Genomic DNA, 57,671 nt, shown 5'->3' with positions numbered 1-57,671 from the left:
CGTTAGCGTCGCCGGTAATCGTGTCGGCACCGGTGCCGGTGCGGACGTTCTCGAAGCCGATTATGGTGTCGTTGCCGAAGCCGGTGTTCTGTGCGGTGAGAAGGGAAAGGTCTACGGTCACACCGGTCGTGCCGCTAAACGACACGGTGTCAATGCCCACACCACCGTCGAGCGTGTCGTTGCCGAGGCCGCCTTCGATGACGTTGGCGTTGGCGTCGCCAGTCAGGATATCGTTGCCGTCACCGCCGAGCAGGTTCTCGATGCTACGCAGCGCGGCGATCTGTGATCCGCTGGCGCTGGCGGATCCGTCCGCCGCGCCAGTCAGCGTGACGGTGACGCCTGCAGTATAGCCTGCAAACGATGCGGTATCCGATCCCGTGCCTCCGTCCAGTAGATCGACGGCGCCACCCGCGTTGGCCCCCGGATTGAGCGTGTCGTCGCCGTCGCCGCCCGAGAGGACGTTCTCGGCCGCATCCCCAGTGAGACTATCATTGAACGCGGAGCCAAGCAGGTTTTGGAAGCCGCTGAGCGTGTCCGTGCCGGTAATCCCGGTATTCTGCGCGGTCCCTTGCAGCGCCAAGCTGACCGTCACGCCGGTCGTAGCGCCCACATAGGACGCGGTGTCGTTGCCGGCCCCGCCGACCAACGCATCGTTGCCAAGACCGCCTTCGATGATGTTGGCGTCGGCATTGCCGATCAGCGTGTCATTCAGCTGCGAACCGATCAGGTTCTCGATGCCGATCAGCGTGTCGTTGCCTGCCGCGACGGTGTTCTGCGCCGCGCCCTGCAGGTTCAGGTCGACCGTGACGCCGGTCGCGGAGCCGGCGGTGAAGGTGTTGACGAACGACACGGTGTCGTTGCCGTTGCCGCCATTCAGGATGTCGCTGGCAATCGTTCCCTGAAGGAAGTCGTTGCCTTCGCCACCGTCCGCCATAAGGCTGCTGGTGTTGTTAGCAGTTACCGTGGTCGTCACCACCGCCGCGTTCTGGAGCGAGACGTTCAGCTGATAAGTCTGACCGGCGTTCAGCGGCTGGGCGGTGGCAGCACCATTCCACAGACCGACGCGGATATAATAGGTTCCCGCCGTAGCGAAGGTGTAGGTCAGATAGGCGTCGTCATGTCCGGGATAGCTGGCGTCGCCCGAGCCGGTGTCGTTGCTCGCGAGCACGGTCCCTGCGCTGTTGACCAGTTCGATGAAGCTGTCATCGAGCGTGCCGGGGCCATCGATGTCGAAGATCGCCTGCGATCCGGGGGCCGTCACGTCGATCCGGTAATATTCCAGCGCGCCGCCTGCCGCGGTGGCGTTGATCGTCGCGTGCGGGATGCTGGTTGCGCTCGTAATGTCGGCATTAGCGTCGACGTCATAGGCGCCGGCGGTCGCCACCGCCGTGGCGATGCTGCCGTTGTCGGTCGATTGCGGCTTGGTGATGTCTGCCTGCGACGGTGCCGAGAACGTGGTCGTGGTGGTGAAGCCGCCACCGACCAGCCGGTCATCGCCAGCGCCGCCCGACAGCGTGTCAGCGCCACCGGTGCCACCGCTGAGGATGTTGTTCTGGCTGTTGCCGGTCAGCGTGTCGTTGCCGACGGTGCCACCGATATTCTCGATGTTGCGCAGCGTGTCGGTCTCGCCGTCATGGCTGACGATGACGTCCGCCCCGGTGTCGTTCAGCGTAACGGTGACGCCGGTTGTGTTGGTGAAGATCACCGCGTCGCTACCAGCACCGCCGTCGAGAATGTTATTCGCGGTGTTGCCCACAAGGACGTCGTTGCCCGCGCCCCCCACGACGTTCTCAATCAGCGACCGGCTGTCGTTGTTGTACAGCAGCGACATGGCGATATTGCCGGGCGCCAGCGAGGTCAGCCCCTGATAGGCTAGACTATTGGCTAGCTGCGACTGGTCGAAGGTCGAGAATTCGCCCGGACGCAGGTCAACCGTGACTCCGTTCGAATAGTTGCTGACGTTGATCGTGTCGTTGCCACCGCCGTCCCAGACGGTGAGGAAAATCTTGTTGCCCGATGGCGCACCCTGACCGACGCCGTCGACGAACATTTCGCCAGTCGTCTGGCTGAAGGTGTAGACGGTGTCCCCCGCGTTGGTCGTGTAGTTGGCACCATACATATACTGGAGTGCGGCCAGATCATACTGCATGTAGGTCTGTGGCTGGTTGATCTTCTCGCCGGCAAAATTGCTGTTGGTGAAGGGCGCGGGCGTATAGGTCATCAGCGACCAGGCTTGCCCGTCGCGGTCCGGGGTCAGCGACTGTGTGCCGTAGCGCGGCGCACCGCCGAAATAGAAGGACAGGTCGCTGTTGGTATAGTCCTGATGCCCGTGCTTCAGCCCCATGGTGTGGCCGATCTCGTGCATCATCGTGGCGTAGCCCCACGTCCCCTTGAAGGCGAGATCGTAATAGGGCTGGCTGGTGCGACCGAACCAGATATCGCCCGAGAGACCGCGCGTGTCGGACGGAAAATTGCCGTACGCCGAGGCGACGTCGTTGTCGGCGCTCTGCGAGATGCGGATGTTGGCGTGCACCGTGTCGGTATCAGTGATCTGGGTGAACGTCAGGCCGGTCGCGGCCGACAGCTGGGCGAACGAAGCACGCGCCGCTGCTTGCTGCTGCGTACCCAGGTCGATGTGATACAGGCTGACGCCGTTGGTGTCGTACCCACTGCCATTATAGTTTGAGCCTGAGGTAGGAAAGCTGTAGGTAAGGTTCAGCGTACCCCATTTCGAGCCGATCAGTGTGGCGTCGATGTTACGGTTGCCGGTAAAGAAGTGGCTTCCGTCGGGGTTGGTGCCGAGAGGCAGCAGCGTGCCGATGTTGTTGCCTTCCGGATTTGCACCGGTCGGGTCGATGCCCTTCGGGTTGGCGTTGTCGGTACCGCCCTGTGCCTCGCGCAAGCCTTGGCACATGGCGCAGCTACAACCAGCCACGATCGTTGCATGATCGATCTCGGCGAGCGGATCCCAAGTGCCGACGTCCATTTCTCTGACTCCCATGTCACCATCGGTCACAGTATTGGTATTCGCGACCGGATCGTAGGAGCCGATGACCACCTCATCGCCCGGCAGGCGGTTGGAATAGCCTAGCGACCCTGAGGAGCTGATGACATTATCGCCGGCGGATCCGTTACCGAGGTTGAAAATGCTCATCAGTGGTTCCCCTGTTTTGAAAGATTGTGTCGCCGTTATTCCTAAAGGCGCACAAATGACGGTCATATTCGATCAAAATCGGCATATAAGTCCGTAATGATTCGTTCATGTTTGTGTCATGGTCACATGGCGCATTGACGCTGGTCAAGAGCCAGCGGGCGCAATTCGATCCAGAAGCGACTGGAACGCAATGTAAATCGCTGGAGCTGGGCAGCAACGGCTCTGCCAAAAATGATACCCAAGGATTGCAAGGCGGACACAACCCGTTATCGACGCTGCAACATCCGGCTTCGCGAGCGCGCGAAACCAAGTGTCGGTACGCACCAAATCATGGTGTTGACACGCGTGACCCGCGATCGCAGTTTGCGAATCCGAGAACCCTGTTCAAGCCGACGGAGACCGCAATGCTCCGCATCTTGCTATTATGCTTCACTGCGTTTGCCGCATGCACACCTTCACCTCAGGATGCCGCCATGCGCAAATCGAGTCCGGACCCAGAAGCCATCATACTAGGCTCTAGCGAGTCAAGACCGGAGGATTGGGAACCCGGTGCAGCGGGTCCGACTGGCCAGGACGCTGGCGACCGCGCACATGCTGCGCAAGGTCCCATTCCCGAGCCGATATCGGCCGCTGAAAATCCTGTTTCCATCCCGGCACCGGCCATCCCGGCTGGCGTGCCCGGAGAGGCGCTGGGGCGCCGGATAGTGTCCACCGCCTTCGTAATGGTGGGCCCCGATGGCCATCTGATAGTGGAACTGCGCAACGGCCATGTGCTGGTCCTTCGTAACGTGGTCATGCGCTCGGACGACTATTGCGGTCTGCATGTGGCTGGTGGGACGAACGGGATGAAATATTGCGGCGCATACGCCGATGTCGTCGCGGCTCGCCCCGGTGGCCCGACCGCTCTTGTCGAGCCCGAACCAGCAGCCTCAAACCCGGTCAAGCCGTAGCATAGGCGAATAGCCATTGCGTCTTGGTGAGGCTGCAGGTTTCTCCTCAAACCGGATAGAGCTTGCAAATTTCGACGTGTCGACGTGACGCCAAATAGGCACGCGCACGATGCAACATGCCTTGACTAAATTACATGCCTACATGCAGACTTCGTACTGCAGAGAATTCGACAATTATAGAGGTCGAGCATCAATGTGTTTTGTGATCGTTTCGTATCTACCATATGTAGAAACTCACTTTTGTTCGTAAAATCCTATGTGCCAATGCAAGATTTGGTGAGGCCCTGCCTACGTCATGACAGTCGCCGACCGATACAATGATCACAATGATCTGCCGACGCTGCTGTCTCTGTTATCGTAACTTCTGAAACACCGAGACCTACTCTAAGATCGGCCGCGGGCGGCTTCCTGTTAGTCCCTGGCCTTCATGGCCTCGATCAGCTTCTTGACCTCCTGGCTGCGACCGCGCGGCATGATCAGCACGTCGTTGCCGCTCGCCACCACAATCAGGTCCTTGACCCCAACCAGTGAAACGCGGACGCCGTCGCTACGAACGAAGCAGTCCCTCGTATCGATCGCGAGCACGCCGCCGTCATTGTCGCCACGGTGCGCGTTGCCGTCGACGTCGACGTCGCTGATCGCATGCAGCGCATCCCAGCTGCCGACATCGTTCCAGCCCATGTCGACAGGCACGACTGCAACCCGGTCCGCCTTTTCCATGACCGCATAGTCGATCGAGTCGTCGGGCGACGCGGCGAAGGCCACCGCGTCGGGATAGATTCGCGTTCCCACGATGCGTGCCTTGTTCATCGCTTCGCGCGTCGCGACGAGGATGCCAGGATCAAACTGCGCGAGTGCCTCAAGATACGCGTCGGCGAGGAATAAGAAGATCCCGCCGTTCCAGGCGTGGTCGCCGCTCGCGAGCATTGACTTGGCCTTGTCCAGCGGGGGCTTTTCGACGAACCGTGCCACGCGGTTGACGCCGGGTTGCAATTCGTCGCCGATTTGAATCCAGCCATAACCGATCTCGGGCGCGTCGGGTGCGATCCCGAACGTTACCAACCAACCTTGCAAGACCAGTGGCATCGCTGCCTCGATCGCCGCGTGGAACGCTGTGACGTCGCCGATCACGTGATCTGACGGCATCACCAGTAAGGCGTCGCTGCCGCCATTCGCGGAGATGCCGCCTGCCGCTATCGCGGCGAGCGCGATCGCCGGCGCCGTGTTGCGGCCGGCGGGCTCAAGGATAAGCGCCTGAGGGCGCGCGCTGGCATCGGCAAGCTGTTGCTCTACAAGATCTGCATGACGTGCGTTGGCGACGACAATGGGCGCGGCATATCGTTCGCCACGCGCGCGGCCCGCTGTCAGCTGGAGCATGGTTTCGTCGGCGGTAAGTGCCAGCATCTGTTTGGGCATTTCGGGGCGCGACATCGGCCAGAGGCGAGTCCCCGATCCGCCGGACAATATTACGGGAACGATCTTACGTGCGGTCATGCATCCTCCTTGCGGCGTCGGACTATACTGCCCCATCCGCCGTTGCCAATCGCCGAATGATCCGAAAAGCCCCCACAAGCCAACGCAACAGTGGGCAAAAAAACGTCCGTTTTCAGAGCCTTTTGGTATGCACAAGGTGCATCGCGCTGATCTGGCGGCGGATCGCCTTGGTATTGAAATCCGCGATCACGCGGCTTTCAGGTCGGTCCAGCAGATCAGCGGCGTAGTGATGAGTGCATCATAGTCGGTCAATAACGCCTGTAGCACTCAATGATACCGTGATCGCGGGCGTAGCGTGCGGCAATGAGCATGGCGTTATCGATCGCGGCCCAAGGTCAGGATCGGCATCGCTCGGCAGCATGTCACATCCCTCGGTTGCCATACGGCCACATAGGACGCGCGTTTCGCTCCAGCGGGCGTGTAGTGCATCGAGCAAGTGTGCGGGAACAGGCGGATCGAAATCGCCTCGCATCCACCCCCCGCGTTGCATGGCGTATTCCTGTTCCGACCGACAGGATCATTGTAAATGATCGTGGCAGCCATAGACCCGCGCATCAGCCATTCCGAATTATGGCCGCCTGACATCAGCTCGCCTTCGCCGTTTCACGTTCCGTATCGAATGCGCGTTTTCCTCGTCTTTTCCACAGCGCCAGGATGTCGCGGGCATCTTCACCGCGACCACGCCCGGCAAGGTCGAGCAGTGCGCCGTAAAGGGTCGCGCGATCGTCGTCGGTCAGCTCGACCAATCCGGCTTTCTGGACCAGCCCGCCTAGCTCAATCAAGTGGCGCGTTCGTTCGCGACGTTGCACGACCCAGCCCCTGTTATCCGTTCGCCGTTCCGCTGCTTCCGTCCGCAGCGTCGCCGCCCGGTTCAGTCGCAACGCCCGATCCGTCGATTGCAGCAGCGCCGCAACTTTTACGCCCGCGCCGTTGAAAGAAGGCCACGCCCGTTGCGCGCCATGCCTCCTTCGCGTTCGCGTCCTTCGACCGGACCGCATCGAGCAGCACACCGGCGAGTGTTTCCGCATCGAGGGCATCGGCTCCCGTTGCCGCAACGAGCTGGCCAAGCTGTTCAACCCGCTTCGCCTTCAAAGCGCGAGCCTTAACACTCAGTGCCTTCAGCTCGGCGTCATAATCGCGAACTTTCCGCATCAAGAATTATCTTCGTCGGGTCCATCGGGCTTTGCGGCAGTATCCGACCATAGTGAGCCTGCCGCGCCGTTCGCATCAATGCCGGGCGGGGCTTCATCATCCCATAGAACGCGCCAGCCATAGACCGCCCTATTGTCGTTGGCATTTCCATCAAGCTCAAAAGGATAATCTTCAAGCATCCATCGCGTCTTCATAGGCACGGCTCATAGCGCTCTCCCACCGCAGTAGTTTGCCATATCGGGCGCGAAGCGCAAGCCAGAAGCAAGTCAGTTAGAAGATGCGTAGCAGATAGTAAGTGCGCGCTTATACGTCGTTGCCGACGTGCGCTTAGGCGTGTCGTAAGAAGACTGTCATGGCAATCTACCATTTCAGCGCGAAGGTCATCAGTCGGGCGAAAGGCTCCAGCGCGGTGGCATCAGCCGCTTATCGCTCCGCTTCACGCCTGTTCGATGAGCAGTACGAGCGTCATCATGACTTCTCGAACAAGGCAGGCGTCATCTATTCCGAAGTAATGTTGCCGCGGGGCGCGCCGGAGCGTTTAAATGACCGCACAGTGCTCTGGAACGAGGTAGAGGCTGGCGAGAAGAGGTCGGACGCACAGCTGGCTCGCGAGGTCGAGTTTTCGATCCCACGTGAGATGGACCAGAGGCAAGGCATTGCGCTAGCCCGCGACTTTGTAGAAGAGCAGTTCGTGAAGCGGGGCATGGTCGCCGACATCAACGTACATTGGGATAAGGCGGACAACGGGAATTCGAAGCCGCACGCGCACGTTATGTTGTCGATGCGTGAGATGGGGCAGGATGGTTTCGGCAAGAAGGCGCGCGACTGGAACAGTACCGAGCTGTTGAAAAACTGGCGCGAGGCGTGGAGCGCGCATGTCAACCAGCGCATGGCCGAGCTGGGGCTAGAGGGCCGGATCGATCATCGATCGCATGCCGATCGCGGTATCGGGCTGGAACCGCAACACAAGATCGGGCCGGCGGGAATGCGTCGCCTCAATCGTGGCGAGGATGCCGAGCGGGCCGGTGACCATGTTCGGATCGCGCGGGAGAACGGCGCGAAGATCATCGCTGATCCCGTTATCGCGCTGGACGGAATCACGCGGCAGCAATCCACCTTTACCATCCGCGATCTCGCCATGTTCGCGTTCCGCCATAGCGATGGCAAGGAGCATTTTGATCAGGTGATGGACGCGGTGCGGGCGTCGCCCGAATTGGTGGCGTTGGGGCAAGACGGACGGGGCCAGGACCGATTTACCAGCCGTGAGATGATCGCGACCGAAGCACTGCTTGAGCGGGCGAGCGACGAACTGGCTCGCGGCGGTGATCACGGTGTCGGTGATCGGCATCGTGCCGGCGCGCTCGAGGCGGCCGGAGACCGCGGGTTGGTATTGTCGGGCGAGCAGCGCGACGCCTTTGATCATGTCACCGGCGGGCAGAGGCTGGCATTGGTGATCGGCTATGCCGGCACCGGCAAATCGGCGATGCTGGGTGTCGCACGCGAGGCGTGGGAGCGTGACGGCTACCAGGTTCGCGGTGCGGCGCTCTCGGGGATCGCGGCCGAAAATCTAGAGGGCGGATCGGGGATCGGTTCGCGAACGATCGCCAGTCTTGAACATGCCTGGAGCCAGGGTCGCGAGCAGCTCGGTCCCAAGGACGTCCTGGTTGTCGACGAGGCGGGCATGATCGGCAGTCGTCAGATGGAGCGGGTGCTGTCCCGTGCCCGTAATGCCGATGCCAAGGTGGTGCTGGTCGGCGATCCGGAGCAGCTGCAGGCGATCGAGGCGGGTGCCGCGTTCCGGTCGATCGCCGAACGTCACGGCGCGACCGAGATCACCGAGGTCCGCCGGCAGCGTGAGGACTGGCAGAAGGAGGCGACGCGGGCACTGGCGACCGGACGCACCGCCGAAGCGCTGGATGTCTATGCCGCGTATGGCATGATCTACGCGGCCGACACGCGTGAGGCCGCGCGTGGCGATCTGGTAGACGGTTGGGATCGTGCGCGCCAAGCCGATCCGGACAAGACCCGTATTATTCTCACTCATACGAATGCCGAGGTGCGCGAGCTGAACGAGGAAGCTCGTGGCCGGCTGCGGGCAGGCGACGAACTCGGTGATGACGTTGCGTTCGGTGCTGACCGCGGTCGTCGCGACTTCGCAGCCGGCGACCGCATGATGTTCCTTCGGAACGAGCGGTCGTTGGGAGTGAAAAACGGCACATTGGGCACGATTGAAAAGGTGTCGCCTGAGGGCATGACGGTCCGTTTGGACGGGGGGCGCCAGGTCGCGTTCGAGACGAAGGACTATGCCGCGGTTGATCACGGTTACGCGGCCACCTTCCATAAGGCGCAGGGCGTGACGGTCGACGGTGCCCATGCGCTCGCTACGCCCGGTATGGATCGGCACAGCGGCTATGTCGGTCTGTCGCGGCACCGTGACAGCGTGCAGCTTCATTACGGCCGAGACGATTTTGCCGATCAGGGTCAGCTCGTTCGCACCCTGTCGCGCGACCGCGGTAAGGACATGGCCAGCGATTACGGCACCGATCGTAGTGAGCAGGACCATGCACGCGCCTTCGCCGATCGGCGCGAGATCCGGTTCCCCGACCGCGTGCGTGAAGTTGTCGTCAAGGTCCGCCATAAGGCGCGGGGAATGTTCGACGGCTTCCGGCCGAAGCCGACGCAGGAAACATCCATCTTGAATGTAACTGCCCGAGGCGAGCCGGCGATGGGCGGAAAGTCCGACCAGAGCCGCCCGATCGAACACTATGCGCATGCCGCAGCCGATATCAACCGGATGCACCGGCAGGATCTTCCTGTGCTGGCGCACCAGGAAACCGCGCTGCGAAAGGCCGGCGAGGTGCTGGACGCGACCCGCCCCCATGCCGCGCGCGACCTCGCATCGGCGTTAGCGCGCGATCCGGCGCTGATCGAGCAGGCGGCGGGCGGTAATACGAGCGGCGCGGCGCGCGCGATGGCCGAGGAGCAGCGCGTGCGGCTTGATCCAGACGCGCGCGCCGACCGGTTCGTGGCGGGTTGGCAGCAGATGCAGCAGGCGCGCGCCAGCATGGAGCGTACCGGCGACACTGCCAGCGCTGCGCGAGTACGTGACCGTATGGAGAAGGCAGCAGGCGGATTGCACCGCGATCCGCAGCTCGAATCCGCACTGCGCTTCCGCGTGCCCGAGTTGAGGCTGACAATGGAGCGCGAACAGTCGATCGGCGACGCGTTGGCATCGTCGCTTGATCGCGGGCATGATCGGGATCGGGGTATGAGCCGGTAAAGTTCGTGCTTTTGGGTACGATAAGGAGGCAGGATGACGGACCCTGATCATGAGCCGGATGCCGCGACGGAGGCGTTCGAGGGTGTACGCAGCGAGCTGAGGCGCCAGTCGGACGAAATCGCGTTGCTGCGCCGGGCGATCGAGGGGATCGCCGCGGCGCGCGATGACCGGACTGAGCTGCCCGATTATAGCGAGACGTTGGGCCAGCTCACGAAGCTCGCGACGGCCACCTATCAGCGGACAGAGATTCTGCGAAAAGCGGCCGAGGAGGAAATGGTACCCCGGCAGGTTGCTGCCCGGGTCGCCGGTGCCGTTGCTGAGGACCGGCAGGCGGTGAAGGTCGCGGCCGGCGAGTTGCGCGATGCGACGCACGCCCTGCAGGGCGTCATCATGTCGGCGCGGCGCAGCGACAAACAGAACCGGTGGCTGACCTGGACGGCGATCGGCGGGATCGTCGTCGGCATGATCTTGTGGGCGGTGTTCGCCGGGATCGTCGCGCGGGTTGTATCGCCAGGCTGGCACTGGCCGGAGAGAATGGCGGCGCGCACGCTCAATATGCCGATGTGGGAGAGCGGGCAGCGGATGATGCGGACCGCGGCACCTGACGCTTTCGCCAACATCGCCGCGGGTGATCGAATTGTCACGGCTAATCGCAAGACGCTGGAGACGTGCAAAAAGCGGTCAACCAAAATACGAAAAGCCGTGCAATGTACGGTCAAGGTGGCTTTTGATGGCAAACGGTAGCCGCTAACATTTTCTCGCAGGCCGACATCATTCTGGGTGAATTAACTAGGCGGCGTGGACGAATTTGAGCAGGTAGCGGATGGTAGCGATCCGGACGCCGTCCGCGACCACGCATCGATAGTTCGATCGGCAACAAATCCTTCAGGACCCGCCACTCCGCCTCGCTCAGATCGCCCCGGCTCAATTACGCCCCAAAGGAAGCCTTGAATCAAACGCTCGATCCAGCGTCAACCAATTCGTCCGCGAAGCTTAGTGAGACCGCAGTAATGAGCGGCTTGACGCTACCAACCAACCCCAACAACAACCCGGTGGCGCGGCTCCCGATCACCCGCACCCGGCGGGACGGTTTGAACGCGATCAATGCCCGTTGCTTTCAAATGACGAACAGCAGAATCTTAACGCCCACTATCCGGGCGACGATTGCGGTTGGCAGCGACGCGAATGAGAGTGCGTCAAGCACCAAGAAGGGAATGGCAGCGGAGAGGAACAGGGGCGCGTGCGGTGCACTTCGCAGTGCGCCCGCGCCTCGCGAAGTGTCGCGTTCGGGATAACCCGCCTATGTCGCTTGCCGGGCGGGACGGTCGTTCCGTAAGGCCGGGGTAATCCAGGGAGACACTTCATGCGCGTTCTAGTCACCGGCGCAGCCGGGTTCATCGGTTCTCACGTCTGCCGCCATCTGCTCGCCCGTGGCGATACAGTGCTCGGCATCGACAATCTCAACGACTATTACGACGTCATGCTGAAGCATGCGCGGCTGGCTGAGATCATAAAGGATAATGGCGGGTTCAGTTTCAAGCAGATCGACTTCTCGGATCACGTCGCCCTTGACGCAGGGCTCGACGCCGAAGAGTTTGACCGCATCGTGCACCTCGGCGCGCAGGCAGGCGTCCGCTATTCAATCAAGAATCCAAGAGCCTACCTCCGGGCGAACCTTGCCGGTCACCTTAACATGATCGAGATGGGACGTAGCCGTCGGATTGAGCATCTTGTCTACGCGTCATCGTCCTCGGTCTATGGCGGTAACGACACGCTGCCGTTCCGCGTCGAGGATCGCGTTGACCATCCCTTGTCGCTGTACGCTGCCACCAAGAAGGCCGATGAGTTGATGAGTGAGACCTACGCGCATCTTTACCGCCTACCACAGACCGGCTTGCGGTTCTTCACCGTCTACGGCCCTTGGGGGCGGCCCGACATGGCAATGTGGTTGTTTACTAGGGCGATTTTGAGTGGCCAGCCGATAGACGTGTTTGGCGAAGGGTGCATGCGTCGCGACTTTACTTATATTGATGACATCGTCGCAGGTGTCGTCGCGTGTCTGGATACCCCCCCGGCCGACGATGGTTTGGTTAAGGCAGGAGGCAGCATCAGTCCGCATCGGATCTACAATTTAGGTAACAGCCGATCCGAAGACCTTGGTGAGATGATTTCAGTCATCGAGCAGGCTTGCGATCGTGTTGCCACGCGTCGTCTTTTACCAATGCAACCTGGAGATGTGCGCGACACATTCGCGGACATTGGGGCAATTCGAAAAGACCTTGGTTTCGAACCACTGACCACCATTGCCGAAGGTGTTCCGCGTTTTGTTCAGTGGTATAGGAACTACCATAATGTCTAGGGTCGGGACCCATTGATTGGAGAGGTGCGATTTGATTTAGGTTCCGTTAAGAGACCGCGTATGAGATACCCGTACTGGCTGACCGACGAGCAGATGGTGCGGCTCGAGCCAAATTTTCTCAAAAGTCACGGTAGGCCCCGAGTTGGTGACCGGCGGGTTTTAAGCGGTATTGTTTTTCGTCAACCGCAACGCTCTGCGCTAGTGCGATGCACCCAAGGAGTATGGCCCCATAAGACGCTCTACAAGCGGTGGGGCGGAAGGGGTGTCTTCGTCCGCATAATGGAGGGCTAGCTGCCGCGTGCGCCACGCCCAAGACGATCATGATCGATGCGACTCACCTGAAAGTACACCGCACGGCATTTAGCCTGCGGATTAAAAGGGCGCCTTGAGCCACCGCGCTGCCGCGCTACTGGGGTCAGTTCCGGCTGAGGGCGGAACTGACCACTTTCACGGCGCGATCGGGACGCTGCCAATCTGATCCGGGTCATCAGCGCGCGCTACATGCACGATAGATAACCTCCAGAATCAGTTGCGGCCGTTGATCGCCAGAAGGATTGCCTTTCCATAGTTTGTCTTCTTGAACTTCTCGCCGGCCTCACGTGCCTGATCGACGGTGATGAAACCTTGGTAAAACGCGATTTCCTCCAGGCAGGCGACTTGGATACCTTGCCGACGCTGAATCGTCCGGACGAATTCGCCGGCTTCAAGCAGGCTGTCGTGCGTGCCGGTGTCGAGCCAAGCGTATCCGCGGCCCATTTGTTCGACGAACAGATCGCCGGCTTCCATGTAGAGGCGGTTAAGATCTGTGATCTCTAGTTCGCCACGCGGTGATGGCTTCAGGTCGCGGGCGAATTGCACGACTCGGTTGTCGTAAAAGTACAGCCCGGTGACCGCATGGTTCGACTTGGGCTTTGCCGGCTTTTCCTCGAGGCTGACCGCCTTGCCGCCTTCGCCGAACTCGACCACGCCGTAGCGCTCGGGATTCTCAACGCGGTAGGAGAACACCGTCGCGCCACTCTTGCGCTCGACCGCGCTCGCCAGGAGGTGGGTCAGGTGCGCGCCGAAGAAAATGTTGTCGCCGAGCACCAGCGCGACATGGTCGTCGCCGATAAAGTCCGCGCCGATCATGAACGCCTGAGCGAGGCCCTCGGGCTTGGGCTGTTCGGCATAGGCGATCGACAGGCCGAGTGCCGATCCGTCACCGAACAGGTTCTTGTAGTTACCTACATATTCGGGGGTTGAGATGATCAGGATGTCACGGATGCCGGCGAGCATCAGCACCGACAGCGGGTAATAGATCATTGGCTTGTCGTAAATCGGCAGCAGCTGTTTGTTGACCGCCAGTGTGGCCGGATGGAGGCGCGTGCCCGAACCACCTGCGAGAATGATGCCCTTCATGAGCGTGTCTCCTTGTTGGGTACCCCGAGTAGCTCGTCAAGGATGTTGCCAAGAGCGGTCTGCCACGCCGGCGGGTGGATACCGTAGTCGCGGGTAATCGCGTCATGGCTGAGAAGCGAGTTGGCAGGCCGCGTGGCCGGCGTCGGGTATTCGGCGGTGGTGATGCCCTGCACCTCTGCACTGCTCCCGCCACGCGTGGCGCTCTGTGTGAAGATTTCGCGCGCGAAGCCCGCCCAGGTGACGGAACCGGCGTTGCTGAAATGATATATGCCGGTAGGGGCGGCGGGATCCTTGACGAGACGCATCGAGATCGTCGCGAGCGCAGCGGCGAGATCGGCTGCAGACGTCGGGCTGCCACGCTGGTCGTCGACCACGCGCAGGCGCGGGCTGGTCGCGCTGACGCGCAGCATTGTCTTTACGAAATTGCTGCCGTGCGCGCTGACCACCCAGGCAGTCCGGATGATCACGTGACGGGCTCCCGAGGTCCGCACCGCCAGTTCGCCCCCGAGCTTGGACGCGCCGTACACGCCGAGCGGCGCGACCGGATCGTTGACGCCCCATGCCCCCTCACGCGCGCCGTCGAAGACGTAATCGGTCGAAACTTGGACGATCGGGATGCCGGCCTTGGTGCAGGCTTCGGCGAAGGCCGCGGGGGCCATCGCGTTGACCGCCCAGGCGGTGACGATGTCGCTCTCCGCCTTGTCGACCGCGGTATAGGCCCCCGCCGAGATCACCGCGGCCCAGGGCTCGTCGTCATGGCCTCCGGCGACCATCGCGGCGATCGCCACGGTATCGCGCAGGTCGAGATCGTCGATGTCGATCGCGGTGACCGCCCAGCCCTCGGGCCAGGGATAGCGCTTGAGCTCGGTGCCGAGCTGGCCGTTCCCACCGGTGACGAGGATCCGCTTCATACCGAAAGCCCGCGGCGCTGGTCGGCCTTGTGCTCGGCGACGATCACCTGCCACCAGTCCTGGTTATCGAGATACCAGGCGACGGTCTTCTGGATGCCCGTCTCGAACGTCTCGGCGGGCTCCCAGCCAAGCTCGGCCTTGATCCGGGTCGCATCGATCGCATAGCGCTTGTCGTGGCCAGGGCGGTCGGCGACATAGGTGATCTGCGTCGCGTAGGACTGGCCATCGGCGCGTGGGCGGAGGCGATCGAGGATCGTGCAGACGGTCTTCACGACCTCGAGATTCTGCTTCTCGTTATTGCCACCGACATTGTAGGTCCGGCCGGGCTCGCCCTTTTCGAACACCGCGTGCAGCGCGCGAACATGATCCTCGACATACAGCCAGTCGCGGACCTGATCGCCCTTGCCGTAGACGGGCAGGTCGGCGCCCGCGAGCGCCTTGACGATCATCAGCGGAATCAGCTTTTCGGGAAAGTGATACGGCCCGTAATTGTTCGAGCAGTTGGTGATCAGCACGGGCAGCCCGAAGGTATGGCCCCAGGCGCTGACGAGATGGTCCGACCCCGCCTTCGACGCCGAATAGGGCGAACGCGGATCATAGGGCGTTTCCTCCGTGAACAGCCCGGTGTCGCCGAGCGAACCGTATACCTCATCGGTCGAGATGTGATGGAAGCGGAACGCCGCCTTCACGTCGTCGCCAAGCGACAGCCAATAGGCGCGCGCCTCGCTCAGCATCGTGAAGGTGCCGACGACGTTGGTCTGGACGAACGCGCCCGGGCCGTCGATCGAGCGATCGACATGGCTTTCAGCCGCGAGATGCGTGATCACGTCGGGCTTGAACGCGGCGATCGCCGCGCGGACCGCGTCCGCATCGCAGATGTCGCCTTGGACGAAGCGGTAGCGGTTCGACTTCGCGACGCGTTCGAGGGTCTTCAGCGTGCCGGCATAGGTCAGCTTGTCGAAGTTGAGCACTTCATGGTCGGCGTTTTCCATCAGGTGACGGACAAGCGCCGAACCGATGAAGCCGGCCCCGCCGGTGACGAAAATACGCATGGATCTGTCCTTCAGGCGAGCGGCGCGAGCGGGCGACCGTCATAGGGAAAGGGGCTGTCGAAATCGGCGAGCAATGGCTGGGCTTGGTCCTTGGCCGACAATTCGGGGCACGTGCCGGCGGGCATCGGCCAGTCAATGCCGATCGCGGGGTCATCCCAGCGGACTCCGCCATCGCTGTCGGCTGCGTAGGTGTCGGAGCATTTATACGTTACTTCGCAATCGGGCTCGAGCGTCACGAAGCCGTGCGCGAACCCGATAGGGATAAAGAGTTGGTGGCCGTTCTCGGCCGACAGCTCGGCTCCGACCCAATGGCCGTAGGTCGGCGATCCATTGCGGATGTCGACTGCAACATCGAAAATACGGCCACGGACGCACCGCACCAGCTTATCCTGCCCTCGCGGCGGGGTCTGGAAATGCAAACCGCGGAGCGTGAATGCGGGGACTGACAACGAATGATTGTCCTGCACGAAACGACAGTCGATGCCGAGTCTTGCAAATCTAGGTTCGCTGTATACTTCGGTGAACCAGCCGCGAGTATCGCCAAAGCGCTTTGAAACGATTAGTTTCACGATATCAATCGTCATAACCTCGTTCTCAATCAATTAATAAATATTAAATTGAAGATGTATATATTTTAATATTAAAAAGATAATGTTAAAATATATAATTTAAGTTAACATAAAACATTTTATGTAAATCCATAATCTAATTGATAAAATAGAAGTAATATTTGTTACAATGCTATACTATTATAATTGTAAAAAATACCATGCTTGTTCCAAGCGAGATAAAGCGTTCTAGAGGTCGTAAGCAGCCTGAGAACTGGGGCCGAGTCCGGCTGAACGAGAGCCAGATGCTGGTTTATGCCGCCGAGGCCGAAGCTCGCGGCATTCCGATCAGCACCTATCTGCGTGATCGGCTGGCGAGTGCGGACCTTATGCGCGAGGAGCTTGCGAGCATCCGCGCGAGACGCTCGATAAGCTGCGCGATCAGCCCGCAGATACCGGCAATAATGCAGATGCTCCGATGCAGGCTGAGCCGGCAATGCCCAACGTCGTTCAGATTGAAACACTGATGCTATTGCGGACAATTACACCGTCTGGAAAAATACGAATGATCCGGACCGAACTTGATCGTCAGGGAATAAAGCCGTGGCGCCAAGAAGTGCGATAAGACCGGCAATCATCGGACAGGCCAAGGCATATAAACCGGGCACGATAATGAGGAAAATGTAGACCGAAAGGGAGCGGCCAGATGCACCTTGATCGGAAGCGCCATCCCGTCCGGCCGAATAATAGGAATGGGCGTGGGCATAATCGCCCTACCTGGATTTTCGGCATCAGGCAGATGCCGCTGCTGGGGCCTCGCTGGCCCAGCCGAACCCTGCGCAGTCCGCCGGCGTCGATAAAGCGCTCGGCTCCGCATCAGCATCGTTGAAAGTCCATGAAACCGTCGCTTTCCCCTCAACGTCAGCATCATCGATTAAAACGGTAATGTGCGTTTAGGTGTTTGATCCCATGGTTTGATGCTGCGATCCTTTCGTTGAAAATGGAGGGAGGTCGTATGGGACAAGTTCGTCACGGGAACGCCACGACCACGCACGCTGTCATAGGTATAAGACCGATCTACCTCCGACCTACGCAATATGTGGCACAAGCATGGATTCAAAATCGTTGGTCTTGAAGACCATGCCGTCGTGCATGATTCCGGTCATGATCTGTTGATGTTCAGCCGAATTGGCAAATCCCCGCATGAGGGCTGCCTCGGACAGGCCGTTGTCGACTGCCGATGTCCAAAAAGCGTGTCCGCCTTCATCACTGTGCCGTCCGAGTACGTTAGTATATACAAACTCAACCAGCTCACCGCTGTTGAGACCCGCAACGTGACCCTTCCATTCGGCAGACGCCGTGAAGGCATCCGAGACTTGGCGATACGTCAATTCACCGCGCTCCAGTTTGCCAGTCCAGAACTCAAATCCTCCACTTTCTGGGAGACGGCCGAATGCGGCATGATAGAAAGAATATATCATCCTTGCAGCGTCATTAGCAATAAAAGATCCCGATTCGGTAATAGTTGCGGTAAGACCCTTAAAGTCTGCACTGTCAAAAAACTGTGACGCTACGGAGCTTCTGGAATCTCCCGAATCAAGGCGATGGAGATAGCTGTCTTGCATGTCTTCCCCAATCACGAGGAAAAATCTGCTGTATAATTTTTCAACGAAGTCTTGATTCGACATAGCGCTGTATAATCCGAGCGTGTCATGATCCGTACTTAGTCGGCTGACGATTGTGTCGCCTGCGCCCCCCCCTTCCAGGCTCCGTACACCAAGCCGCAACTCGATCGCATCTGGAGTTCGGTTGAGAACGCCTAAGTAAACACGGGCAACGCGAGCTGCCGCGTCATCTATGTCCCCGGTGAAATATCCGTCCTTGAAATTGACATGCTCGGTCTCGAAATATTTATCAGATCCGTAAGAGCTGGTGATGGTAATTTCGTTATTCACCGATAAGGCGGCAGTATCCTTGAAGAACTTGCTATAGACCGCCTGGTCTAATCCTGCTCCGCCATGGAATATGTCGTTGCCACGGCCGCCGAGAAAAATATCATTTCCTCCGCCTCCCTCAATAAGCATACCGGATCGGTTGCTTGTCATGGCGAAGACGTCATCATATTTGGTGCCGACAATAGTTTCGAAGTTCGGGGCGACGATGGCGCCTGGTTCGTGCGAGGCTTGCGAGTCCGCGTAAGCGTGAACACCCCGCGTTAGCGCCGACAGGTCGAGCGTATCTCGTCCGGTGCCGCCGTCCATGATACCAAGTGCGAGGCTGGCGACGCTGAGGGTGTAGGTGTCGTCGTAACTGCTACCGAGGATGGATTCGACATTGAGCGCAGTCAATATGTCAGGCGCGCCGGAGGCGGCGCCGTCGAGCATGACGTGCGCGCCCTTGGTCAGCGCCGACAGGTCGAGCGTATCGTGTCCGCCTCGGCCATCGATGACGCCAAGCGCCAGACTGGTCGCACCTAAGGCATAGATGTCGTCGTAGCTGCTGCCGAGAACGGTTTCGACATTCAGTGCGGTCAGCGCGTCCGGTGTACCGGAGGTGGCGCCGTCCAACACCACGTGCGTACCTTTGGTCAATGCCGACAGGTCGAGCGTATCGCGTCCGGCAGCACCGTCGACAATCCCGACCGATGCGCTTGCTGCATCGAGCGTGTAGATATCGTCGTAGTCGCTGCCGCGGATGGTTTCAATATTGAGCGCGGTCAGCGTGTCCGGTGTGCCGGTGGCAGGGCCGTCGAGGACCACATGCGCGCCGCGGGTCAGCGCCGACAGATCCAGGGCATCGCGTCCGGCACCGCCATCGACGATGCCGAGCCCGAGGCTGGCAGCGCCGAGGGCATAGGTATCGTCATAGCTACTGCCGAGGACCGTTTCCACGCTGAGCGCGGTCATGGCGTCGGCCGTGCCAGTGGCGGCTCCGTCGAGCACCACGTGCGCGCCGCTGCTCAGTGCCGACAGGTCGAGCGTATCGCGACCTGTACCACCGTCGATGATGCCTAGCGCAAGGCTGGCGGCACCAAGGGTATAAATATCGTCATAGCTGCTGCCGAGGACGGTTTCGACACTGAGTGCGGTGAGCGCGTCCGGCGTGCCGGTGGTGGCGCCACCGAGCACGACATGCGCGCCTTTGATCAATGCCGACAGGTCAAGCGTATCGCGTCCTGCACGACCGTCGATGATTCCTAGCGCGAGGCTGGCGGCACTAAGGATATAGGTGTCGTCGAAGCTGCTGCCGAGGACAGTTTCGACATTGAGTGCTGTCGGTACGTCCGGCATGCCGATGATAACGCCGTCGAGCACCAGGTGCGCACCATACGTCAACGCCGACAGGTCGAGCGTATCGCGTCCGGCACCACCGTCGATATTACCAAGCGTAAGGTTGGCGCCACCAAGAGTATAGATGTCGTCATAGTTGCTGCCGACGATGGTTTCGACGTTGAATGCGGTAAGCGCGTCCGGCGTGCCGGTGGTGGCGCCGTCGAGCACGACATGCGCGCCTTTGGTCAATGCCGACAGGTCGAGCGTATCGCGTCCGGCACCACCGTCGATGACACCAAGTGCAAGTCTGGCGGCGCCAAGGGCATAGATGTCGTTGAAGCTGCTGCCGAGGATGGTTTCGACGTTGAGTGTGGTCAGTGTGCCCGCGATGCCGGTGGAGGCACCGTCGAGCACGACATGGGCACCTATGCTCAGCGCCGACAGGTCGAGCGTATCGCGTCCGGCACCGCCGTTGATGATACCGAGCGCAAGACTGGCGGCACCAAGGGCATAGACGTCATCGTACCCGCTGCCGAGGACGGCTTCGATACTGAGCGCATATAGAACGTCTGGCGTACCGGTGGTGACGCCGTCGAGCATCACGTGCACACCTTTGGCCAGTGCCGACACGTCGAGCGTATCGCGCCCGGCACCGCCGTCGACGGTGCCGAGCGCGAGGCCGTCGGTGCCAAGGGTGTAGATATCGTCGCCGCCGCGAAGAAGGATCGTACCTTTGATAAGCCCGTTGTTTGTGACTTTGTCGATACCATCGTTCAGGTAGATCGTGCCATCGATCTCTCCTGCATTGAAGATGGTATTGTCGGAGATGCCAAGGGCATAGATTGCGGCATCAGTTCCACGCGTCACGGAGCCTGCCTTCAGATCGATCGTATTGCCGCCGCCCTCGAGAAGAATGCCAAACCGATCGGCATATAGCGTTCCTGAGTTCACGATCGAGTTGGTACCACCTTGCGCTTGAACCGCAGAGAACTTGGCTTGAATGATGCCGCTGTTGGTGATTTCATTTACATCTGTACCAAGCAAAAGTACGCCTTGGTCTCCACCGTAGATTTGACCTGCGTTACTAAGCATAAGCCCACCTCCGGCAAATATGCCGCGCATATTGCCGGATATCGTACCACCTAAGAAATTGTTGACGGTCATTCCGCCAAAGCCGCCGATGCCATCTGACGCATCAGTAGTATCAAGGCCGGTAGCGGTGATAGATGCATAGTTATTGACAACGGTACCAAGGCCGACCGTCACACCGCGTACCACTCCGGTGATGACTGCCCCGGCATAGTTATTGATTACCCCGCCGCCCGTAACCAAGACGCCTTCTGCGCCATTATCCGCTCCTCCTGCGGCGATTCCTTCGATTATCCCGTAATTGTCGACGTGGCCGTATCCATCGATATCGACACCGTCACCATCACCACTCCCTACGCCCACGTAGTTACCGGTAATGCGACCATAGTTTATCACCATGCCGCCTCCGTCCGATCCAACGCCGGAACCGTTGCGGCCGGTAATCGATGCGCCCGCGTCGTTGAACACAGTCACATAAACATCGCTAGTGATGCCGTGGCGCTGGCCCGAAATTACGCCGCCCGCGAGATTGTTGACTTCGCCCGATTTGCCTTGCCAGTCGACGGCATCGTTCTTGTCACCGATAATTCCACCGGATACGATCCTCCCGGCATTGTGAATGACCGTGCCGTTACCCGGACGAATGGCATCCGCCCCAATCGCTTCGATTACACCCGATGCAAGATTGGATATGACGATGCCACCACCAGATGTCGGTCGAGCGGTAATCGAATCAAAGTCGATAGCCTGGCCGTCAGTGGTAGAGGTGATCCTGCCGGCATTGTTCAGGTAAATGGACGCATTTGTCAGCGGTGTGCTGATCCGGAAAGCATCGTTGGACGAGCGGATGATACCACCCTCAAGGTTATTGATCGTCAGCCGGACGACATCGAAATTCTGAGTATTTAAATCGATAGCGCGACCACTCTTCGCTGAAGATTCGATAATACCCTGGTTATCGATGCGAATATCCGTGATCGGCGCAGCCCATTTGATTGCCGTTCCATTAACGCTCAAAATCGCCGAACGACTAATCTCCAGTCGATCGCTTCCCTGGAGCGTGCGCGTAGTTTTTTGCGTGCCATCAGAGACACTTATTGTGTACTTTGTCAAAATTGCTCCCCCGGGGTGGCACGGGGCGCACCGACAATCGCCCTAAACGCACATTCCGACGCGATACAAGATGCGGATCATATCATGGTAAATATAAAACAATCGTGAGCTTGACGTGTGTACGGTTGTTATGCGGCGAGCGCCCGAACCGTGGCTATGGATAAGAACAACCGCAAGCCGTTCGACGGCAGCGGTTCGAAGCCATAGCTGATGTAGAGCGTCAGGCGTCGCGCTACCTTTTCGGGATCACCACAGTCGAGCACGTCGAGCATAACGACGGCAATCCCCAACGCGTCAGCGGCGCCAGCCAAGCGCGCGAGACAATCCACTAGCAGATCGCTACCATAGCCCCGCCCCTGGAACCGGCTATCGACCCCGATCATCGAGACATAGGCCGCCGGGATGCTGCCATGGGAAGGGCGGGTGCGGGCGAACCGCTCAGGCAGTTCGGTATAGTCGATAGCATGGGCGTTGGTGGCGTAGAAGCCGATCAGCTCGTCCTTGGGGCCGACCATCACGAACGTGCGGACGTTGCCCGCCATGGTGAGCTTGTTGGCAGTGCGGCGGAAAAAGTTGTCGACCTGCTCAATACCACAAGAGAAAGCCGTTCGATCGTGCTTGGTAGGATCGAGCGGCTCTATGACGATAGGCTTTGCGTCTTCGAGCGCAGTCACCGGCTGGTGATCGTCTCGCGATGGCGCGCGAAGGCGGTCCGCAGCCGATCGGTGGGTGCTGGCGGCGTATCGAGCGCGGCAAAGAAGCTGGCATGGTCAACCGGCAGCAAGCTGGTGCGCTCGTGCGCCGCGATCGTCTCCATCGCGGAGCGATAGGCAGCGTTCATGGTGAAGACGGAATCGTCCACACCCGAAAGTGCTGCAGCCTGCTGGATGGCCTGCTTGATGCGCGGCTTGGTGCGGAAGTTCATCCGCTCGCTGCTACGCTCCTCAACGGCGCTGACCTGATCTTGAAAGCCTAGCACGGCACACCTCATTCAACCTCCGCGTTATGTACGCCTTAGTGGCGTACATTTCAATAAATGATTGAAAGCTGTTCAATCTGGATGCCAACGCTCTTCCCTGCCTCTCTACATATGATAATGTCCTTTATCACTTAAATGTGATTGTGAAGACGCTGATCGTCCGAAATTTGCCGATGCCGTATAATCCGCACGCACAGCACAAAGGTCGTTAACCAAAGTTCGGTATCGATCGGGCCATGACCTCATCCGCTATCCCGGCCCGGCTCGGCATCCGGATCGCCACGTTCGAGTTCGGTCGATGGACAGGGCTGGTCGCCGGTTTCATCCTGCCGTTGATCGCGGCGGTGCTGTTCCGGACCTATCATGTCGCGCTCGCATCGTCGGGGTTGGAGAGCATGCGCCAGCTTGGCCTGGTCTATCTCGCGGGCGAAATCACGGTCGTATTGTATGCGCGCCGTCACGGGCTCGATCTGGCGCGTATCGTCCGGGGGCTGCCGCATTGGGCCAGGACCGCGTTGCTGTTCTTTCTCGCGACCTTCTGGATCAGTTCGGCGGTCGCCTCGCAGATGGTGCCGTTCTCGCTGGGGCTGTGTCTGGGGTGGATCGTGCATCTGCTGTTTGCCGCCAGCCTCTACCATCTGGCGTCTTCGGTACGCGAGATCGACACGAACGCCATCGCCGGCGGCTTCGTCGCCGGGCTCTTCGGGATGACGGCGCTCACTGTCGTGCATTTCGCCGCGGTGTCGACCGCGTTGTTAGGGCAGGCTTCGGATTTCGGCCGGGGGGGCGGCATTGATCTCGGCTCTGCGATACCCGGCTTCATATCGAGCCGCCTGTTCGGATCCTGGTGCGGCGCGGTTCTGGCCTTGCTGACCGGGATCGCTTGGCAACGCGACGCCGCGGCCCGGAACGCCGGGCGGACCGCACGGACTTCAAGCACAGAACACCCGACCGCGCTCTACGCCATGCTGGCTCTGGCATTCGGCCTGACGGTCTGGACGGCGACGCGTGCCGCGCTGATGGGATGGGGGATCAGCATGGTGACGGCCTGGTTCCTCGCTGGCCGTCCAGCGTCGCGCACGGTCTGGACGCGGCTGCCCTTCTACCTTGTCGCGGCCGGTGCGATCGCGCTGCTGCTGCCCCCCTATGGCAACGGGCCGTTTACCTTTTTCCGGTGGGCGGGCGCGACTTCGACGGATGCCGCGACATCGGGGCGACTGACGCTATGGGCCAGGGCGCTCCACGTGGCGGCCGAGTATCCGCTGTTAGGATCGGGCGCAGGCTCGAGTTGGTGGCTGGTCTCGCTGGATGGCTTTTATCACGTCCAGCCGCATAACGCGGTGGTGCAGTTCCTACTGAACTGGGGGCTGATCCCGACGATCCCGGCGCTGGCGCTGCTGCTGGGGGCGACGTGGCATGCGCACTGTATCGCGCGCCGTCACCGCGGGCTGTTGCCCGTCATCCTGATGCTGGATTGCCTACTGTCGATGAGTCTGTTCGACGGGATGCTGCACTTCGCCCAGTTCGTCATGCTGATCTTCGGCTGCCTTGCGATCTGCCTCGCGCGCGACGACAGACCGCGTGCACCTCACATTTAAAAACAATTAGAGTCGACATGCAGGCATGTCGACTCTAATGAGTATGATTACAACCGCACGCCGGTTGCGATGTTCTCGCGGTGGTCGTCCCGACCGGTCTGCGCCTCGACCGTCGAGAACAGTTTGACGCGCTCGGCAGGCGGTACGCGACACCCGCCGACGCGGTACCGACCAACTGCGCGCGCAGCGTCAGCGGCACGCCGGCATAGCCCGCGGTCGTATCGGCACGCGTGCCCTCGATCCGGGTGCGCGCGTCGATCCCAACATAGGGGCGGAACGCGGCGTCGGACGCCTTGCGGCGCGCGAACGTCACGTCTGCATCGGTGAAGCCGGTAACCTGGCGATCGCGCGCGACGGTCAGCGCGAACAGTCCGCCTGCCTTGCTCACCCGGTCGCGCGTCGTACGGAATAGGTAAGGCCGACCTTGGGCGTCAGCGTCCAGTCGTCCGCCATGGCCAGCGCATAGCCGACCGACACGTCGCTCACCCAGTTGTGCAGGCCATAGCGCCCGGTCGCGCTGCTTGCCTCCGGCTGCGCGCGCCGCGCCATCATAGAGGATCGATGCGCCGATCCGGATGTTGCTCACGGCATAGCGGCCATGCACGCCGGCGACGACGCCGTCGGTGCTGGTCGCCGCCCCGAGCGACGTGATCCGCTGGCGGCTGTCGAGATAGTCGCAAACGCGCCGACTGACTAGTCGCGGTTGCCGATGCCGATCCCGCTGAGGAAGCCGTAGCTGCTACTGCGCGCCTTGGCGGTACCTTCGTCGCGGTCGGCGCCCAGCGTGTGCTACTGCGCGACGCCTTGTACGAAGGTGAACACGCCGACGTCCTCACGGTCGGTGGTCACAAAGCCCGGCCCGCGCGCGACGTCGGTCAGGCTCAGCGTCTGGTCGACGCCCATCTGCGTCGCCGAGCCATAGACCTTGGGTGCCAGCTGCGCGAACGCCAGCGGTTCGACGTGCCGTTTGCGGTCAGCAGCGACGGCAGCGCTGCGAACAGCGTGCTGGTCACAGGCTGCACCTGGATCGCGGCATTGGCGTAGTCGACGCTGCGCATGACCTGCGGGCTGAACGCCGGATCGCCGAGGCACTGGCCGAGCAACTGGATCCGGTCGGCACGCTGGACGATGAAGCCGAGCAGCGACGCCGCCTTGTGATCGTCGTGTAGGTGCCGGCGATCCCGCCGCTTGCGACGATCAGATCGTACGAGGTGCCCGGGCGGATCGCGCCGCCAGCGACGATCCGCAGCGTAGCGCCAGACGCGATCGAAAGTCCGCCGTTGATCACGAGCTTGTCGGCAACGGTCGGTGCGATCCCGAACAGCGACACCGATCCGCCCAGGAGCGAGACGTTGCCGGTGACCGTCATCGTGCCGGGCGACACGCCAGGGCTCAGCGTGCCCGCGACCGCGATGTTGCCGATCACCGAACCGGCCGCCCCAAAGGTCGCACCCGAGCGTACTGTGATCTGCGCGGCGCGGACCGTCGACCCCGACAACCGGCAAACCAACGACTTGACAAGTCGACTACCCGAGATGTCGACACAACCCAGCGAGGCTGTGCCGGCGATCGTCACATACCCACTGGTCATGCCGAACGCCTCGACGTTGGCAATCGTGGAGAACGCGACCGGTGCCGCGGTGCTGCCGCCCGACACCAGGATCGTGTCGGTGCCGGCGCCGCCATCGACCGACCCCGGCCGGAAATCGTCCCGGCATTGTTGATCGAGGCGGAGATATAGCCATTGGTGTTGCTGGCATCACGCCGGATCAGGATGCCTTGCGCGCCGGTCACGGTGCCACCTGCCGCGACCGCGACCGTCGTGCTTGCCGAAGGATAGCTCGTCTGGGTCGAGCCAAGGAAACAATAGCCGACCGAAGCCCCGGCATAGGGATCGCCCGGCACGGTGGTCGGGGCGCCGGTAGTAACAAACAGTCCCGGCTTTCCCGTCCCGCCATTGATTTGGAAGGAGGTGCTGCTCGCACGACTGGTGATTGCGGCCACTGCGCCGCCCGGCTGCACGATGACGCCGCCCGCGACGACGATGCGCGTATTCGCGGTTGCGACCGTCAGCCCGTTGGTACCGGTGCAGGCCGTGGTGCCATGGGTGACCGTCGGGTCGGGCAAACATTGCGCCAAGGCCGGCCCTGCCGCCAGTACCGCCACAAGCATCGCACGGCAACGCACACATGCGCACGCCGCCCCCGCGACGTCATTTCCCCGACCTTCATGCATCCCCCAATATTTATGGCAGCAATGTTAGCGTCGCATATGCGACGCCTCACACCATGCGCTCCTCATTTACAGGCCTAACGTGTCGATATGTCGATATGTCGATATGTCGTCATATTATATTTCGGGTGTCGTACATTCGTGTACGGTACGCGTCATCGCCTCGATGGCCCTGTCGCGTGGAGCTTATGAACCAGATCCTGTCCCCGGTTTTTGCCCCCTCCCCTACCCTCCTGCTACCCGTATTGATCGCGGATGCTGAGCCGCAGACGCAGCGTCGATTTCTCGAATTCTTCGTGGCAACGATTCGCAACGCCCATACCCGGCGTGCCTATGCACGCGGGGTTAGCGACTTTCTCGACTGGTGCGCGGTACGCGGCGTTGTCGCGCTCGAGCAGATCGAGCCGCTCCACGTCGCCGCCTGGATCGAGGAGCTCGGGCGCGCCGTAGCAGTGCCGACGGTCAAGCTGCGCCTCGCCGCGATCCGCCACCTGTTCGACTGGCTCGTCACGGGCCAGATTGTGCCGCATAATCCCGCCATCTCCGTCCGCGGCCCGGCGCACAGCGTCCGGCGTGGTAAGACGCCGGTGCTCGACCCCAGGGAGGCGCGCGCACTGATCGACGCGATCGACGTGACCACGCCGATCGGGTTGCGCGACCGCGCGCTTATCGGGTTGATGGTCTATAGTTTCGCGCGGGTCGGCGCCGCCTTGTCGATGCGCGTCGAGGACGTGTTTGTACAGAACCGACGCTTATGGGTACGGCTCCACGAAAAGGGCGGCAAGCGGCACGAGATGCCATGCCATCACAATCTCGAGGAGTATCTCCATGCCTATCTCGACGACTGCGACTTGCGCGGCGATCGTAAGGCGCCGCTGTTCCGCACCATCGGACGCGGTACGAGCGTGCTGAGCCAATCTCCCCTGCCCCAGGCTAACGCCTTTCAAATGGTCCGTCGCCGCGCAGCTGCGGCGGGGATCGAGACGGCGATCGGCAATCATTCGTTCCGCGCAACCGGGATTACCGCGTATCTCAAGAACGGAGGTACACTCGAACGCGCGGCCGCGATGGCCAACCACGCCTCGACCCGCACGACGCAACTCTATGACCGGCGCCACGACGACGTGTCACTCGACGAGGTCGAGCGCGTAATGATCTGATGTGTCGATATGTCGACATGTATGACGCTGAAAACCGTGGTGGCGAGCGAGCCCGTATCTGGGCTAGAACGCATTTCGATGCAGCAGCACCCGGAACGTCATCACGATGATCTTCAAATCACGCCAGATCGACCAATTCTCGATATATTCAAGATCGGCCCGCAGCCGGTTCTGCAGATCAGCCTCGACCAGGGTCGCACCGCGATAGCCCCGGACCTGTGCCAAGCCGGTCAGCCCGGGCTTGGCGGCATGGCGGTGCCAATAGCGATGATCTACCTCCCAGAACAGCTTGTCGGCCGCGCGCGAACCTAGCGCATGTGGGCGCGGCCCGACGATGCTCATGTCGCCCCCCAAGACGTTGAGCAGCTGCGGCAGTTCGTCGAGGCTGGTGCGCCGGATGAAACGGCCGACGCGCGTGACGCGGTCGTCATCGCGTGCGGTCGAGCGATCCCCGGCGCCATCGGCACTATCGACCCGCATACTGCGAAACTTCTTCATCCGGAACATCTGGTTGCCGCGGCCGATACGCGTCTGCGTGAAGAAGACGGGGCCTGCGGAATCGCGCTTTATTAGGAGTGCGACGATCGCGAACATCGGCAGCAACGCGATCAGCGCGGCCCCCGCCAAGGCGACATCGAACGCACGCTTGACGCTCCGGTCGACCAGCCCGAGCGGACCGTTGGCGATGATCAGTGTCGGCGTATCGCCGAAGCTGGCCATGCCCAGCGGCGCCAGCGTATCGAGTTCGGGGACGAAGATCTCGCCCTGAATATTGGCCCCCTTCAACGCATGCGCCCAAGCTACGCGACGTTCGGGCGCACAGGCGACGATGACGCGATCGGCATGTTCGAGCGACGTCGCCAGCCGGTCGTACATCACCGGATCGTGGCTGTCGGGATCGAACGCTGCATCCGCCGCGATCACGATCGAGAAGATACCGGGGGGAACCGGTGAGTTTCCATCACGCAACAGCACGACGCTGAACGGATTGCCGCCGATGATCTGGTCCATGTGGCGGGCAAAGACATAGCGGCCGATCGACAGTGTGACGACCGTGAAGACCGACCCGATCGAGACTACGAGACGTGGGAAGGTATCGGTCGTCTTCAGCGCGAAGGCCGCGAAGATGACCGCGCAGATCGCGATAGCGAACGCCTGCAGGCCCTTGGCGATTGCGCGGAACGGGTCCTGCACGTTGCCCGCGGCATAGGCATGCGCATTGACCGCGGCAACGATATAGATCGGTAGCACGACGACGAGCACGAACGCCCAGTTGGACGCGCCCAGGACGTGATCGCGGACGGTCGCCGCAAGCCCGAAGCTCAGCACGATGCATAGCAGATCGAACGCCAACAGTCCGACCACCATCCGCATCCGCAGTGTCGTCGCGCGCGGTCGCCAAAACTGGCGACCTGCGGATGGCGTCGCGAACGATGCCTCTTGCGAACGTTGGGTGTTCAACCGGTCCACTTCCAATTTCATTACGCCCTCGGAATACTACCGAAATGAATTAAGTCAGCGCGATAGACCGTTACGCTGCCAGAAGATAGCAGTGGGCGGCCTGTATAGTCCTGTGAACCACATACACGTACGAACCTAACAGTCCCGTGAACCGCACGTAACGAACCAGACGTCGCAGACGGGTGCGTCCAACGGGTAGGTAAGCGCCAAGCCAGTCAGGTTCGGCGTATCGATTATGAGCCGATTTCGGTCCGATCTCGAGTGGCACGCGATCGCCGGGTCTGCGATTTGGCGGCGGGGCTGACTCCGTCGGCGCGGGGCGAACTGTAGATCACGGATCTCGCGCACTGCTACCTCGACACGGGCGACCTCCATGTCGAGCAGATGGGCCGCAGCTATACCTAGCTCGACACGGGGACGCATGATTCGCTGCTGAAGGCGTCCGAATTCGTCCAGACGATCCAGCGCCGGCAGGGCATCCAGATCGCGTGCCTGGAGGAGATCGCCTATCATCAGGGGTTGATCAGTGCCAATCAGGCACTGAACCTGGCGGCAGGCCTCGCTAGATCGCCATACGGGGCGGCGATCCTCCGGGCGATCGAGCACCGCGCCCCGCGGAGGTAAGGATCGAGGGCCGGCCGGAAAAGCTCGACCCTAAAGGCACGCGTACGATATCAAGATGTATGGATGTCGACGTGAAGACGTGATGCAGCCGCCTGGTAGCGGGTCAAAATCCTTATGAATTCATACTCGAAAGCACGAACTCGGAGGTCGATGCAGGCGTGTTTCGCCTTGTGCAGGACGGCGGGATGCCAAAAGTTCGTGCTTTCGAGTATGAATAGGGAATGACCCGCTCGTCCCCTGTCCTGCCCGCCGCCCCCTCCCCCGCAAAGCTCGCTTCCCCAGACCAGGGCGACGCGTCTCCCGCGATCCGGGCGACCCGCAAGGCGGATGTGGCAGGTGCCCCCCCACGCGAAGCGCCGGCCCGGATCGCCTCGAAGGCGACCGGTCCGAAAATGCCCGCCAAGACGTCCACCAAATCCCCCGGCAAGACTCCGGCAAAGGTTCCCCAAGGCGAGCTGTTCCTGCTCGACAGCCCGCTGCACGGCGAGATTCGTGGCGAGCGCTCGCTGATGGCGTTCCCGTTCTTCGCGCTCAGCAAGAACGCCTGGATGAAGCCGCTTAGTTACAGGACCGACACGGTGACGATCGAGGTGCGGCCGTCGGCGAGCGGTGTTGCAACGATCTACGACAAGGAGATCGTGCTCTATATCGCGAGCCTGATGGCGGCCAAGCTCGAGGCGGGCGACGAGGTCGCGCAGGATTTCGTCTTCACCGCGCATGACCTGTTTAGCGTCACCGGCAGCAATCACAGCGCGCGCTCCTATGGACGGCTGTCGGAGGCGCTGGAACGGCTCCAAGGCACGCAGATCAAGACCAATATCGAGGCGGGCGGCGAGGGCGAGGAGGGCTTCTTCTCGTGGCTGTCCGAGGCCAAGCTGCATTATTCCAAGACACGCAGCGGCGAGCGCCGGCTCAAGGCGATCAAGGTACGGCTGTGCGACTGGCTATTCCGTGCGATTTTGCTCGACCGCCACGTGCTCGACTATGCGATCGCGTATTTCCAGCTCGGGCCGATCGAACGACGGATCTACGAAGTCGCGCGGTCGACCGGCGATGGCGACGGCTTCGAGATTGACCTGCCGACTTTCCGGCTACAGATCGGCTACCAGAACCCACTGGCCAATTTTAGGGCGGCGCTGAAGCAGATAGCCGGCACCGACACGATCCCAGACTATCATCTTGAGCTCGTCGACACGGCGGTCGAGCCGGAAGAACCCGGGCGGCGCGGTCGTAAGGCCAATCCGGTGCGCGTGATGATCACCCGGCGCCCGATCGCGCTGGCGCCTGCGCTGTCTTCTGAGCCCTTGCCCGACTCTCCTCCATCGCCCGACCCTCGGTCATCGACTGCGGAGCCATTGGATTCGGCGGCTTCAAACTCAGAGATTTCGGGCTCGGGCGAATCACCCGCGACCGACTCGGACCATGCGTTTAAATGATACTCGAAAGCATGAACTTTCCAGGTAAATTAATACTCGAAAGCACGAACTTTTTCTGAATTGATACTCGAAAGCACGAACTTTTCGACCAATTTATACTCGAAAGCACGAACTTTTTCTGAATTGATACTCGAAAGCACGAACCGCAAGGGCTTCCGTCGCACGGCATTAACTGCAAAATCCTGCAGGGTCGGCATCGATGTCGACGCTAATGAAGATGGAGCGGCTGTGACCCCCTAAAGAAAAGCCCGGCACGAAGGCCGGGCATCCCAAGGTTTTGATGGAGCAACGTCGCCAAACGTAGCCCCGGGCTGAAAAACACCGCGCCCTTTCCAGATAGACCCCGACGAACCTTGGTTCAAGGATGCGCGTTTCGCGCCACGCTCTTTTTTTGTTCTGGTCCCAGCCCCGATAGGGGACGGAAGATGACGGCTATCACCCTCGGTCAGGCCGCCACACAGGCGCTTGGCGGGTTCGCGCGCGGACGCAAACCCGCGCGATCGGGCGCACCGCACCGCACCGGTGCGCCGGTGCTGCGCGACAGCATCGAGGCGGGGACGTTCGAGGAGATGTTCTTCGCGGTTCCCGCCAAAGGCGAAACCGACGCATTGCTGCGGATCGCCCGGCGGACGCTGGACGCCGGGCGCCGGCTCCGCCGCGAGGCGCGGGCCGGTACGCGTGCGCTCACCAACGCCGAACGCACGATCGCGACGCTGACGGCGGGCGCAGTGCGTATCTACGAAGAGCTGCTGACGCTCGCCCGGCTCAACCGCGGCCGCGTGTTTCCGAGCTACGACCACCTGTCCGAAGTGACCGGCCTGGGCCGCGCGACCGTCGCGCGTGCTCTCCTTATCCTCGAGAACATCGGCTTTCTCGTCCGGCAGCGCCGGTTCAAGCGCGTCGCGGCCGAGGGGGCGGGGCCACGCTACAAGCAGACCTCGAATGTCTACCGCCCGACGCTGCCGCAGCGCGTCTTGGCCTATCTGCCGCGTTGGATGCGACCGGCACCGGTGCCCGACGATGCCATGCAGTACGCGGCGGACCAGCGCGATGCGGTGACCGGCATGATTGCAGGACTGTCGTGCCGCGATCTCGCAGTCGTCACGGTCGGGGGGCAATTGGGCAAGGCTCTCGCTAAGCTTGGTGCAGGTATAGATCGACTTGAGCGTGAGTCTCATAACCATACTCAACCGCTCCAAAACTAGTTTGAGATAACATGAAAATGAACCAATCTGATCGATCACCTCAATCAGCCAAACGAACCCGAAAGGACGGTTGACCAAACACACGTACCAAAATGAGAGACTCCTGGAGTGCCGGCTAACGCCGACACGTGCTCCCTAGCTGGAGCAAGCGGTTGACGTTGTACGGATGTTCGCAACGCTCGATTGGTCCAGCGTGAGTATCAGCTAAGGTAAAGATACGATCTCAATGCAGAACGAGGAAAAGCTTGCCTTTGGTGTTGATCCATCGGCATGTAGACATGTAGGGAGTACGACATGCCGACGATTGCGATCATCAGCCAAAAGGGCGGGGCGGGCAAGACCACGCTCGCGCTCCACCTCGCCGCTGCGGCGCAGGATGCAGGGCGTATCGCGCTGATCTTCGACACCGATCCACAGGCGACTGCCAGCCAATGGGCCGCTTGGCGGCAGGATGCCCCCCCCGAGGTAATCGACAGCCCGCCGCCACGGCTCTGCGCTAAGGTCGAGCAGGCGCGCGGGCAGGGGGCCGAGTTCATCGTCATCGACACGCCCCCGCATGCCGACAGCGCCGCGCGCGCCGCGGTCGAGATCGCCGATCTGGTGCTGATCCCATGCCGACCAAGCGCGTTCGACCTGTCGGCGATCCGGACCACTGCCAAACTGGTCCAGCTGCTGCGCAAACCGGCGTTCGTGGTTTTTACCGCAGGGTCGCCCAACGCGCCGCGCATCTATCAAGAGGCGGGCGATCTAGTCGCCGGCTTGGGCACGCCAGCCTGCCCGATCCAGATTCCCGACCGTGCGGCCTTCCGCCACGCCAGCGCCGAGGGCCGGACGGTCATGGAATTCGAACCCGGTGGCAAGGCCGCGGATGATATCCGCAGCCTCTACACCTGGACCTGTCGACAAGTCGACGCATCGACAAAGTCTTGTAAAGCGAAAGTCTCCGCATGAGCCGCAAGCCCTCGTTCGCTAATCTGCGCGATCGTAAACCGCTCGAGTCCGCTGCTCCGGTTGCGGAAACCAAGCCGGCATCCGGCCCGGCCAGTCGCCAGGGCCGCAAGCAGATCGCCGGGTTCTTCACTCCCGAAATGTCGTTCGCGATGCATACGCTGGCAAGGCGGCAGGGCAGGAGCCTTCAGGCGCTGATGGCGGAATCGTTCAACGACGTCCTGCGCAAGCATGGCGAAAGCCCGATCGGGGATTGATGGAAAACGGCTTGCGGGCGTCCGCCGGCACCCGGTAACGCGTATCGCAGATCCTGATGGCTGCAGAACCACGCCATGCAGTATGTCCTATCGAAGGAACCGATAATGCAGGCTGTGCCTGACCCGACCAAAACCAATTTTCCGTTCGCGCCGGCTCGGCTGCGCCGGACTGTGCTCGACATGGCCTATGCAGGGCAGACCGTGCACATCGGCTGTGCCTTCTCGATTATCGAGCTGCTGGCGGTCCTGTATCGAAACCATCTGCAGTTCTCCCCGACCGATCCGGCATCCCCCGGTCGCGACATGCTGGTCCTTAGCAAGGGGCATGGCGTGATGGCGCAATATGCCTGTATGCGTGAGATCGGCTGGATCGACGATGCGGCCGTTTCCGGCTATTTCGCGGACGGATCGACGCTCAAGGGCCTGTCCGATTCTCGCGTGCCCGGGCTGGAGGTCACGTCCGGCTCGCTCGGCCACGGTTTGTCGATCGCGGTCGGCATGGCACTCGGCGCACGCCGCAACGGCAGTAACCAGCGTGTGTTCTGCATCGTTGGCGACGGCGAGATGAACGAGGGGCCGAACTGGGAAGCGATGCTGTTCGCGCCGCAGCATAAGCTCGACAATCTGGTGGTCATCATCGACGAGAACGGCTTCCAGGCGATGGGCCGGACCGACGAGATCATCGCGCTCGGCGACTTGGCGACCAAGTTCGCCGCGTTCGGTTTCGATGCGGTGACGATCGACGGCCATGACGAAGCCGCGATCGACGATGCGGTGACGTCTCTGCTCGGCAACGGGTCGGGACGACCAAAGGCGATCATCGCCAAGACGATCAAGGGATATGGCGTGCCGTTCATGGAAAATGACAATATCTGGCATTACACGCGGCTGACCGACCAGACCTACCAAGCCGCGATCGCGGCGCTGGAGGAGGCACGGTGAGGGACGCTTTCTCCAACAGCTTGGTTCGCCTTGCCGACGCCGATCCGCGCGTCCTGTTGCTGACCGGCGATCATGGCTACGCCTTGTTCGATACGTTTCGCGCGGCGCATCCTGATCGCTACATCAATGCTGGCATCGCCGAGCAGAACATGGTCGGCATGGCGGCCGGCCTTGCCCGCATGGGCTTTCATCCGTTCGTCTACGGGCTGAGCGCGTTCGTGCCCGTCCGGGTGCTTGAGCAGATCAAGCTCGACGTGGCGCATGACAATCTGCCGGTGGTCTTCTGCGGTGATGGGGCAGGGTTCGTCTACAGCACGCTGGGGACCAGCCATCAGGCGCTTGAGGACATAGCCTGTATCCGGGCGGTGCCTGGGATGATGGTGCTGTCGCCTGCGGATCGTCACGAACTCAGCGCTGCGATGGATCATGCGCATGGGGCCAGGCTCTCGGTCTATTTGCGGATGGGCAAGGCCGACCGGGGCGACATCCACGCGGACGGGACGACGATCGATACGGCACGGCTACAATGCCTGCGGCCGGGGCGCGATGGCGGCACGGTCATCCTCGCGACCGGTCCGATCGCCACCACCGCGCTCGCCGTCGCCGACCGGATCGAGGGTGTCGGGCTGTGGAGCGCGCCGTCAATCAAGCCGTTCGATACCGAGACGCTGGCGACGATCTGTCGGTCGGCCGGACGGTTGGTGACGATGGAGGAACATTCGGTGATGGGCGGCTTCGGATCGCTCGTTACTGAGGAAGTTTCGGCAATCCATCCGCTTCACGTCCTGCGGATTGGTGTGCAGGATCGTTTTTCGGAGCATTGCGGATCCTATGAGTATCTGCTGCGCGAGCACGGTCTGGATCTCGAAACCGTGACGGCCCAGGTCAGGGCCTATGACGCAGGCTAGCGACTGGCGCGGTCCGCACGCCCACGATCTTGGCGGCCGGCACGTCTTCCTGACCGGGGGGACGGGGGCGGTCGGCCGCACGCTACTCGACTATCTCGATCGCTGCGACGCCGCGCATGCCGGGCTGCGCGTCACCGTCTTGACGCGCGATGCGAAGGCCTTTGCCGACCGCCATCCGGCGCAGGCGCAACGGCCGTGGCTCGACTTAGTCGAGGGCAACCTCAGCGCGCTGCCGCCCTTGCCCGTGGGCACGACCGACGTGATCCACGCCGCAGCCGATACGCACCTTGGGACCGGACATGCCGCCTGGATCGACCAGATCGTTGGCGGTACGCGGATCTTGCTCGATGCCGCAGTACAGGCGCGGGCAGGGCGGTTCCTGCTCGTTAGTTCGGGCGCGGTCTATGGCCCGCAACCGGCGTCGATGGCCACGCTGAACGAGGACTATGGCGGCGCACCCGATCCGTTACTGGCGGGCTCGACCTACGGGCAGGCCAAACGCGTGGCCGAGCAACTGTGCACCATCGCTTGTCACGAGCAGGGCCTCGCTACCGTCATCGCCCGACTGTTCGCGTTTGGCAGCGTCCACATGCCACGCGACGACCGCTATGCGCTGGGCAGCTTCGTGCGCGATGCGCTGGCGGATGACGACAGGCCAATCGAAGTGGCCGGTGACGGTTTGGCCATACGCTCGTATCTCGGTGGGAACGACATGGCGCATGCGCTGGTCACCGCATTGACAGCAGGCAAACCTGGCGGTGCTTATAATATCGGGTCCGACGACCCCGTGACGATCCGTGCGTTGGCGGAACGCATCCGCGACCGTCTGTCGCCGCAACGCGATGTCGTCGTCCGCGGCGCTGCCGGCAACGGCCAGCGGTCGCGCTACGTACCCGACGTCGATCGTATTGTCGCGCTCGGTGCGGTATCGCAAACCGATCTGAATAGCGTGATCGACGAGGTGGCCGGCGTAACCACGACTTGCTTGCCTCGCTGTGTCGATCTGTAGTCATGTCTACAGATCGACAATGTTATGCTGAGGGTAGTCCGGTTCGATCGGTTTACATGATCTTGGCGTGGATGGTGGGCGTGTCGCTCTCTTCGTCATGCGCGCGCGTCGTGACCCGGTACACTACACCCTCATTCTCGAAGGTGAGATTGATCTGCGGTTCGCCGTCGAACGCGTGCGAAAAGCTTTTGTCACTGCCTTCGACGAGTACATGATAGTTGGTCATAATCTCTCCATGGTCATGTATTGGCAACGCACGACTGTCCGCTGGGATGCATGCCGCGCTGTTCCCGGTCGCCGGTACGAAGTCAGTGGAGCCAGATCAGCGACCCCAGATCAGCGAGTGATCGTGGGAACCAGTACCCGACGGGCGATCATGTCCGACGCCGGCACCGTGACATGGCCGGAGTCGAACGTCGTAATGCCCAGGCGCCCGTCGTCGCCTATACTAGGTCATGCAACCGTACGACGTGCAGAACAGGTCGATCAGGCTTACATAACGGGAATATCGATCGCTGTTGAAATCCCGCTTGAGTGCGCGATCGCGTTCGAGAACGTCGGGGTTCCAGGCCCGTCGCCATATACAGCGGCGTATCCTTTAATGCGGTGCCGTAAAACGGCTAAGGGGGATCGCTGAACGCATGCCAGCGGTGGTGCGTTATTGCGGTCGACACTTCGAGGCATGGCGCCGACCAGCCTCGACGACCGACCAGTCTCTACGGCCGTCACGGCTTCGTCAGTGCCGGATCACGTCTCGGCAAGGGGGCGATAGGTACTCCAACCCCAAATGCCGTCAAGCGAACGCCTTGATACCCCGGCGCTTCAACGTTCGCCGAAAAATTGCCTGTGCCATCAGCATGAGCGGGCGTGGCGTGATCGCAATCGGAAATGTCCTCATCCAGAATGTCGGGTAGCGCCAGTAATAGGAGACTGACATCGGGATCGCCTGCTTCCAATAGGGGCTACCCGCACCGTAGATCTTGGCACCTAGGAAATGCGTTCGGACATAGAAGGCGGAAACCTTGGCCATCGCGCTGCGATACGCCCAATGGTCTCGGCCTAGCGTGTCGCCGAAGGCACGTTCGTAACCGACCATGTCGAGCTGCGTTCGCGCGAAGGTGTCGCGTCCCTGGAACGAGTCGTTGCCAAGCCGGCAACCAACGAGAATGTCGGGTACGCAGACCCAGGTCGATTGCTCGTCGAGCGATCTGGCGACCACATAGGTATGAACATAACCGTTCAGATAAGGCTCGATCGGGCTTGCATCGACGGCTCTTGCCCAAGCTTCGCGGCGCACGACGATGCTCGACATATAGCCGAACCACGGACCGACCGAACTGATGATCTCGCCACGACCGTTGAGGAGGGTCTCGGCTGCAAAGTTGGTCGCGATATAGTTATGCGGCGCGGTTCTCTCCGTCATATCGTGATTGTAGCCGTCCGAACCCAGACTGATGCCGGCAAGCATCGGATATACGGCAAGAACGCGTTCGACCCGGGCGAACGCACCAGTGTCGAGCAAGACATCGTCGCTACCGAAGAGCCAGCAATAGTCGCCCGATGCACAGGCGACCGCATTGAGAATATTGCGGTCGAAACCGAGATTGTCGGTGAGACGATGATAGACGATCGGGATATCGCGGTCGGCGTAACTCGCGACAAGCGTAGGCGTATCGTCGGTGGATGCATTGTCGCTGATGACGATCTCAACGTCTAGGCCGTATCCGGTCTGCGCCATGAGGCTGTCGAGCATCACGCGAAGTTCGGGCGCGCGATTATAGGTTGGTACGCAGATGGAAAGACGCATTGTTGCCTCCTTAGGCAAGAACAGAATAACGCCGTGCATGAAGCCAGCATCGGACTGGAAGCACCCATGCCGCCGTGAGCAGAAAGCATCCGATAAGGCCGCATATCATTCCCGGGAGACCGAAATATCGTGCCCCGAGAAATTGCAGGGAGATACTCAGCAGCGATTGGACAGGTGCGACTATCCATAGCAGTAAAAGATCGTTCATACTTTGCAAAACCATCGCGAAGGTGTCCGTCCATACCCTCACCATGACATAAAGCGTAAGAAGGCCGATCACGACGAGGGGGATTGGTGTACGCAGACCGGGGGCGATGATACGAACGATAAGCGTATTTGTCAGCGCGACGCCGACCCCTGCGAGCAACGTGAACATCATGCCAAATATGATATAGTTCTTGGTCTTGGCAAAGACGCTGTGCCAGTCGTTGCGCGCGATCGCTTCGCTGCAGATTGGCCACAGCGCCTGGAGCAATGCCGTGTAGACGAAGAATATCAAAAGAAAGAGCTTCGTTGCGACGCTGTAGATTACGATATCCTGGACCGCCAGGACGCGGACCATAATGATATAGTCGACCTGCAGGACAGACGCGGCCAGTAGACCGGAAATCCAGAATCGAAAGGAGCGTTGCAACAGCGGTTTGGCGAGCGTCTGGCTGAAACCATGATGGCGTGTGGCACGGGCGGCCGTGAAGCCTAGGGCGATCATCGGCAGCACCGCCAGCGGCAGATAATAGAGCAGCGTCGATAGCGCGATCCGTGGGCCGGTGCTGATATGCTGCAATAACCAGATGGCGGCGGTGCCGATGACCGTTCCCGCTGCCGGAACGAGGTTCGACAGATAGCCGCGATGTCGCGCGAACCAGATCCGGTAGACCACCCCGCCGAGTGCGGTACCGATCGAGGGAAGTGCCATTGCGTAAAAAGCGAGGGTGCGATCAGATGCCGACAGAAAGGTGAACCCGCCGAGCAGAAGGCTCGACAACCACGGCCCGAGCGATAGCATCACTAGGCCGGTGAAACAGGCCGTCCCGAGCGACAACAGAGCGCCGGTCAGGATCAGATCGTCGGTTTCTTCACCCTTGGCTCGGCGCTCCGAAATATAATTCTGCAGGCTGATGCCGATGCTGAAATCGCTCAGCAGCAACCATCCGTTCAGGCTGGCGAGCACCGCGAAGACGCCGTAGCCGCTCGTGCCGAGGCTTCCCATGAGGATGCGCACGGCAACGAGCTGGGCGATCACTTGGATGCCGCGGCCGATCCAGCCGCCTCCGGCTACCAGCCAGACCGATGGAATACGAAATCCCGACAGGCCGGCGCCGACCCGCCCGGTTTGTCGATCGGCATCGTTCACGCGCTGTTCCCCGCCAATGGCGACATCGACGGGGAACAGGTACTACATGTAGACATGTCGACGATCATACAATCTGGAATCATGGGGTCGTCGAACCGATTCTAGTCAGGAGTGCGATTGATCAGAAATTCAGCCCGAAGAATTCTTCGAGCTTCTCACCGACATAGTCGAAATGCTCCGCGCCAAGTGCCGGATACAGGCCGATCCAAAACGTGTTGTTCATCACGCGGTCGGTCTGCGTCAGGTCGCCGACGACGCGGTAGTTGACGTGCTCAAAATAGGGCTGGCGCGTCAGGTTGCCGGCGAACAGCAGGCGCGTGCCGATCTTGTTCTGGTCGAGGAAGCGGGTCACGTCGACGCGCTTGGCATCGACGCCATCGCGCAGCATCAGCGGAAAGCCGAACCATGACGGATCCGAATTCGGCGTCGCTTCGGGCATGATGAAGATTTCTTCCAGGCTTTTCAGCCGCTCTGTGAGCAGTCCGAAATTGCGCCGGCGGGCGGCGATGAAACCTTCCGCACGATCGAGCTGGGCAAGACCGCACGCTGCCTGCATGTCGGTGATCTTCAGATTGTAGCCGAGGTGCGAATAGACGTACTTGTGGTCGTAGCCGAACGGCAGCGTGCCGTGCTGCTGGCCGAAGCGCGAGCCGCAGGTGTTGTCGCAGCCGGGCGCGCAATAGCAGTCACGACCCCAGTCGCGAATCGACTCTATCAGCGGACGCAGCTCGGCCGACTTGGTGAACACCGCGCCGCCTTCGCCCATCGTCATGTGATGCGCCGGGTAGAAGCTCAGCGTCGCGACGTCGCCCCAGGTGCCGACCAGCTTGTTGTCATAGGTCGCGCCGAGCGCGTCGCAGCAATCCTCGACCAGCCATAGATCATGCTCGTCGCAGATCCGGCGGACCTCGGCGAGGTTGAACGGGTTGCCGAGCGTGTGCGCGATCATGATCGCCCCGGTTTTCTCGGTAATCGCCGCCTCGATCAGGTTGACGTCGATGTTGTAGGTCGGGATCTCGACGTCGACGAACACCGGTACCAAGCCGTGCTGGATCGACGGGTTGACCGTGGTCGGGAAGCCGGCCGCGACGGTGATGACCTCATCCCCAGGCTTCAGGCGACGATCGCCGAGCTTGTGGCTGGTCAGGCACGACAGCGCCAGCAAGTTCGCGGACGAGCCCGAGGTAGTGGTCAGTAGGAACGGCGCGCCGACCATCTTTGCAAGCTTCGCCTCGAATTCGGTGTTGAAGCGACCGGTGGTCAGCCAGCCGTCGAGCGACGCCTCGACCATCATCTCGATCTCGGGTGCGCCGATCACCTTGCCCGCGGGCGGGATCACGGACTCACCGGGCACGAACGGCTTGAGTGCGAATTGCTGTTCGGCGTACTGGCCGACTAGGGTGCGGATCTGCTTGCGGAGTTCGTCAGCGGTCATGGGTAATAGGTCCTATGCGGAAAGATTGTGGCTGGCGCCGGCGAAGCGCTCCAGCTCTTCAAGAGAATATGCGTGCATGTCGGCCCCCGACAGCCAGGCGCGATGCCAGGCAACGATGCGGTCGAGGGCTTCGGACAACGACCAGCGTGGCTGCCAGCCAAGCCCGAACCGCGCCTTGGAGATGTCGAGCTTGAGATAGTTGGCTTCGTGCGGCTGGACCGACTCGTCGCGCGTCCAGTCGGCGCCATCGCCCCAGCGTGCGCACATACGTTCGACGATCCACTGCACCGGCTGCGCGTCCTCGTCGCGCGGACCGAAGTTCCATGCCTGGGCGGCGGTAGGATCGGTCCACAGCGCCTGGCATAGCACGAGATAGCCCGACACCGGCTCCAGTACGTGTTGCCACGGCCGGGTCGCGAGCGGGTTGCGGATCAGTACCGGAGCGCCCTCGGCGACGGCGCGCAGGATGTCCGGGATCAGCCGATCGGCTGCCCAGTCGCCGCCACCGATGACGTTGCCGGCGCGGCCTGAGGCAAGCGCGACGCCGTCTCGGTCGCCGTCGCCGGTGAAGAACGACCGGCGATACGCCGAGGTGACCAGTTCGGAGCACCCCTTCGAGTTGCTGTACGGATCATGGCCGCCCATCGCCTCGTCTTCGCGGTAGCCCCACACCCATTCGCGGTTCTCGTAGCATTTGTCGGTCGTGACCACGCAGACGGCGCGGACCGACGCTGCCTTGCGGACCGCCTCGAGCAGGTGGACGCTGCCCATGACGTTGGTGGCATAGGTGCCGACCGGATCGTCGTACGAGGCGCGTACCAGCGGCTGCGCCGCCATGTGGATGACGATCTCGGGATTGGCTGCGACCAGCGCGGCCTCCAGCGCCTCGCGGTCGCGGATGTCGCCGATGATCGACGTCATGCCGGCCGCGACGCCGGCAACCTCGAACAGCGCCGGGCTGGTCGGAGGCGCCAGCGCGAAGCCGGTCAGCTCGGCACCCATCTGCTGGAGCCAGAGCGACATCCAGCTGCCCTTGAAGCCGGTGTGACCGGTTAGGAAGATGCGCTTGCCCGCCCAGAAGGCGGGGTCGACGGTGCCCTTGGTCGCGGCCGGTGCGATTGCGGGGGCCATCATAACAGGGGCCGTCACCATATCCGCCACGGGGCCTTGCCGCCCTGCCACAAGCTCTCGAGATGCTGTTTGTCGCGCAGCGTATCCATCGGCTGCCAGAAGCCGTGATGCTCGTATGCCATCAGCTCGCCATCGGTGGCCAGCGTGCGCAGCGGTTCCTGCTCCCAAGTAGTCGAATCGTTTTCAAGATAGTCGAGCACCTTGGGTGACAGCACGAAATAGCCGCCATTGATCATGCCGCCATCGCCCTGCGGCTTTTCGAGGAACTCGGTGATCTGGCCATCGTCGATCTGCAACGCGCCGAACCGCCCGGGCGGATAGGTTGCGGTCAGCGTCGCAGCCTTGCCGTGGCTGCGGTGAAATTCGATCGACTTGGTGATGTCGATGTCGGCAACGCCGTCGCCGTACGTGAAGAAGAAGAATTCCTCGTCCTTGACGTACTCGGCAACCCGCTTGAGGCGACCGCCGGTCATGGAGTCGTCGCCGGTATCGATCAGCGTGACCTTCCATGGCTCCGCCCGCTTCTCGTGCACGATCATCTCGTTCGCCTTCATGTCGAAGGTGACGTCGGACATGTGCAGGAAGTAGTTCGCGAAATACTCCTTGATCACATAGCCTTTGTAGCCGCAGCAGATGATGAACTCGGTGACGCCGTGCGCGGCATAGATCTTCATGATGTGCCACAGGATCGGACGACCCCCGATCTCGATCATCGGCTTGGGGCGCAGGCTGGTCTCTTCGGCGAAACGCGTGCCGAGACCACCGGCCAGAATGACTGCCTTCATTGTCCTACCTCAGTTCGAGCTGACGAATGCGTCGGAAAAGAAGCGCTTGGCCGGAAGGCCGAGCGCCAGAAGTGCCGCGCGCGCAGATGTGATCATGGCGTTCGAGCCACAGGCATAGACCACCGTGTCGTCGGGATCGATACCCTGATGTATCGCCGCATCGTGAACATAGCCCCGCGCGGCGCTCCAGCGTGTATCTGGACCCGATAGCAAGTGGTGGACGCCGACGTCGAGGTCCAATCCTACCGGATCCCAGCAAAAGCTCTCGGCTTCGCGGTTGCCCCAGAACACCGTCAGGCGGTGTCGCGCCGCCAGCGCGGGATTCGCGGCGAGTTCCTCGAGCAGCGCCTTGACGGGCGCGATGCCGGTACCGGTCGCCAGGAACACAATGTTGGTCGGCGCTTGCTCGCGCAGAAAGAATGTCCCGAACGGCCCCTCGATCCGCAGCAGGTCGTTGGCCTTGGCCCGCTCGAACCAGTATCCGCTCAGGATGCCGCCCTTGTAGCGTTTGATGATCAGTTCGAGCATGCCGTCGCCGCGCGGCGCGTTAGCGAGCGAATAGCTGCGGCGCACGCCTTCAACGATGACGTCGATATACTGCCCCGGCAGGAACCGCATCGGCGAGGTGGGCGGCGTCTTCAGCATCACGCGAACGATGTCGGGGGCAAGCCGCTCGATCGACACGATCCGACTGGCCATCGTCTTAATCTCGATTCCTGCGAGCCGGTCGAGCGGTTCGATGTCGAGCATGACGTCGGTGGTCGCCGATCGGCAGCAGGTGAGGATAACCCCTTCTGCCACATCCTCGGGCGTCAGACTTTCCTCGTGGCGCAGGATCTCGGTAGTGCCAGCGAGCACGGGCGCCTTGCAGATTCCGCAGCGTCCGGTGCGACAGCTATATTCGAGGACGATCCCGTGGGTCCGCGCGGCATCGAGGATCGACACCGTCGGATCCGCGCTGAACGCTCTATCGGTATTGAGGGTGACGGTGTTCATGACGATGCGCCTGATAAGCGATTGTTAGATACAGTCCAGCGCTTACCCTCCGGACAATGTTTGAAGTGAACGCGCGAAGTGATCGTGGCGACTGTATCCGGCACTTTATCATTTCGGGCGATCCGCGTAAGGGCGCGCGCTCTTGATCCGCCTCGGCGGGGCGACATCTGGTCGAAGCCTCCGCTCGAGCGGACCATTCCAACCCCTTGCCGAAAGGGGGACCGCTCAAGGTGCCGTATCGATAGCCGGGTTCGGTCAACGGGATTGCTGACGTATGAAGATTGCGATTGTCCACGACTGGCTGACGCTGAAGGGCGGCGCCGAAGCGTGTCTCGAAGAATTTCTTGAGCTCTATCCGCAGGCTGATTTGTTCTGCGTCGTTGACTTCCTACCCGAGGACGAACGCGCTTTCCTCAAGGGGCATCGCGTTACAACCAGCTTTATTCAGCGTATGCCCTGGGCGGCAAAACGTTACCGATCGTATCTGCCGTTCATGCCGCTCGCGATCGAGCAACTCGATGTTACCGGCTACGATCTAGTCATCAGTGCGTCGGCAGCAGTGGCGAAAGGTGTCATCACTGGGCCGGATCAGGTCCACGTCTCGTATATCCACAGCCCCATCCGCTATGCCTGGGATCTTCAACACCAATATCTGCGGGAAGCTGGGCTGACCAAAGGGATGAAGAGCGTGGTGGCGCGGGTGATCCTGCATTATATCAGGATGTGGGATACCCGGACGGCGAACGGTGTCGATTACATGATTGCGAATTCGGAGTTCGTCGCGCGGCGTATCCGCAAGGCTTACGGTAGGACAGCAAAGGTCATCCACCCGCCAGTCAATCTTGATCGGTTCAACATTGATAATGCCGGAAGCGATGCCAAAGGTAACGACGGAGAAGATTTTTACGTTACCGTCTCGCGGATGGTACCATACAAGCGCATTCCCTTGATCGTAGAGGCGTTTGCGAAGATGCCCGATCGCCATCTGATCGTGATCGGCGATGGGCCGGAGATGGCGGCCGTCCGGGCTGTCGGGGCCCCCAACGTCACCGTCATAGGTCGTCAGCCAGACGAGGTCGTGGTCTCACATCTCCAGCGCGCCAAGGCGTTCCTATTTGCGGCTGAAGAGGATTTCGGTATTGCCCCGCTCGAAGCACAGGCATGTGGCACTCCGGTCATCGCCTATGGCAAGGGTGGCGCGCTAGAAACGATCCGGGGTCAAGACGGTGACGGTCAGACAGGTGTGTTCTTTCGTGAACAGACCGCGGACTCGATCGTCGTAGCGGTCGAGCATTTTGAACGCCGGCATCCCGCAATCACGCCCGATGCGTGCCGCGCGAATGCCGCAAGGTTTTCGACTGAACGCTTTCGCCGGGAATTCAGCACTTTTGTCGAAAGCGTCATAGCGCACAACCGCGGCGAATGCATACGTTTTGAAGCGGGGGCCTATGCGGACGCGGGGGCCGATCGCTCCTACCCGGACGCCCGGCCGGCTTATCCTGACTCGCGGTCAGATGGTGTCGGCCCATAGGCCACAGAACAGGAAGCTGGCTTGGTGAGCCTGCACCAAGTCGATAGTCAGGATGAAGTGCGTCGCCCAGGCCGGGGCGGTACGATAGGTTCGTGACGCCAGCGGCGCGATCGCGACGAAGCGATCGGTGGGGGGCGTGACCGGGAGTGTCCCGATATCCTGAACGCGAGTCATGACCGGCACGCGGTTGGCGTCGTGACCGTCTATCCGCGCCCATCGCGAGATGGCCAGCACGGTGCCGTCGGTACCCAAGTGCCGCACGTCGCGCCGCACCCGAAAACCTGCGAGTACCTGATCACCTTTGCGTACCGGCACGGCGATCAGGACGAACGCTGCCGCTGCCGTCGTACCATAGGCTTTGGTCGCAACCATCACGCCGGGTTGCCGGGTCAGACGCAGGTTGTCGCCGTCTTGGCCAATACGCGAGCGGATCGGTAGCGCGGTATCGGCGATCCGCCAGATCGGATCCTGCCAATCCGGCGCCGTGAAGTTCGGGTCGGCCAGCATTGTTTGGCTCTCGTGTAGCCGCATCGGCATCGTCCCCAAATCGAACCCGGTGCTGTGCTCCATGCTAAATCGACCGGCACCCGTAGCCCAGACTGAGGGACGCGTCGGATCGGTATGTTCGACATCAACTTGATGGATAACCATGCCGACCAGCGCAACGTCTGCGTCGGCACCAACATCAATTACGTACTTTCCAGCAATAGGCTTGCCAGTATTCAACAACCACCCGCCGTTCAGCCTCACGAGAGCGCCATTGCCCGAGCAGGCGATCACGGGCGACGCCCATAGCTTGCTTTCGTGATGGCAGTCGGTCGCGGTCACCACACCCGCAGTCACTGTATAGAGCTGGCGGGTATAGTCGATGGAACAGCCAATCAGCTGAAGTGATCCTGATGGCTGCGCCATGCGTACCGCCACGTCCGAATTATATAGAGAACAGCCGAAAAAACTGTTTCGTTCGCCGTTGTCCTCAAGGAATGGCCAGTCGATACAGCGCACGCATTCGAAGACCTCGCAGTGAATGAAGATGCTGTTATAGGCACGATTGCCGAAGCGGATCCCAGTACCGCATCGCGATATCGCCATGTTCTCGACGTGCAGCTGCGCAGAGGTAGCAACCGCATCGGTGTCAAAATCCAGCCCGATACTTTTGGTGCCGCTGCCACCGCCCCGCAGATGGATGGCGCCTGAGATCATGCCTTTGGAACCATAATTATTGGCCGCCCCGCTACGCGCGACCGAACTGGCGGTGATCCGCAGGCAGCGGCCATCGAAGCCCGTGAAATCGAGCAACGCCTGTCCCCATAGCGACACGCGCGACGCATCGAGCGTGATGGTCGAGCGGCAGCGATACGCGGTCAGCGGTTGAAGTTGTACGACACCGCCGTTGGCGCGGGCGGCGACCGAATCGATCGCACGCTGGATCGCGGGGGCATCGTCGGCGATGCCGTCGCCTTTTGCGCCATATTGTTCGGGCGTCACGCTGGCCCGACCCGCGGCACCGGCATGCGAGACCGGGAGCATGTCGTCGGCACGGGCGGTGGATCCGACCATTAACGGGGCAGAGGTCAACGCGGCGAGCAACGAGCGCCGTGAGGTGGGGAGGGGAGGAAGAATAGTGGTATCCTTGTTACGCAACGACATTTTCGGTCTGAAGGGAGGGTAAACCTAGTCTGGAATGCGATCTCGGTACGTGTCTCTTAAGGGGACATGCCGATCAGTAGAACACTGATCGGCGAAGTCACGAGCGGACGAATGCAAGCCGTCGGATCAAGACGGGCAAGCGGCGTGATGTCGATCTGTCCATAAGTCTCCATGGTACGTGTGGAGGAAGGCTCCGTTCCATGCCCGACCGCACGTCGCGCCCATTCCGGCGCAGCCGGCGCCCGACGAGGGTCTGTTATTCGGCGAGACTTCGGCATAAGCGGGCCCATCGGCTGCCAGCAGCCTTATCGACCGAGTATATGGACCGAAATATGAATGCACCTTATTGCGGCCATGACGCATCCGCGCGTTCGGATCGCAGCCGTTCCTCCGGTAGGTCGCGCGCAAGACCGGCGCTTTTCGCCCGCAATGCAGACTTTAAGGCGGGTCGGCGCCTGATCGCGACCGGCGGATATTTCGCGGTGCTGGCAGTGTTCGGCGGTGGTCTCGCCGGGTGGACGCCAGGATATATCTTGGTCTCCGCGGCGATCGTCGTCGCAGTACTAGCACTGGCATGGCGCGATGGGTTCCACGCGCTCGACGACACGCCACCTTTGGCGAAGATCGCGCTGATCGGCATCGCCGTGCTGCCGCTGTTGCAGTTGATACCGCTGCCGCCTGGTGCGTGGCAGGCGCTGCCGGGGCAGGCGTTGCGTCATCAGGTGCTGACGCTGGCAGGCCTGGGGAACAGCTGGCAACCCATGTCGGTCGAACCTGTTGGGACGGCGATCTCAGCCTTGCTGACAATTGGTTTTACAGTCCTGGTCGCAATGCTGATGCGCCTGAGCGACAGGGATTTTCGCAGCGTGCTGCTGCTGGCGTTCGCGCTGGTGCTGTTCGGCATCCTCATCGGCATGGTGCAGGTCGTCACCGATGGCCAGTTTCCCAACCCGCACGGCATCGTTATGGGGCCGACGCTGCAGGGCTTCTATGCCAACAAGAATCACATGGCCGTGATACTGGCCGTCACGATCCTGCTGGCCGGGTTCGTGGTGGTGCCGCGCTTCTTCGTCTCGCAGCGGCGATTGTGGATCAACCTGGGATACATCGCGTTCGCGCTGGTCTGCATCGTTTCTACCAACAGCCGCGCCGGTTTGGCGCTGGGCGGGGTCGCAACGCTGATCGTGTTGCACGACCAGACCCGCAAGATCGACTGGCGCTACAAGATCGCAGGGCTGGCGGTGCTGGTGCTGCTGGCGGGCCTGATACTGTCGACCGCTGCGTTCGAGCTGGTTTCGGGGCGGTTCGAAGACGTCGACAGCGATCTGCGCTGGCGTATCGCGACTTGGTCGTGGCCGCTTGCCGAACGTTATTGGGCGCTCGGCAGCGGTGCGGGATCGTTCGCGACGCTGTTCGCGGCCAACGAACAGCTGGCCTGGGTAAAGCCGACGTTCGTGAACCATGCGCACAACGAATATCTGCAACTTGTGATTGAGTTCGGCATGACCGGGTTTGTGGTTCTCGCGGTGCTCCTGGCGTCGCTAGTCCGTCCGCTCCTGCTGTGGTGGCGGCAGCCGCGCACCGCGCGGGACCACGCGCTTATGACCTTCGGCTTTGCCGGGATCCTGCTGTTGGCATTGCACAGTGCCGTCGATTATCCGCTGCGCCGTCCCGCCGGCTGGGCGTTCCTAGCCCTAGCGCTGGTCGCGGTCTATCGCGGCTATCGAACGGCTATGGTAGGCGGTGCTCCTGCGCAGCGGGAGGAAACGGCTTGATGGAGGATCATCGCTGCTGCTACGGCGAGGTATCTTCGGATCACCGTATCTTCAGATTATTGTATTTACTTTCGTGAAGGGTGTGCGTGTGCGCCTCAAGATCTTATCGACCTGGGCGTTGGCTGCATGTGTGGCAGGCTGTGCGGGCGGCTCCGATATCCCCGTCGGCCAGACCGAACTACCGTCCGCCACGTTGACGCGACCCGTCCCGGTCACGCTCAACGAATATCTGCTCGGGCCGCTCGACACGATCGCGATCACCGTCTTCAACGAGCCGTCGCTCAGCATCCCCGAAGCCGGCGTTTCGCTGAGTGGCAAGGTATCGTTACCGTTGATTGGCGAGTTGCCGGTTTCTGGTCGCTCGACCAGCCAGGTTGCGACGATGATCACCAACGCGCTCAACGCACGCTATCTGCGCAATGCGCAAGTCTCGGTCTCGGTCGAGCGTGCGGCCAATTTCACGGTCACCATCGACGGCGAAGTCAAGAAGCCTGGCGTATACCAGATCCCAACTGCTCACCTAACTCTGGTGCAGGCCATAGCGCTGGGCGAGGGGGTGTCCGATATTGCCAAGCTGGACGAAGTCCTGGTGATCCGCGAAATCGAGGGCAAGCGCTACGTCGCCCGCTTCGATCTGGCTGAGATCCGCGCTGTGCGGATGATCGATCCCCAGATTCAACAGGGCGATATCATCGTCGTTGGCTATTCGCGATCCACGGCGCTGACCCGCACGCTGATCGGCACGTTACCGGGCGTTGCGGCGCTCTTCGTGGCGCTGCGGCAATGATGTCCGCGCGCGTCACGCCGTCCCACGCTATTATGCTGCAGAGTGCGATCGCCATCTCTGTCATATTGTCCAATTGAACGAGGCGTACCGCACAATGCAGTTTCCGTTTGCCGGAGCCGGTGCACCGACCGAACCGACCATAACCCCTCCCGCGGGCGAGGGCGACAGCAGCGCAAGCACGCTGCGTGAGATCTGGGCGGCCGCGTACCGTTCGCGATACTGGATCGCGGGGATTTTCGCGGTCTGTATCGCGCTCGGCATCACGCTGGCGCTGCTGACGACACGTCTGTACCAGGCGACCGCGTCGATCGAGGTCCGCCAGGAAGCCGAGAAGGTTCTAGGCACCGAGCAGGATCGCGAGGATTCGAGCTCGCGGGCAGACGCCGAGCGCTTCCTACAGACTCAGCTCGACATCATCCGCAGTCGCGGCGTCGCCGAGGCGGTGGCCGAGAGCGAGGGACTGTTCCGCGGTGAGGCGTTCCTCGACACGATGCGCGTCCCCGATGCCGATGTGCAGGTACCCTTGGGTATGTCGCCGCGCGATGCGCAGCGCGCGCGTGTGATCAAGGCACTGCGCGACAACATGCAGGTTCGCTACACCGGTACCACGCGGATCGCAGCGATCTCGTTCACCAGCCCCGACCCGCGGCTGTCGGCCCGGATCGCCAACGCCTATGCAACGTCGTACATCCGCAACAATCTGGCCCGGAAGGCCGGTAGTTCGGTCTATGCGCTGGACTTCCTGCGTGACCAGCTTCGCGAGGCGCAGGCGCGTCTTGCCAAGTCGGAGCAGGAAGTCGTCGATTACGCCCGCCGTACGCGTATCGTCGATGCCGGCAACGCTGCGGGCAATGCGGCCACGACCGACGCGAGCGCACGCCCGCAGTCGCTGATCACAGCCCAGCTGGTGGCATTGAACCAGGCCTATTCGACTGCGATCGCTGATCGGATTTCGGCCGAACAGAAATGGGTGAACGCATCGCGCCTGCCGCTGCTCAGCGTGCCCGACGTGCTGTCCAACAGTGCGATTCAACCGCTGATCGAGCGTCGCGCGCAGATTCAGGCCCAATACCAGCAGCAATTGTCGACACGTCGCGCGGACTATCCTGCCGTCCTGGAGGCTGCTGCTCAGGTAAAGGAGCTGAACCGACAAATAACGACGCTGGCTCGTGGTATTCGCGATGGCATCAAGAACCAGTATGACGTCGCGGCCTCGCGCGAACGCGAACTGGTCGGTGCGATCGACGGGTTAAAGAACAGCACGTTGTCCGAGCAAAAGCAGGGCATCGAATTGTCGATCCTACGCCGAGAGGCCGATACCAACCGCCAGCAATATGAAGCGTTGTTGCGCCGCTATAATTCGCTAAACGCGGAATCCGGTATTCAGACAAATAACCTGTCGTCGGTCGATCAAGCACAGGTCCCTGATCGACCGTCGTGGCCGAAGCTGCCACTCAACATCGCGCTCGCGTTGATCGTGGCGATGCTGCTGTCTGCTCTGTTCGTCTTCCTGCACGAGCAATTGTTCAGCCGCGTACGGACGCCGGACGAAGTGCGCGCCGCCTCGCATCTGTCGATCCTCGGCGTGGTGCCGTCGAGCGCTAGCCCCGAGGAGGAGTTGGCCGATCCGAAGTCGTTCCAGAGCGAAGCCTACAGCTCGGTGCGAACTGGTCTCTCGCTGACCAAGGGCGGCGTGCCGCAAGCCATGATGGTGACCAGCACGCAGCAGGGCGAGGGCAAGTCGACCGCCTGCCACGCGCTTGCGCTTAGCTTTGCACGGCTTGGCAGGCGGGTTCTCATCGTCGATATCGATCTGCGTCGACCAAACGTCCACCGCCTCTTCGGCGTGGCGAACAAGCAGGGCTTCAGCAACGTGTTGGCAGGACAGTTGGCGATCGATGATGCGATCCAGCCAAGCGGTACGAGCGGACTCGACATGATTGTTGCTGGCGACATCCCCCCCAATCCTGCCGAGCTGATCGGCAGTCCGCACCTCGGCGTCCTGCTTGCCCAGCTGCGCCAGCGCTACGACATCATCCTGTTCGATTCCGCACCAGTCTTGGGGCTTGCCGATGCGGTCGTCTTGTCGAGCGAAGTCGACGCCACGGTGTTTGTCGTCGAGTCCGGCCGCAATCCGGCCCGCACGATTCAGGTCGCGCTCGCTCGACTGGCCCAGGGTGGCGGTACTATCATCGGTGCCGTGCTGCTGAAGTTCGATCCAGGCCGGATCGGCTACGGCTACGGCACGGAATATGGCTACCAATATGATTATGCCGCACGGAATGACTAAACCGACGCGTCTGCGGCAGGGTATGGCGAGCATGCTGGCTGCAGCGGTAATGCTGCCAGTCGTCGCCTACCTTGCGAGTGCATCGAATGCGGTAACGATCGTACGCGGCGAGCGCGACGGTGCGCTGCTCGCGGCGCCTCTGTCCGGACCGTCGGCCAATGCGATGGCGGCAGGCAATGCGGAGACCGATCCTTCTACCGGTCCGGCATCGACGACGGCGCCACGACTGGCAGCCATACCGGACGCGACGATGCGTGGTGCGCTCGCTGCCCGGCCCCTTGATCAGGGTATTGTCAACCTGGCGATGGTTCGCGAAATCCAGGCCTACGCCGCTGGCAATGCCAACGGGCAGGGTGCTGGGGTGACCAGCCAGCGTTCGGTCGTTCAGGGGCCCGTCGTGAATGGACAGGCGACTCCGGGCTATACGATTCCAGCGCTCGACGACGCACGGCTGGCCGCATGGATGCCCGTCGTCGCGCAACTGGGCTGGCGCGATACCGCGACCCAGTTCAACCGCTTGTATGTCGCGGCTGCGGGTGCGGATATCGCGACGATACTCGACGTCAGCGAGGCTTTGCTGCGCCGCCAGCAGCTGATGGACCGGATCACGCCTGTGCTCGCTCTCGTCGAGACCGATCCGAAGATCAGTCTCGATCTGGTCGGCCGGCTGCAGAACCGGCCGGCCTGGCGCGGTGCCTATCTCGAATCGACCACGATCCTGACGCGGCGCGACCAGCTCGTTGCCCGCTACGGTATCCTGCGCGAATTGATGCGGCGGGGCGGTCAGTTGACCAAGACCGAGGTGGCGGCGAATGTCATCGCGCTTGATCGCGGCAAATTGCCGGAATTGGGATTTGCGCTTTGGAAAGCGGTACACCGCGACGTCGTCGTTCCCTTGAACGATCCCGATTTTCAGCGCGCCGCGGCGAATTCCGCCGACGACGTGACCCCGGTACCCTATGATTGGCAGCTAATGACCGGCGAGGGATTTAGCACTGATGCGTTTGTCGAGGATGGCCGTAGCGCGCTCGAGATCAAGTGGAACGGGCGCGGCGTGCCGATCTTTGTGCGGCAGCGCACTTCCGCACGCTCGGGCCGCTACCGCCTCGACATCGTCCTGGATCCCGAGAACATCGCCGATCTTTCGGCAATTCAGTTCCGCCTAATGTGCGACGATACCGCCATAGCCCTGCGGCAGGAGGGTAGAGTCCCGACGCGACTTGCGACTGTCCAGCCGGTACCGTGCGCCTATCCCGTTTTCGAGGTCGTTGGCGACGTGCAATCCTCGTCGACGCCACACACGCTGTTGCTGCACGCTCTGCACCTGCGCCCTCTAGCGTAAGGTAGAAGAGCGAATGGCGACGCGCATTGATCAAGGCCGATATAGGACGTCCGACCAATTGGGGCGTCGCACGTCCTCTAGAACGGCTGCAGCGCGGTCTGCCTACGTCTGGCGGGGCACCAACCTAGTCCACACGCTGTATTTCAAACTGCTGCTGCTGCTCGCGCCGATCCAGAGCATCCTGCTCACGCCGGTACAAGGATCGACCCCCGCGTTCCTGCTCATCCTCAGTGCAGCAGCGATATTGTTGCGCGGCGAGGCGCGTTATGGTCGCGTTTTAATGTTCATTCTTGGCTTTTGGCTGATCTACATCCTCTACATGATGTTTAGCCTGTCGGGGTATCTGATCAACGAACCGGATTTTGGTGCCGTCAGAACCATCAGGGATGTTTATGTGTACGGCATATTGCGTCAGACGCAGGTCACGCAGGGCCTATATCTGTTTGTCGCGATGTTGTTCGGCTTCCTTGTGTATACTTATTTTCAGGAAGCATTTGTGAAGTTTGCGTACTTTGGCATTATTCTTCTGGCTATGTACGGATTTTATGAGTTCACATTTTACGCGATATTTCATGCTAATGGCGATATTTTATCGAACCGCAACTTCGGCGATCTTGACACTGCTGCTGCGGGTGCGGGGGACAGTGCTGGCGCCGGGTCGTTTGCGACGGGTAGCGCTTTGCAAGGGTCGAATCTGTTCGGTGCCGGATTCATGCGCCTAAAAAGCCTAGTCGGCGAGCCATCGATGTACGCGCTGAGCGTAACGCCGTTCGCGGTCTATGCCTATGCACGTCGCTGGTGGTTTTTGTTCGCACTACTAGCGCTGTCACTGGTTCTGTCGACATCGAGCACGGCGGTCATCGGCCTGATCGTCGGGTTGGCCTACGCCGAGATACGGCAGCGGCAGGAGTTCATCCTGTACATCGCCGGTGCGCTGGTCGTTTGCGTCATGTTGTACATGACGTCGGACCCGGTGCATCAGGCGCTTAACACGCTGCTATTTGACAAACTCGATACGGTTTCGGGCAATGAGCGGATGATGTTGTTCACCAACAGTGTCGAACTGATCTTCGACGGCAACGTTGTTAGGGCATTGTTTGGTGTCGGGTTCGGTACTATCCGTTCGACCGATATGTTCTCCAATCTGTTGGCCAATATCGGCATCATCGGGCTCTTGTGCTATAGTGCGCTGTTACTGGCGCCTTGCTTTATGCTGCGCAAGGCGTCGGATCGCGACGCGATCGTCGCGACCTTGGTATCGCTGTACGTGATGGAGATGGCAACGGTGGCCGAATTCGCATATTTGCCCCCCTGGTTCATGATCGCGTTGGCCTATGTCCGAGTGAGGGAACAGAGGCATCCTACGCTTGCAGCGCCCGGTCGGGCTATGGCAGGCGTATGATTGCGGGTAAGCCAGTACTGGTCCTAAACGGTCGCTTCCTGGGACGTCCGGTGACGGGGGTCGAGCGGCTGGCGATCGAATTGGCAGACGCCATCCGGTGCCGCATTGATACAGGCGTTGCCGTCGATGGTGACGATACCGATACCGGTACCGGTGCGCGGCATCCTGTTGGCGGTTTCGAAATCCTTGCGCCGATACCCGATCTGACGGCCGTCGCCGCTGCGGCTGCCGAGCGCTTTCCCAAAATTCCGGTGCATGCCGTCGGTCATCTTGGCGGGCACGCCTGGGAGCAGCGCGAACTGGCTCGGGCGCGGCCCGATGCGTGGCTGCTGAACCTGTGCAACACGTCGCCGATCCTGCGCCGGCGCCAGGCTGTGGTGATCTGCGATGCGCAGTTTATACTCCATCCCGAGTCCTATTCGCGTGCATTCCGCTGGTGGTATCGGTTCGCCTTGTCGATCGCGAGCCGGCGTGCAGCCGCGCTGTTCACCATTTCCGACTTTTCGCGGCTTGAGCTTGAGCGGTTCGGCGTCGTCCCGAAAGGGAAGGCGCAGGTGCTGCAGCTGGGAATCGATCATCTGGCGCGGGTTACGGCGGATGATGGCGTGATCGCGCGCCACGGTCTCGACCGGCCCTATATCCTGGCGATCGGATCGCTGGCGCGGCACAAGAATCTGCGGATGCTGATCGATGCGTTCTGCGAGGCGCGCCCCGCCGGCGTCGATCTAGTCATCGCCGGGGGGGGCAACGCCCGCGTGTTCGGCGATGCGGGCCTGCGCAAGGCCGATGCGATCCGCTATCTCGGCCGGGTCAGCGACGGCGAACTCAAGGCGCTGTACGGCCATGCGATGGTGTTTGCCTGTCCCTCGCTATCCGAGGGGTTCGGGTTCACGCCGCTGGAGGCGATGAGTATGGGCTGTCCGGTGGTCGCCACCACCGGTGGGGCCGTTCCCGAAATCTGCGACGATGCCGCGCTTTATGCCGACCCGAGCGATCCGGTGGCATGGCGCGATGCGCTGGCTCGGATCGTCGATGATGCCGATCTGCGCGACGATCTGCGCGCGCGGGGCCGCGCGAGAGCCGCGCGCTATACCTGGCACGATGCCGCGGGGCAGGTGCTCGACACGCTCGCCGCTTTGGACACGGCAAAGGGCTGAACGGGGTGGGTTCGCGGTCGACCGCGGCTGCCGATTTCTTGTTTGCCGCCCGATTTCCGCCTGCCGCGATGCGCGGCGTGCAGCGCGGTGCGGTACTCCTCGCCGGCTTGTGCTTCACCATGTTGCATGGGCTATAGGCGACCCGATAGGTCGAGCGACGACCCCGATAGAGCTGGTGGATCGTCGATTGCGTCAAGGCATCGCGGAACCACGGGGTGGCGGGTGTTGCGTCGCAACGCCACAGGTCGCGCAGCGACCGCCCACGATCCTGTGCGATGCGCTCGAGTGAACTCGCCGGAATGGGAATGCGACAATCGGTAGCGATCATCTCTCCACCGAGGATTTCGGCGCGCGTAGGGCGGCGCAACGCCGATAACGGACTGCCGCCCTATGCCCCCGCGACCGATACGCACAACCGGAGACTATGGCGATGGCGGACGAGCTGGAACGCGAACCCGTACAGACAGGTCTCGCTCCCCGTTTGCCTGCCCTCTCCCCATCGGTCCCGTGGGGAGGCATGCCGTTGATCAGCGCGAGGATGTCGGCACTATCATAGGTCCCGGCCAACGTATCGGCGAACGCCATCGAAGGCCTGCTGAGCACGGCCGGACTGTCGAGTGCGGCATTGAATTAGGTCCGAATGATTCGAGCGTTGGCTGAAGTTCAGTTCGTCGACTGTTTTGGACTGGCCTTGCCCGGCAATCCCCAGGATGTTCTGACCGCTAGACTGAAGATTGCCGTCATGCCCGGCTGCGTGAAGCGCCGGGACAGAATTGTCACCGCATCCTGCGAGTAGCTCGCAGCCCGCACCCTGTAGCCCGCCACCAGAACGTCGCGTCGGTTGGGCATGGTGAGTTATCTGTGCTCCGTCATGGCTGCTGCCACGGGGCATCGGCCGGAATCAGCCAAGTCTCGTTTCGTCCCCGTTCCCGTACATCCAATCGAGCGTATCGGCGAGGTCGCGTGGGCGCCAGTCGGGCAGCGCCGCGCGCAACCGGCCGACATCCCCCCCAAGTACCGGCACGTCGTTGGCGCGTACGAAGGCAGGATTGACCCGTACGGCGATCCGGTGACCGCTGATGTCGCCGAGCGTCGCGAGGATATCGTCGATCGAGCGCACCGTGCCCGTGCAGATGTTGACCAAGGCAGGCGGAGCGTCCGCCAGCGCCAGACCAGCATAGCCCTCGGCAACCGAGCGGACATCGCCGAAATCGCGCTTCACGAACAGATTGCCCAGTTCGATCGTGTCGACACCACGGCGGAAATGGTCGACGATTTTGGGAACGAGATATTCGATCCCCTGGCCGACCCCGGTATAGTTGAACGGTCGCGCTACGACGATCTCAAGTCGGTTGCGCCACAGCGCCGCCCCCTGCTCCATCGCCAGCTTGCTGATCGCATAATGGTTGGCGGGATGCGTTGCAGCGTCCTCGGCGACCAGGCCTTCGGCGCCCGGGCCATAGACCTGTGCGCTGCTGGCGACGATGCACCGCGCACCGGGGCGCAGCCGTGCAACCGCGTCGAGCAGATGATAGGTACCGAGCTGGTTGACGGTGTAGAACGCCTCCCAGTCGGCTGCGTTGACGAACGCACGCGCGGCGAGGTGGATCAGCCGGTCGAACGCGGTATCCGCGATCACCGCATCCACCGCAGCCTTGTCGGCAAGGTCGACCGACAGGGGGACGCACTCGATCCCCC

47 protein-coding genes and 1 pseudogene (1 of these 48 running past the window's edge) are annotated in these 57,671 nt (G+C 61.5%); 21 read left to right on the top strand and 27 right to left on the bottom strand.

The annotated features are described in order from the left end of the window. Positions 1–3,154, bottom strand: the 5' portion of a protein-coding gene (locus EV283_RS19605) for a DUF4214 domain-containing protein (protein WP_165391846.1). It extends 2,891 nt beyond the left edge of the window; the window shows 3,154 of its 6,045 coding nt (coding positions 1–3,154); the start codon lies at positions 3,152–3,154; the stop codon falls past the left edge of the window. Positions 3,155–3,288: 134 nt separating this feature from the next. On the opposite strand from EV283_RS19605, the gene EV283_RS18770 reads away from it, so the two are divergent. Beyond that, complete coding sequence (locus EV283_RS18770) at positions 3,289–4,104, top strand: hypothetical protein (RefSeq protein WP_130328056.1); 816 nt, start codon at positions 3,289–3,291, stop codon at positions 4,102–4,104. Positions 4,105–4,515: 411 nt separating this feature from the next. Here the strand turns inward: EV283_RS18770 and EV283_RS18765 are convergent, their stop codons facing one another. The 4 genes from EV283_RS18765 to EV283_RS18750 all read right to left on the bottom strand — a co-directional run bounded on the left by EV283_RS18765 (position 4,516) and on the right by EV283_RS18750 (position 6,944). After that, positions 4,516–5,598, bottom strand: coding sequence for a mannose-1-phosphate guanylyltransferase/mannose-6-phosphate isomerase (locus tag EV283_RS18765; protein ID WP_130328054.1), 1,083 nt, complete (start codon positions 5,596–5,598; stop codon positions 4,516–4,518). A 584-nt stretch (positions 5,599–6,182) separates the two neighbouring features. Continuing rightward, positions 6,183–6,407: a conjugal transfer protein TraD gene (locus tag EV283_RS18760; RefSeq protein WP_130328052.1), complete on the bottom strand. Its 225-nt coding sequence runs from the start codon at positions 6,405–6,407 to the stop codon at positions 6,183–6,185. Positions 6,408–6,420: 13 nt separating this feature from the next. After that, positions 6,421–6,750 (bottom strand): conjugal transfer protein TraD, encoded by a 330-nt coding sequence (locus EV283_RS18755; protein WP_130328050.1) that lies wholly within the window; start codon positions 6,748–6,750, stop codon positions 6,421–6,423. Beyond that, complete coding sequence (locus EV283_RS18750; protein ID WP_130328048.1) at positions 6,750–6,944, bottom strand: hypothetical protein; 195 nt, start codon at positions 6,942–6,944, stop codon at positions 6,750–6,752. Before EV283_RS18750 ends, EV283_RS18755 begins: the two co-directional genes overlap by 1 nt. Positions 6,945–7,102: 158 nt before the next feature. Here EV283_RS18750 and traA point away from each other — a divergent pair, with 158 nt between their 5' ends. From traA to EV283_RS18725, 4 genes and pseudogenes are all read left to right on the top strand, one after another. Continuing rightward, positions 7,103–10,030 carry a Ti-type conjugative transfer relaxase TraA gene (gene traA / locus EV283_RS18745; RefSeq protein ID WP_130328045.1) on the top strand — a complete coding sequence of 976 codons (2,928 nt, stop codon included), beginning with the start codon at positions 7,103–7,105 and terminating at the stop codon, positions 10,028–10,030. A 33-nt stretch (positions 10,031–10,063) separates the two neighbouring features. Then, the gene (locus EV283_RS18740; protein WP_207223211.1) at positions 10,064–10,774 is read left to right on the top strand and encodes a DUF6118 family protein; all 711 of its coding nucleotides are present in this window, start codon (positions 10,064–10,066) and stop codon (positions 10,772–10,774) included. A 619-nt stretch (positions 10,775–11,393) separates the two neighbouring features. After that, positions 11,394–12,389 (top strand): NAD-dependent epimerase/dehydratase family protein, encoded by a 996-nt coding sequence (locus EV283_RS18730; RefSeq protein ID WP_130328043.1) that lies wholly within the window; start codon positions 11,394–11,396, stop codon positions 12,387–12,389. A gap of 60 nt (positions 12,390–12,449) precedes the next feature. Further along, positions 12,450–12,769: pseudogene (locus EV283_RS18725) on the top strand (transposase); the annotation flags it as partial. Positions 12,770–12,914: 145 nt separating this feature from the next. Here the strand turns inward: EV283_RS18725 and rfbA are convergent. From rfbA to EV283_RS18690, 7 genes are all read right to left on the bottom strand, one after another. Beyond that, a complete protein-coding gene (gene rfbA, locus EV283_RS18720) occupies positions 12,915–13,787 on the bottom strand; it encodes a glucose-1-phosphate thymidylyltransferase RfbA (protein WP_130328041.1) in 873 nt (290 codons plus the stop codon). Beyond that, positions 13,784–14,698 carry a dTDP-4-dehydrorhamnose reductase gene (gene rfbD / locus EV283_RS18715; RefSeq protein ID WP_130328039.1) on the bottom strand — a complete coding sequence of 305 codons (915 nt, stop codon included), beginning with the start codon at positions 14,696–14,698 and terminating at the stop codon, positions 13,784–13,786. Before rfbD ends, rfbA begins: the two co-directional genes overlap by 4 nt. After that, positions 14,695–15,750 carry a dTDP-glucose 4,6-dehydratase gene (rfbB, locus tag EV283_RS18710; RefSeq protein WP_130328037.1) on the bottom strand — a complete coding sequence of 352 codons (1,056 nt, stop codon included), beginning with the start codon at positions 15,748–15,750 and terminating at the stop codon, positions 14,695–14,697. Before rfbB ends, rfbD begins: the two co-directional genes overlap by 4 nt. An 11-nt stretch (positions 15,751–15,761) precedes the next feature. Then, on the bottom strand, positions 15,762–16,334 hold the full coding sequence (gene rfbC, locus EV283_RS18705) for a dTDP-4-dehydrorhamnose 3,5-epimerase (protein ID WP_130328035.1): 573 nt from the start codon (positions 16,332–16,334) through the stop codon (positions 15,762–15,764). Positions 16,335–17,386: 1,052 nt separating this feature from the next. Further along, complete coding sequence (locus tag EV283_RS18700) at positions 17,387–21,772, bottom strand: DUF4214 domain-containing protein (protein WP_130328033.1); 4,386 nt, start codon at positions 21,770–21,772, stop codon at positions 17,387–17,389. 128 nt (positions 21,773–21,900) lie between these two features. Further along, positions 21,901–22,446, bottom strand: coding sequence for a GNAT family N-acetyltransferase (locus EV283_RS18695; RefSeq protein WP_130328031.1), 546 nt, complete (start codon positions 22,444–22,446; stop codon positions 21,901–21,903). After that, positions 22,443–22,751, bottom strand: coding sequence for a DUF1778 domain-containing protein (locus tag EV283_RS18690; protein WP_130328029.1), 309 nt, complete (start codon positions 22,749–22,751; stop codon positions 22,443–22,445). Before EV283_RS18690 ends, EV283_RS18695 begins: the two co-directional genes overlap by 4 nt. A gap of 236 nt (positions 22,752–22,987) precedes the next feature. Between EV283_RS18690 and EV283_RS18685 the strand changes: the two genes are divergently transcribed. Then, positions 22,988–24,349, top strand: coding sequence for an O-antigen ligase family protein (locus tag EV283_RS18685; protein WP_130328027.1), 1,362 nt, complete (start codon positions 22,988–22,990; stop codon positions 24,347–24,349). Positions 24,350–24,383: 34 nt separating this feature from the next. Here the strand turns inward: EV283_RS18685 and EV283_RS18680 are convergent, their stop codons facing one another. The 4 genes from EV283_RS18680 to EV283_RS18665 all read right to left on the bottom strand — a co-directional run bounded on the left by EV283_RS18680 (position 24,384) and on the right by EV283_RS18665 (position 26,476). Further along, positions 24,384–24,737: a hypothetical protein gene (locus tag EV283_RS18680; protein ID WP_130328025.1), complete on the bottom strand. Its 354-nt coding sequence runs from the start codon at positions 24,735–24,737 to the stop codon at positions 24,384–24,386. Continuing rightward, positions 24,734–24,901 (bottom strand): autotransporter domain-containing protein, encoded by a 168-nt coding sequence (locus EV283_RS18675; protein WP_130328023.1) that lies wholly within the window; start codon positions 24,899–24,901, stop codon positions 24,734–24,736. The genes EV283_RS18680 and EV283_RS18675 overlap by 4 nt, the downstream gene beginning before the upstream one ends. A 457-nt stretch (positions 24,902–25,358) precedes the next feature. Next, the gene (locus EV283_RS18670; RefSeq protein WP_207223209.1) at positions 25,359–25,940 is read right to left on the bottom strand and encodes a hypothetical protein; all 582 of its coding nucleotides are present in this window, start codon (positions 25,938–25,940) and stop codon (positions 25,359–25,361) included. After that, entirely contained in the window at positions 25,937–26,476 is a 540-nt protein-coding gene (locus EV283_RS18665; RefSeq protein ID WP_130328019.1) for a hypothetical protein, read from the bottom strand. Before EV283_RS18665 ends, EV283_RS18670 begins: the two co-directional genes overlap by 4 nt. Before the next feature lie 293 nt (positions 26,477–26,769). Here EV283_RS18665 and EV283_RS18660 point away from each other — a divergent pair, with 293 nt between their 5' ends. After that, entirely contained in the window at positions 26,770–27,741 is a 972-nt protein-coding gene (locus EV283_RS18660) for a tyrosine-type recombinase/integrase (RefSeq protein WP_130328017.1), read from the top strand. 63 nt (positions 27,742–27,804) lie between these two features. On the opposite strand, the gene EV283_RS19520 is transcribed toward EV283_RS18660, so the two are convergent. After that, complete coding sequence (locus EV283_RS19520) at positions 27,805–29,115, bottom strand: sugar transferase (RefSeq protein ID WP_242616073.1); 1,311 nt, start codon at positions 29,113–29,115, stop codon at positions 27,805–27,807. A gap of 932 nt (positions 29,116–30,047) precedes the next feature. Here EV283_RS19520 and EV283_RS18650 point away from each other — a divergent pair. The 7 genes from EV283_RS18650 (at position 30,048) to EV283_RS18620 (ending at position 36,531) form a co-directional block, all read left to right on the top strand. Continuing rightward, positions 30,048–31,262 carry a replication initiator protein A gene (locus EV283_RS18650; protein WP_242616072.1) on the top strand — a complete coding sequence of 405 codons (1,215 nt, stop codon included), beginning with the start codon at positions 30,048–30,050 and terminating at the stop codon, positions 31,260–31,262. Between the two features lie 425 nt (positions 31,263–31,687). Next, entirely contained in the window at positions 31,688–32,467 is a 780-nt protein-coding gene (locus EV283_RS18645) for a helix-turn-helix domain-containing protein (RefSeq protein ID WP_130328013.1), read from the top strand. Positions 32,468–32,761: 294 nt separating this feature from the next. Then, the gene (gene parA, locus EV283_RS18640; protein WP_130328011.1) at positions 32,762–33,418 is read left to right on the top strand and encodes a ParA family partition ATPase; all 657 of its coding nucleotides are present in this window, start codon (positions 32,762–32,764) and stop codon (positions 33,416–33,418) included. Then, positions 33,415–33,672: a ribbon-helix-helix domain-containing protein gene (locus EV283_RS18635; protein ID WP_130328009.1), complete on the top strand. Its 258-nt coding sequence runs from the start codon at positions 33,415–33,417 to the stop codon at positions 33,670–33,672. Before parA ends, EV283_RS18635 begins: the two co-directional genes overlap by 4 nt. 105 nt (positions 33,673–33,777) lie before the next feature. Then, on the top strand, positions 33,778–34,614 hold the full coding sequence (locus EV283_RS18630; protein WP_130328007.1) for a transketolase: 837 nt from the start codon (positions 33,778–33,780) through the stop codon (positions 34,612–34,614). Then, the gene (locus EV283_RS18625) at positions 34,611–35,522 is read left to right on the top strand and encodes a transketolase C-terminal domain-containing protein (RefSeq protein WP_130328005.1); all 912 of its coding nucleotides are present in this window, start codon (positions 34,611–34,613) and stop codon (positions 35,520–35,522) included. The genes EV283_RS18630 and EV283_RS18625 overlap by 4 nt, the downstream gene beginning before the upstream one ends. Next, positions 35,509–36,531, top strand: a complete 1,023-nt coding sequence (locus tag EV283_RS18620; RefSeq protein WP_130328003.1) for an NAD(P)-dependent oxidoreductase — start codon at positions 35,509–35,511, stop codon at positions 36,529–36,531. The genes EV283_RS18625 and EV283_RS18620 overlap by 14 nt, the downstream gene beginning before the upstream one ends. A gap of 52 nt (positions 36,532–36,583) precedes the next feature. On the opposite strand, the gene EV283_RS19290 is transcribed toward EV283_RS18620, so the two are convergent. From EV283_RS19290 to EV283_RS18590, 7 genes are all read right to left on the bottom strand, one after another. Further along, a complete protein-coding gene (locus EV283_RS19290) occupies positions 36,584–36,757 on the bottom strand; it encodes a hypothetical protein (protein ID WP_165391844.1) in 174 nt (57 codons plus the stop codon). A gap of 567 nt (positions 36,758–37,324) precedes the next feature. Next, a complete protein-coding gene (locus tag EV283_RS18615) occupies positions 37,325–38,377 on the bottom strand; it encodes a glycosyltransferase family 2 protein (protein WP_130328001.1) in 1,053 nt (350 codons plus the stop codon). Next, positions 38,349–39,692: an MATE family efflux transporter gene (locus EV283_RS18610; protein WP_130327999.1), complete on the bottom strand. Its 1,344-nt coding sequence runs from the start codon at positions 39,690–39,692 to the stop codon at positions 38,349–38,351. The genes EV283_RS18615 and EV283_RS18610 overlap by 29 nt, the downstream gene beginning before the upstream one ends. 121 nt (positions 39,693–39,813) lie before the next feature. Next, entirely contained in the window at positions 39,814–41,127 is a 1,314-nt protein-coding gene (rfbH, locus tag EV283_RS18605; protein ID WP_130327997.1) for a lipopolysaccharide biosynthesis protein RfbH, read from the bottom strand. 12 nt (positions 41,128–41,139) lie between these two features. Then, positions 41,140–42,261, bottom strand: a complete 1,122-nt coding sequence (rfbG, locus tag EV283_RS18600; RefSeq protein WP_207223208.1) for a CDP-glucose 4,6-dehydratase — start codon at positions 42,259–42,261, stop codon at positions 41,140–41,142. 11 nt (positions 42,262–42,272) lie between these two features. Further along, positions 42,273–43,043, bottom strand: coding sequence for a glucose-1-phosphate cytidylyltransferase (rfbF, locus tag EV283_RS18595; protein WP_130327995.1), 771 nt, complete (start codon positions 43,041–43,043; stop codon positions 42,273–42,275). A 9-nt stretch (positions 43,044–43,052) separates the two neighbouring features. Then, positions 43,053–44,039, bottom strand: coding sequence for an FAD-binding oxidoreductase (locus tag EV283_RS18590; RefSeq protein WP_130327993.1), 987 nt, complete (start codon positions 44,037–44,039; stop codon positions 43,053–43,055). A gap of 274 nt (positions 44,040–44,313) precedes the next feature. On the opposite strand from EV283_RS18590, the gene EV283_RS18585 reads away from it, so the two are divergent. Next, positions 44,314–45,570 (top strand): glycosyltransferase family 4 protein, encoded by a 1,257-nt coding sequence (locus EV283_RS18585; RefSeq protein WP_130327991.1) that lies wholly within the window; start codon positions 44,314–44,316, stop codon positions 45,568–45,570. Here EV283_RS18585 and EV283_RS18580 read toward each other — a convergent pair. Further along, the gene (locus tag EV283_RS18580) at positions 45,550–47,130 is read right to left on the bottom strand and encodes a glycosyl hydrolase family 28-related protein (protein ID WP_207223206.1); all 1,581 of its coding nucleotides are present in this window, start codon (positions 47,128–47,130) and stop codon (positions 45,550–45,552) included. The two genes, EV283_RS18585 and EV283_RS18580, sit on opposite strands and share 21 nt — an antisense overlap. A 290-nt stretch (positions 47,131–47,420) precedes the next feature. On the opposite strand from EV283_RS18580, the gene EV283_RS18575 reads away from it, so the two are divergent. The 5 genes from EV283_RS18575 to EV283_RS18555 all read left to right on the top strand — a co-directional run bounded on the left by EV283_RS18575 (position 47,421) and on the right by EV283_RS18555 (position 54,816). Next, positions 47,421–48,995 carry an O-antigen ligase family protein gene (locus tag EV283_RS18575; protein ID WP_130327987.1) on the top strand — a complete coding sequence of 525 codons (1,575 nt, stop codon included), beginning with the start codon at positions 47,421–47,423 and terminating at the stop codon, positions 48,993–48,995. Positions 48,996–49,083: 88 nt separating this feature from the next. Further along, entirely contained in the window at positions 49,084–49,782 is a 699-nt protein-coding gene (locus EV283_RS18570; RefSeq protein WP_165391843.1) for a polysaccharide biosynthesis/export family protein, read from the top strand. A 94-nt stretch (positions 49,783–49,876) separates the two neighbouring features. After that, positions 49,877–52,072: a polysaccharide biosynthesis tyrosine autokinase gene (locus EV283_RS18565; RefSeq protein WP_130327983.1), complete on the top strand. Its 2,196-nt coding sequence runs from the start codon at positions 49,877–49,879 to the stop codon at positions 52,070–52,072. A 250-nt stretch (positions 52,073–52,322) separates the two neighbouring features. After that, positions 52,323–53,414 carry a hypothetical protein gene (locus EV283_RS18560; protein ID WP_207223205.1) on the top strand — a complete coding sequence of 364 codons (1,092 nt, stop codon included), beginning with the start codon at positions 52,323–52,325 and terminating at the stop codon, positions 53,412–53,414. A 13-nt stretch (positions 53,415–53,427) separates the two neighbouring features. After that, the gene (locus tag EV283_RS18555) at positions 53,428–54,816 is read left to right on the top strand and encodes a hypothetical protein (RefSeq protein WP_130327979.1); all 1,389 of its coding nucleotides are present in this window, start codon (positions 53,428–53,430) and stop codon (positions 54,814–54,816) included. 23 nt (positions 54,817–54,839) lie between these two features. Here EV283_RS18555 and EV283_RS19285 read toward each other — a convergent pair whose 3' ends face one another. Continuing rightward, on the bottom strand, positions 54,840–55,085 hold the full coding sequence (locus EV283_RS19285) for a hypothetical protein (protein WP_165391841.1): 246 nt from the start codon (positions 55,083–55,085) through the stop codon (positions 54,840–54,842). On the opposite strand from EV283_RS19285, the gene EV283_RS18550 reads away from it, so the two are divergent. After that, on the top strand, positions 55,068–55,973 hold the full coding sequence (locus EV283_RS18550; RefSeq protein WP_165391840.1) for a glycosyltransferase family 1 protein: 906 nt from the start codon (positions 55,068–55,070) through the stop codon (positions 55,971–55,973). The two genes, EV283_RS19285 and EV283_RS18550, sit on opposite strands and share 18 nt — an antisense overlap. A gap of 901 nt (positions 55,974–56,874) precedes the next feature. Here the strand turns inward: EV283_RS18550 and EV283_RS18545 are convergent. Continuing rightward, a partial coding sequence (locus tag EV283_RS18545; RefSeq protein WP_130327975.1) for a GDP-mannose 4,6-dehydratase occupies positions 56,875–57,671 on the bottom strand: 797 nt, incomplete at its 5' end.

The sequence above is a fragment of the Sphingomonas sp. BK036 genome, from assembly GCF_004216825.1.
GTDB lineage: Bacteria > Pseudomonadota > Alphaproteobacteria > Sphingomonadales > Sphingomonadaceae > Sphingomonas.
This window is presented reverse-complemented; position numbering and strand designations above follow the sequence as displayed.

Bases quoted from the DNA above. Each gene is read 5' to 3' on its own strand.
- EV283_RS18635 (WP_130328009.1), top strand. From the start codon at position 33,415: ATGAGCCGCAAGCCCTCGTTCGCTAATCTGCGCGATCGTAAACCGCTC.
- EV283_RS18650 (WP_242616072.1), top strand. From the start codon at position 30,048: ATGACCCGCTCGTCCCCTGTCCTGCCCGCCGCCCCCTCCCCCGCAAAG.
- EV283_RS18555 (WP_130327979.1), top strand. From the start codon at position 53,428: ATGGCGACGCGCATTGATCAAGGCCGATATAGGACGTCCGACCAATTG.
- EV283_RS18620 (WP_130328003.1), top strand. From the start codon at position 35,509: ATGACGCAGGCTAGCGACTGGCGCGGTCCGCACGCCCACGATCTTGGC.
- EV283_RS18685 (WP_130328027.1), top strand. From the start codon at position 22,988: ATGACCTCATCCGCTATCCCGGCCCGGCTCGGCATCCGGATCGCCACG.
- EV283_RS19290 (WP_165391844.1), bottom strand. From the start codon at position 36,757: ATGACCAACTATCATGTACTCGTCGAAGGCAGTGACAAAAGCTTTTCG.
- rfbH (WP_130327997.1), bottom strand. From the start codon at position 41,127: ATGACCGCTGACGAACTCCGCAAGCAGATCCGCACCCTAGTCGGCCAG.
- EV283_RS18660 (WP_130328017.1), top strand. From the start codon at position 26,770: ATGAACCAGATCCTGTCCCCGGTTTTTGCCCCCTCCCCTACCCTCCTG.
- EV283_RS18630 (WP_130328007.1), top strand. From the start codon at position 33,778: ATGCAGGCTGTGCCTGACCCGACCAAAACCAATTTTCCGTTCGCGCCG.
- EV283_RS18730 (WP_130328043.1), top strand. From the start codon at position 11,394: ATGCGCGTTCTAGTCACCGGCGCAGCCGGGTTCATCGGTTCTCACGTC.
- rfbA (WP_130328041.1), bottom strand. From the start codon at position 13,787: ATGAAGGGCATCATTCTCGCAGGTGGTTCGGGCACGCGCCTCCATCCG.
- EV283_RS18565 (WP_130327983.1), top strand. From the start codon at position 49,877: ATGCAGTTTCCGTTTGCCGGAGCCGGTGCACCGACCGAACCGACCATA.
- EV283_RS18560 (WP_207223205.1), top strand. From the start codon at position 52,323: ATGCGTGGTGCGCTCGCTGCCCGGCCCCTTGATCAGGGTATTGTCAAC.
- EV283_RS18740 (WP_207223211.1), top strand. From the start codon at position 10,064: ATGACGGACCCTGATCATGAGCCGGATGCCGCGACGGAGGCGTTCGAG.
- rfbF (WP_130327995.1), bottom strand. From the start codon at position 43,043: ATGAAGGCAGTCATTCTGGCCGGTGGTCTCGGCACGCGTTTCGCCGAA.
- EV283_RS18580 (WP_207223206.1), bottom strand. From the start codon at position 47,130: ATGGTCGGATCCACCGCCCGTGCCGACGACATGCTCCCGGTCTCGCAT.
- EV283_RS18585 (WP_130327991.1), top strand. From the start codon at position 44,314: ATGAAGATTGCGATTGTCCACGACTGGCTGACGCTGAAGGGCGGCGCC.
- EV283_RS18755 (WP_130328050.1), bottom strand. From the start codon at position 6,750: ATGCGGAAAGTTCGCGATTATGACGCCGAGCTGAAGGCACTGAGTGTT.
- EV283_RS18670 (WP_207223209.1), bottom strand. From the start codon at position 25,940: ATGACCAGTGGGTATGTGACGATCGCCGGCACAGCCTCGCTGGGTTGT.
- EV283_RS18575 (WP_130327987.1), top strand. From the start codon at position 47,421: ATGCCCGACCGCACGTCGCGCCCATTCCGGCGCAGCCGGCGCCCGACG.
- EV283_RS18645 (WP_130328013.1), top strand. From the start codon at position 31,688: ATGACGGCTATCACCCTCGGTCAGGCCGCCACACAGGCGCTTGGCGGG.
- EV283_RS19285 (WP_165391841.1), bottom strand. From the start codon at position 55,085: ATGACCGACGGCATGCACCGGAATTTTGGGAAAGCGCTCGGCAGCCGC.
- rfbC (WP_130328035.1), bottom strand. From the start codon at position 16,334: ATGACGATTGATATCGTGAAACTAATCGTTTCAAAGCGCTTTGGCGAT.
- rfbG (WP_207223208.1), bottom strand. From the start codon at position 42,261: ATGATGGCCCCCGCAATCGCACCGGCCGCGACCAAGGGCACCGTCGAC.
- traA (WP_130328045.1), top strand. From the start codon at position 7,103: ATGGCAATCTACCATTTCAGCGCGAAGGTCATCAGTCGGGCGAAAGGC.
- EV283_RS18675 (WP_130328023.1), bottom strand. From the start codon at position 24,901: ATGATGGCGCGGCGCGCGCAGCCGGAGGCAAGCAGCGCGACCGGGCGC.
- EV283_RS18590 (WP_130327993.1), bottom strand. From the start codon at position 44,039: ATGAACACCGTCACCCTCAATACCGATAGAGCGTTCAGCGCGGATCCG.
- EV283_RS18750 (WP_130328048.1), bottom strand. From the start codon at position 6,944: ATGAAGACGCGATGGATGCTTGAAGATTATCCTTTTGAGCTTGATGGA.
- EV283_RS18615 (WP_130328001.1), bottom strand. From the start codon at position 38,377: ATGCACGGCGTTATTCTGTTCTTGCCTAAGGAGGCAACAATGCGTCTT.
- rfbD (WP_130328039.1), bottom strand. From the start codon at position 14,698: ATGAAGCGGATCCTCGTCACCGGTGGGAACGGCCAGCTCGGCACCGAG.
- parA (WP_130328011.1), top strand. From the start codon at position 32,762: ATGCCGACGATTGCGATCATCAGCCAAAAGGGCGGGGCGGGCAAGACC.
- EV283_RS19520 (WP_242616073.1), bottom strand. From the start codon at position 29,115: ATGCGGATGGTGGTCGGACTGTTGGCGTTCGATCTGCTATGCATCGTG.
- rfbB (WP_130328037.1), bottom strand. From the start codon at position 15,750: ATGCGTATTTTCGTCACCGGCGGGGCCGGCTTCATCGGTTCGGCGCTT.
- EV283_RS18765 (WP_130328054.1), bottom strand. From the start codon at position 5,598: ATGACCGCACGTAAGATCGTTCCCGTAATATTGTCCGGCGGATCGGGG.